This is a genomic window from Sphingobium sp. AS12 (genome assembly GCF_019097845.1).
Classification (GTDB): domain Bacteria; phylum Pseudomonadota; class Alphaproteobacteria; order Sphingomonadales; family Sphingomonadaceae; genus Sphingobium.
In genome coordinates this window covers 54,070-109,257 of the sequence record NZ_JAHRGM010000011.1, presented here as the reverse complement: position 1 = coordinate 109,257, position 55,188 = coordinate 54,070, and the positions used below count along the sequence as shown (strand labels likewise).

56 protein-coding genes and 1 riboswitch (2 of these 57 cut by a window edge) are annotated in these 55,188 nt (G+C 64.7%); of the genes, 30 read left to right on the top strand and 26 right to left on the bottom strand.

The features are described from left to right. The 4 genes from fdhF to KRZ98_RS05620 form a co-directional block, all read left to right on the top strand. A protein-coding gene (gene fdhF, locus KRZ98_RS05635) for a formate dehydrogenase subunit alpha (RefSeq protein WP_217672681.1) crosses the window boundary here: on the top strand, positions 1-2,768 show its 3' portion. 79 nt of this gene lie to the left of the window's left edge; 2,768 of the gene's 2,847 nt are visible here — the last part of the coding sequence; its start codon lies off the left edge, out of view; it ends in the stop codon at positions 2,766-2,768. 10 nt (positions 2,769-2,778) lie between these two features. Further along, positions 2,779-3,084, top strand: coding sequence for a formate dehydrogenase subunit delta (locus tag KRZ98_RS05630; RefSeq protein ID WP_217672680.1), 306 nt, complete (start codon positions 2,779-2,781; stop codon positions 3,082-3,084). 34 nt (positions 3,085-3,118) lie between these two features. Next, positions 3,119-3,901, top strand: a complete 783-nt coding sequence (gene fdhD, locus KRZ98_RS05625) for a formate dehydrogenase accessory sulfurtransferase FdhD (RefSeq protein ID WP_217672713.1) — start codon at positions 3,119-3,121, stop codon at positions 3,899-3,901. 70 nt (positions 3,902-3,971) lie between these two features. Then, positions 3,972-4,192: riboswitch (cobalamin riboswitch) on the top strand. Positions 4,193-4,362: 170 nt separating this feature from the next. After that, positions 4,363-6,198, top strand: a complete 1,836-nt coding sequence (locus tag KRZ98_RS05620) for a TonB-dependent siderophore receptor (RefSeq protein WP_217672712.1) — start codon at positions 4,363-4,365, stop codon at positions 6,196-6,198. A gap of 37 nt (positions 6,199-6,235) precedes the next feature. Here the strand turns inward: KRZ98_RS05620 and KRZ98_RS05615 are convergent, their stop codons facing one another. Continuing rightward, complete coding sequence (locus KRZ98_RS05615) at positions 6,236-7,039, bottom strand: ABC transporter substrate-binding protein (protein ID WP_217672679.1); 804 nt, start codon at positions 7,037-7,039, stop codon at positions 6,236-6,238. 119 nt (positions 7,040-7,158) lie between these two features. On the opposite strand from KRZ98_RS05615, the gene KRZ98_RS05610 reads away from it, so the two are divergent. Further along, positions 7,159-8,154: an iron ABC transporter permease gene (locus tag KRZ98_RS05610; RefSeq protein ID WP_217672678.1), complete on the top strand. Its 996-nt coding sequence runs from the start codon at positions 7,159-7,161 to the stop codon at positions 8,152-8,154. Next, complete coding sequence (locus KRZ98_RS05605; RefSeq protein ID WP_217672677.1) at positions 8,148-8,939, top strand: ABC transporter ATP-binding protein; 792 nt, start codon at positions 8,148-8,150, stop codon at positions 8,937-8,939. Before KRZ98_RS05610 ends, KRZ98_RS05605 begins: the two co-directional genes overlap by 7 nt. On the opposite strand, the gene KRZ98_RS05600 is transcribed toward KRZ98_RS05605, so the two are convergent. Continuing rightward, positions 8,940-10,145, bottom strand: coding sequence for a penicillin-binding protein activator (locus KRZ98_RS05600; protein WP_217672676.1), 1,206 nt, complete (start codon positions 10,143-10,145; stop codon positions 8,940-8,942). Between the two features lie 11 nt (positions 10,146-10,156). Here KRZ98_RS05600 and rsmI point away from each other — a divergent pair, with 11 nt between their 5' ends. The 4 genes from rsmI (at position 10,157) to KRZ98_RS05580 (ending at position 13,217) form a co-directional block, all read left to right on the top strand. After that, entirely contained in the window at positions 10,157-10,999 is an 843-nt protein-coding gene (gene rsmI, locus KRZ98_RS05595; RefSeq protein ID WP_217672675.1) for a 16S rRNA (cytidine(1402)-2'-O)-methyltransferase, read from the top strand. After that, on the top strand, positions 10,996-11,364 hold the full coding sequence (locus KRZ98_RS05590) for a YraN family protein (protein WP_368389787.1): 369 nt from the start codon (positions 10,996-10,998) through the stop codon (positions 11,362-11,364). The genes rsmI and KRZ98_RS05590 overlap by 4 nt, the downstream gene beginning before the upstream one ends. A 134-nt stretch (positions 11,365-11,498) precedes the next feature. Next, positions 11,499-12,473: a glutathione synthase gene (gshB, locus tag KRZ98_RS05585; protein WP_217672674.1), complete on the top strand. Its 975-nt coding sequence runs from the start codon at positions 11,499-11,501 to the stop codon at positions 12,471-12,473. 144 nt (positions 12,474-12,617) lie between these two features. Then, on the top strand, positions 12,618-13,217 hold the full coding sequence (locus tag KRZ98_RS05580) for a DedA family protein (protein WP_217672673.1): 600 nt from the start codon (positions 12,618-12,620) through the stop codon (positions 13,215-13,217). 4 nt (positions 13,218-13,221) lie between these two features. On the opposite strand, the gene KRZ98_RS05575 is transcribed toward KRZ98_RS05580, so the two are convergent. Together KRZ98_RS05575 and KRZ98_RS05570 are read right to left on the bottom strand one after the other, a co-directional pair. Then, the gene (locus KRZ98_RS05575) at positions 13,222-13,497 is read right to left on the bottom strand and encodes a hypothetical protein (protein WP_217672672.1); all 276 of its coding nucleotides are present in this window, start codon (positions 13,495-13,497) and stop codon (positions 13,222-13,224) included. A 52-nt stretch (positions 13,498-13,549) separates the two neighbouring features. Next, the gene (locus KRZ98_RS05570) at positions 13,550-14,443 is read right to left on the bottom strand and encodes a tyrosine recombinase XerC (protein ID WP_217672671.1); all 894 of its coding nucleotides are present in this window, start codon (positions 14,441-14,443) and stop codon (positions 13,550-13,552) included. 79 nt (positions 14,444-14,522) lie between these two features. On the opposite strand from KRZ98_RS05570, the gene KRZ98_RS05565 reads away from it, so the two are divergent. From KRZ98_RS05565 to KRZ98_RS05545, 5 genes are read left to right on the top strand one after another with little or no spacing between them, the layout of a single operon-like run. Then, positions 14,523-15,398 (top strand): MBL fold metallo-hydrolase, encoded by an 876-nt coding sequence (locus KRZ98_RS05565; protein WP_217672670.1) that lies wholly within the window; start codon positions 14,523-14,525, stop codon positions 15,396-15,398. After that, positions 15,383-16,102, top strand: coding sequence for a DUF4230 domain-containing protein (locus KRZ98_RS05560; protein WP_217672669.1), 720 nt, complete (start codon positions 15,383-15,385; stop codon positions 16,100-16,102). Before KRZ98_RS05565 ends, KRZ98_RS05560 begins: the two co-directional genes overlap by 16 nt. Positions 16,103-16,135: 33 nt before the next feature. Then, complete coding sequence (gene nadA / locus KRZ98_RS05555) at positions 16,136-17,122, top strand: quinolinate synthase NadA (protein WP_119746232.1); 987 nt, start codon at positions 16,136-16,138, stop codon at positions 17,120-17,122. Further along, positions 17,122-17,970, top strand: a complete 849-nt coding sequence (nadC, locus tag KRZ98_RS05550) for a carboxylating nicotinate-nucleotide diphosphorylase (RefSeq protein ID WP_217672668.1) — start codon at positions 17,122-17,124, stop codon at positions 17,968-17,970. The genes nadA and nadC overlap by 1 nt, the downstream gene beginning before the upstream one ends. Beyond that, positions 17,963-18,796, top strand: coding sequence for a ribonuclease T2 (locus KRZ98_RS05545; protein ID WP_217672667.1), 834 nt, complete (start codon positions 17,963-17,965; stop codon positions 18,794-18,796). The genes nadC and KRZ98_RS05545 overlap by 8 nt, the downstream gene beginning before the upstream one ends. Here the strand turns inward: KRZ98_RS05545 and KRZ98_RS05540 are convergent. From KRZ98_RS05540 to KRZ98_RS05525, 4 genes are all read right to left on the bottom strand, one after another. Next, on the bottom strand, positions 18,793-19,215 hold the full coding sequence (locus KRZ98_RS05540; RefSeq protein WP_217672666.1) for a DUF4112 domain-containing protein: 423 nt from the start codon (positions 19,213-19,215) through the stop codon (positions 18,793-18,795). The genes KRZ98_RS05545 and KRZ98_RS05540 overlap by 4 nt on opposite strands. Before the next feature lie 26 nt (positions 19,216-19,241). Further along, positions 19,242-20,738 (bottom strand): ABC transporter substrate-binding protein, encoded by a 1,497-nt coding sequence (locus KRZ98_RS05535; RefSeq protein ID WP_217672665.1) that lies wholly within the window; start codon positions 20,736-20,738, stop codon positions 19,242-19,244. 63 nt (positions 20,739-20,801) lie between these two features. Beyond that, positions 20,802-22,400: an ATP-binding protein gene (locus KRZ98_RS05530; RefSeq protein ID WP_217672664.1), complete on the bottom strand. Its 1,599-nt coding sequence runs from the start codon at positions 22,398-22,400 to the stop codon at positions 20,802-20,804. Then, positions 22,369-23,073 carry a response regulator transcription factor gene (locus KRZ98_RS05525; RefSeq protein ID WP_217672663.1) on the bottom strand — a complete coding sequence of 235 codons (705 nt, stop codon included), beginning with the start codon at positions 23,071-23,073 and terminating at the stop codon, positions 22,369-22,371. The genes KRZ98_RS05530 and KRZ98_RS05525 overlap by 32 nt, the downstream gene beginning before the upstream one ends. A gap of 294 nt (positions 23,074-23,367) precedes the next feature. Between KRZ98_RS05525 and KRZ98_RS05520 the strand changes: the two genes are divergently transcribed. The 3 genes from KRZ98_RS05520 (at position 23,368) to KRZ98_RS05510 (ending at position 26,387) form a co-directional block, all read left to right on the top strand. After that, entirely contained in the window at positions 23,368-24,972 is a 1,605-nt protein-coding gene (locus KRZ98_RS05520; protein ID WP_217672662.1) for a phosphoenolpyruvate carboxykinase, read from the top strand. Between the two features lie 115 nt (positions 24,973-25,087). Continuing rightward, positions 25,088-25,405 carry a hypothetical protein gene (locus KRZ98_RS05515; RefSeq protein ID WP_217672710.1) on the top strand — a complete coding sequence of 106 codons (318 nt, stop codon included), beginning with the start codon at positions 25,088-25,090 and terminating at the stop codon, positions 25,403-25,405. A 145-nt stretch (positions 25,406-25,550) separates the two neighbouring features. Next, positions 25,551-26,387 (top strand): ferredoxin--NADP reductase, encoded by an 837-nt coding sequence (locus tag KRZ98_RS05510; protein WP_254798126.1) that lies wholly within the window; start codon positions 25,551-25,553, stop codon positions 26,385-26,387. 154 nt (positions 26,388-26,541) lie between these two features. Here KRZ98_RS05510 and KRZ98_RS05505 read toward each other — a convergent pair whose 3' ends face one another. Continuing rightward, entirely contained in the window at positions 26,542-28,368 is a 1,827-nt protein-coding gene (locus KRZ98_RS05505; protein ID WP_217672661.1) for a DUF885 family protein, read from the bottom strand. 85 nt (positions 28,369-28,453) lie between these two features. Continuing rightward, positions 28,454-28,915, bottom strand: a complete 462-nt coding sequence (locus tag KRZ98_RS05500) for a hypothetical protein (protein WP_217672660.1) — start codon at positions 28,913-28,915, stop codon at positions 28,454-28,456. Positions 28,916-28,991: 76 nt separating this feature from the next. On the opposite strand from KRZ98_RS05500, the gene KRZ98_RS05495 reads away from it, so the two are divergent. The 3 genes from KRZ98_RS05495 (at position 28,992) to KRZ98_RS05485 (ending at position 30,615) form a co-directional block, all read left to right on the top strand. Further along, on the top strand, positions 28,992-29,219 hold the full coding sequence (locus KRZ98_RS05495) for a DUF4160 domain-containing protein (protein WP_182913927.1): 228 nt from the start codon (positions 28,992-28,994) through the stop codon (positions 29,217-29,219). Then, a complete protein-coding gene (locus tag KRZ98_RS05490) occupies positions 29,216-29,668 on the top strand; it encodes a DUF2442 domain-containing protein (protein ID WP_217672659.1) in 453 nt (150 codons plus the stop codon). The genes KRZ98_RS05495 and KRZ98_RS05490 overlap by 4 nt, the downstream gene beginning before the upstream one ends. Positions 29,669-29,790: 122 nt before the next feature. Further along, positions 29,791-30,615 (top strand): hypothetical protein, encoded by an 825-nt coding sequence (locus KRZ98_RS05485; protein WP_217672658.1) that lies wholly within the window; start codon positions 29,791-29,793, stop codon positions 30,613-30,615. A 67-nt stretch (positions 30,616-30,682) separates the two neighbouring features. On the opposite strand, the gene KRZ98_RS05480 is transcribed toward KRZ98_RS05485, so the two are convergent. After that, positions 30,683-31,126, bottom strand: a complete 444-nt coding sequence (locus tag KRZ98_RS05480) for an NfeD family protein (protein WP_217672657.1) — start codon at positions 31,124-31,126, stop codon at positions 30,683-30,685. Positions 31,127-31,319: 193 nt separating this feature from the next. After that, positions 31,320-32,291: an SPFH domain-containing protein gene (locus tag KRZ98_RS05475; RefSeq protein ID WP_217672708.1), complete on the bottom strand. Its 972-nt coding sequence runs from the start codon at positions 32,289-32,291 to the stop codon at positions 31,320-31,322. Between the two features lie 77 nt (positions 32,292-32,368). On the opposite strand from KRZ98_RS05475, the gene KRZ98_RS05470 reads away from it, so the two are divergent. Then, positions 32,369-33,184 (top strand): CoA ester lyase, encoded by an 816-nt coding sequence (locus tag KRZ98_RS05470; RefSeq protein WP_217672656.1) that lies wholly within the window; start codon positions 32,369-32,371, stop codon positions 33,182-33,184. A gap of 10 nt (positions 33,185-33,194) precedes the next feature. On the opposite strand, the gene KRZ98_RS05465 is transcribed toward KRZ98_RS05470, so the two are convergent. From KRZ98_RS05465 to KRZ98_RS05450, 4 genes are all read right to left on the bottom strand, one after another. Further along, positions 33,195-34,628, bottom strand: coding sequence for an AcvB/VirJ family lysyl-phosphatidylglycerol hydrolase (locus KRZ98_RS05465; RefSeq protein WP_217672655.1), 1,434 nt, complete (start codon positions 34,626-34,628; stop codon positions 33,195-33,197). A gap of 99 nt (positions 34,629-34,727) precedes the next feature. Then, the gene (mprF, locus tag KRZ98_RS05460; RefSeq protein WP_254798125.1) at positions 34,728-37,292 is read right to left on the bottom strand and encodes a bifunctional lysylphosphatidylglycerol flippase/synthetase MprF; all 2,565 of its coding nucleotides are present in this window, start codon (positions 37,290-37,292) and stop codon (positions 34,728-34,730) included. Between the two features lie 7 nt (positions 37,293-37,299). Further along, complete coding sequence (locus KRZ98_RS05455; RefSeq protein WP_217672654.1) at positions 37,300-37,707, bottom strand: DUF2147 domain-containing protein; 408 nt, start codon at positions 37,705-37,707, stop codon at positions 37,300-37,302. Positions 37,708-37,710: 3 nt separating this feature from the next. Continuing rightward, positions 37,711-38,445 carry a virulence factor gene (locus tag KRZ98_RS05450; RefSeq protein ID WP_254798124.1) on the bottom strand — a complete coding sequence of 245 codons (735 nt, stop codon included), beginning with the start codon at positions 38,443-38,445 and terminating at the stop codon, positions 37,711-37,713. 131 nt (positions 38,446-38,576) lie between these two features. On the opposite strand from KRZ98_RS05450, the gene KRZ98_RS05445 reads away from it, so the two are divergent. The 3 genes from KRZ98_RS05445 to KRZ98_RS05435 are packed head-to-tail and all read left to right on the top strand — an operon-like array spanning position 38,577 to position 41,020. Continuing rightward, on the top strand, positions 38,577-38,996 hold the full coding sequence (locus tag KRZ98_RS05445; RefSeq protein WP_217672652.1) for a PDZ domain-containing protein: 420 nt from the start codon (positions 38,577-38,579) through the stop codon (positions 38,994-38,996). Next, a complete protein-coding gene (locus KRZ98_RS05440; protein ID WP_217672651.1) occupies positions 38,965-39,645 on the top strand; it encodes a response regulator transcription factor in 681 nt (226 codons plus the stop codon). Before KRZ98_RS05445 ends, KRZ98_RS05440 begins: the two co-directional genes overlap by 32 nt. A gap of 10 nt (positions 39,646-39,655) precedes the next feature. Further along, positions 39,656-41,020 (top strand): HAMP domain-containing sensor histidine kinase, encoded by a 1,365-nt coding sequence (locus KRZ98_RS05435; RefSeq protein ID WP_217672650.1) that lies wholly within the window; start codon positions 39,656-39,658, stop codon positions 41,018-41,020. 89 nt (positions 41,021-41,109) lie between these two features. On the opposite strand, the gene KRZ98_RS05430 is transcribed toward KRZ98_RS05435, so the two are convergent. Beyond that, the gene (locus KRZ98_RS05430) at positions 41,110-41,292 is read right to left on the bottom strand and encodes a hypothetical protein (protein ID WP_217672649.1); all 183 of its coding nucleotides are present in this window, start codon (positions 41,290-41,292) and stop codon (positions 41,110-41,112) included. A gap of 167 nt (positions 41,293-41,459) precedes the next feature. Next, positions 41,460-42,290 (bottom strand): 23S rRNA (adenine(2030)-N(6))-methyltransferase RlmJ, encoded by an 831-nt coding sequence (locus tag KRZ98_RS05425; protein ID WP_217672648.1) that lies wholly within the window; start codon positions 42,288-42,290, stop codon positions 41,460-41,462. Between the two features lie 521 nt (positions 42,291-42,811). Here KRZ98_RS05425 and KRZ98_RS05420 point away from each other — a divergent pair. Further along, positions 42,812-44,626 (top strand): diguanylate cyclase, encoded by a 1,815-nt coding sequence (locus KRZ98_RS05420; RefSeq protein ID WP_217672647.1) that lies wholly within the window; start codon positions 42,812-42,814, stop codon positions 44,624-44,626. A gap of 116 nt (positions 44,627-44,742) precedes the next feature. Here the strand turns inward: KRZ98_RS05420 and KRZ98_RS05415 are convergent, their stop codons facing one another. The 3 genes from KRZ98_RS05415 to KRZ98_RS05405 are packed head-to-tail and all read right to left on the bottom strand — an operon-like array spanning position 44,743 to position 48,648. Continuing rightward, a complete protein-coding gene (locus KRZ98_RS05415) occupies positions 44,743-46,044 on the bottom strand; it encodes a CitMHS family transporter (protein WP_217672646.1) in 1,302 nt (433 codons plus the stop codon). 34 nt (positions 46,045-46,078) lie between these two features. Beyond that, on the bottom strand, positions 46,079-47,563 hold the full coding sequence (locus KRZ98_RS05410) for an OprO/OprP family phosphate-selective porin (RefSeq protein WP_217672645.1): 1,485 nt from the start codon (positions 47,561-47,563) through the stop codon (positions 46,079-46,081). Further along, positions 47,560-48,648, bottom strand: a complete 1,089-nt coding sequence (locus KRZ98_RS05405) for an ABC transporter substrate-binding protein (RefSeq protein ID WP_217672644.1) — start codon at positions 48,646-48,648, stop codon at positions 47,560-47,562. The genes KRZ98_RS05410 and KRZ98_RS05405 overlap by 4 nt, the downstream gene beginning before the upstream one ends. A 109-nt stretch (positions 48,649-48,757) precedes the next feature. Here KRZ98_RS05405 and KRZ98_RS05400 point away from each other — a divergent pair, with 109 nt between their 5' ends. Next, positions 48,758-49,411, top strand: coding sequence for a response regulator transcription factor (locus KRZ98_RS05400; RefSeq protein WP_217672643.1), 654 nt, complete (start codon positions 48,758-48,760; stop codon positions 49,409-49,411). Further along, on the top strand, positions 49,401-50,786 hold the full coding sequence (locus KRZ98_RS05395; protein ID WP_217672642.1) for a sensor histidine kinase: 1,386 nt from the start codon (positions 49,401-49,403) through the stop codon (positions 50,784-50,786). The genes KRZ98_RS05400 and KRZ98_RS05395 overlap by 11 nt, the downstream gene beginning before the upstream one ends. 283 nt (positions 50,787-51,069) lie before the next feature. Here KRZ98_RS05395 and KRZ98_RS05390 read toward each other — a convergent pair whose 3' ends face one another. The 5 genes from KRZ98_RS05390 to KRZ98_RS05370 all read right to left on the bottom strand — a co-directional run bounded on the left by KRZ98_RS05390 (position 51,070) and on the right by KRZ98_RS05370 (position 54,307). After that, positions 51,070-51,843 carry a DNA-binding domain-containing protein gene (locus KRZ98_RS05390; protein ID WP_217672641.1) on the bottom strand — a complete coding sequence of 258 codons (774 nt, stop codon included), beginning with the start codon at positions 51,841-51,843 and terminating at the stop codon, positions 51,070-51,072. Further along, on the bottom strand, positions 51,840-52,670 hold the full coding sequence (locus KRZ98_RS05385; RefSeq protein WP_217672640.1) for a DUF692 domain-containing protein: 831 nt from the start codon (positions 52,668-52,670) through the stop codon (positions 51,840-51,842). The genes KRZ98_RS05390 and KRZ98_RS05385 overlap by 4 nt, the downstream gene beginning before the upstream one ends. Before the next feature lie 61 nt (positions 52,671-52,731). Next, complete coding sequence (locus KRZ98_RS05380; protein ID WP_217672706.1) at positions 52,732-53,001, bottom strand: hypothetical protein; 270 nt, start codon at positions 52,999-53,001, stop codon at positions 52,732-52,734. A 128-nt stretch (positions 53,002-53,129) separates the two neighbouring features. Further along, entirely contained in the window at positions 53,130-53,771 is a 642-nt protein-coding gene (locus KRZ98_RS05375; protein WP_217672639.1) for a DUF1109 domain-containing protein, read from the bottom strand. After that, a complete protein-coding gene (locus KRZ98_RS05370) occupies positions 53,768-54,307 on the bottom strand; it encodes a sigma-70 family RNA polymerase sigma factor (protein ID WP_217672638.1) in 540 nt (179 codons plus the stop codon). The genes KRZ98_RS05375 and KRZ98_RS05370 overlap by 4 nt, the downstream gene beginning before the upstream one ends. Before the next feature lie 209 nt (positions 54,308-54,516). Here KRZ98_RS05370 and KRZ98_RS05365 point away from each other — a divergent pair, with 209 nt between their 5' ends. Both KRZ98_RS05365 and KRZ98_RS05360 read left to right on the top strand, forming a co-directional pair. Further along, entirely contained in the window at positions 54,517-54,792 is a 276-nt protein-coding gene (locus KRZ98_RS05365; RefSeq protein WP_217672637.1) for a DUF2282 domain-containing protein, read from the top strand. A 53-nt stretch (positions 54,793-54,845) separates the two neighbouring features. Next, positions 54,846-55,188 carry the 5' portion of a DoxX family protein gene (locus KRZ98_RS05360; protein WP_217672636.1) on the top strand. It continues 107 nt past the right edge of the window, so the window shows 343 of its 450 coding nt (coding positions 1-343); its start codon is at positions 54,846-54,848; its stop codon lies beyond the right edge, outside the window.

The window sequence follows — 55,188 nt, the reverse complement described above, 5'->3', positions numbered from 1 at the left end:
GGCACGCCGTCACCCTGCCCGAAGGCACCAGCATCATGCGTGCCGCGTCGCTGCTGGGCGGCTCCATCCCCAAACTCTGCGCCACCGACAGCGTCGAGAGTTTCGGCTCCTGCCGCCTTTGCCTGGTCGAGGTGGAGGGGCGCAATGGCTACCCCGCCTCCTGCACCACCCCGGTGGCCGAGGGCATGGTCGTGCGCACCCAGACCGATCGCCTCAAGCAGCTGCGGCGCGGGGTGATGGAACTTTATATTTCCGATCATCCGCTCGATTGCCTGACCTGCGGCGCGAATGGCGATTGCGAATTGCAGGATCAGGCCGGGGCAGTCGGGCTGCGCGACGTGCGCTATGGCTATGACGGCGCGACCAATATGGGGCAGGCCAAGGACCAGTCGAACCCCTATTTCGATTTCGATCCCAGCAAATGCATCGTTTGCTCCCGCTGCGTGCGGGCGTGCGACGAAGTGCAGGGGACGTTCGCGCTGACGATCGAAGGGATGGGGTTCGATTCCAAAGTCTCCGCGTCGCAGGGCGAGGGATTTTTGGGGTCCGAATGCGTCTCCTGCGGTGCCTGCGTGCAGGCCTGCCCCACCGCGTCACTGATCGAAAAGAAGGTCGTCGAGGTCGGCACCCCGGACCGCGCCGTCGTCACCACCTGCGCCTATTGCGGCGTCGGCTGCACCTTCCGCGCGGAAATGCGGGGCGAGGAACTGGTGCGCATGGTGCCGTGGAAGGATGGCAAGGCCAATCGCGGCCATAGCTGCGTCAAGGGCCGCTTCGCCTGGGGCTATGCCCAGCATCAGGACCGCATCCTCAACCCCATGATCCGCGCGTCGGTGAGCGAACCGTGGCGTGAAGTGTCGTGGGACGAAGCGATCGCCTATACCGCGTCGGAGTTTCGGCGCATCCAGGCCAAATATGGCACCCGCTCCATTGGCGGCATCACGTCGAGCCGCTGCACCAATGAAGAAACCTTCCTGGTCCAGAAACTGATCCGGCAGGGGTTCGGCAATAATAATGTCGATACCTGCGCCCGCGTCTGCCACTCGCCGACCGGCTATGGCCTGAGCCAGACCTTCGGTACGTCGGCAGGCACGCAGGATTTCGACAGCGTGATGCAGGCGGACGTGATCCTGGTCATCGGCGCGAACCCTACCGACGGCCACCCCGTATTCGCCAGCCGCATGAAAAGGCGGTTGCGTCAGGGGGCCAAGCTGATCGTCATGGACCCGCGCCGCACCGATCTGGTCAAATCCCCGCATGTCGAGGCGGACCATCATCTGCCCCTGCGTCCCGGCACCAATGTCGCGATGTTGACCGCGATGGCGCATGTGATCGTCACCGAAAAGCTCTATGACGAAGCGTTCATCCGCGAACGGTGCGATTGGGACGAGTTTGCCGACTGGGCCGATTTCGTCTCCCAACCCGCCCGCTCTCCCGAAGCGATCGAACCGCTGACCGGCGTGAAGGCGGATGAGGTGCGCGCCGCCGCCCGGCTTTATGCCACAGGCGGCAATGGCGCGATCTATTATGGCCTTGGCGTGACCGAGCATAGCCAGGGGTCATCGACCGTCATGGCCATCGCCAACCTCGCCATGGCGACCGGCAATGTTGGGCGCGAGGGCGTGGGCGTGAACCCGTTGCGGGGGCAGAATAATGTCCAGGGCGCCTGCGACATGGGCAGCTTCCCGCATGAATTTTCGGGCTATCGCCATGTGTCGGACACAGCGACGCGCAGCCTGTTCGAGCAGGCCTGGGGCGTGTCACTCGACGCCGAGCCGGGGCTGCGTATCCCCAATATGCTGGACGCGGCGACCGACGGCACCTTCAAGGGGCTATTCGTGCAGGGTGAGGATATTCTCCAGTCCGATCCCAACACCCATCATGTCGCAGCAGGCCTTGCGGCGATGGAATGCGTGGTGGAGCAGGATCTGTTCCTCAACGAAACCGCCAATTACGCCCATGTCTTTCTGCCCGGATCGACCTTCCTGGAGAAGGACGGCACCTTCACCAACGCCGAACGCCGCATCCAAAGGGTGCGCAAGGTGATGGCGCCTCTGAACGGTTATGCCGACTGGGAAATCGTCCAGCTGGTTGCCAATGCCATGGGTTTGGGCTGGACCTACGATCACCCCGCGCAGATCATGGATGAGATTGCCGCGCTCACCCCGACTTTTGCCGGTGTCCATTATGACCGGCTGGAGGCGGAGGGATCGCTGCAATGGCCCGCCAATGACGCTGCGCCCGATGGCACACCGACGATGCATATGGGCGGCTTCGTGCGGGGGAAGGGCAAGTTCGTCGTCACCGACTATGTCCCGACCGATGAAAAGACCGGCCCGCGCTTCCCTCTGCTGCTGACAACCGGACGCATCCTGTCCCACTATAATGTCGGCGCGCAGACGCGCCGCACCGCCAACACCGCCTGGCACCCTGAGGACCGGCTGGAAATCCATCCGTCCGACGCAGAGAATCGCGGGATCAAGGAGGGCGACTGGGTTGCGCTGAAGAGCCGCGCCGGGGAAACGACGCTGCGCGCGCAAGTGACCGAGCGCGTTGCGCCGGGCGTGGTCTATACCACCTTCCACCACCCCGAAACCCAGGCCAACGTCATCACCACCGACTATAGCGACTGGGCGACCAACTGCCCGGAATATAAGGTGACGGCGGTGCAGGTCATGCCATCCAACGGGCCGAGCGACTGGCAGCGCGACTATGCCGATCAGGCCCGGATGAGCCGCCGCATTGCACCGCTGGAAGCGGCGGAATAGGATCGGGCCGATGAGCGACGAACCCCAAGTCATGTCCACCACCGACCGGCTGGTCTATATGGCGCACCAGATTGCCCGCAACCTGGAAACCATGGGCGAGGCGAAGGCGGTGGCGGCGCTGGCCGAACATCTGACCCGCTTCTGGGACCCGCGCATGAAGGCGCAGATCATTGCCATCGCGCAGGATCAGCCCGAACGCCTGTCGCCCATCGTGGCGGCGGCCGTGGCGCGCATGGCGCAGGGCTGGTCAGCGCCGCAGGTGGATGCCGCCCAGTTCAACGCGGTGGGCGAGAGCAGTCATTGCGACGCCGGATGAGCGCCACGCTGTGACGGCGCATGATGCGGGCAGCATGGCGTGGTTGGCCTTTGACCGCCTGACGCCGGACGGCGAAACCGTAACGATGGATCGGGCGCTGGCCGACGAAGTGCCGGTCGCGATCGAATTTAATGGTATCGGCTATGCTGTGCTGATGGCGACGCCGACCGATATTGGCGATCTGGTGCAGGGCTTCGCGCTGGCCGAGCGGCTGATTGGCCCGGACGATGCGCCGTTCGATGTCGATACCCATCGCACCGATCAGGGCATCGTCGCCCGCGCCACCCTGCCGCCGTCGCGGACGGACCTGTTGCTGGAGCGGGTGCGGCATCGGGCGTCGGACTCCTCGTGCGGCCTATGCGGCATCGAAAATCTGGAACAGGCAATCCGGCCCCTGCCGCCCGTGACGGCGCGTTCGCGCGCGGATCGGACGGCGATCTTTCGCGCGCTGGATGGGCTGGCGGCGCATCAGCCGCTCAACGCCGCCACCGGCGCGGCCCATGCCGCCGCCTGGGTCGACGCGGACGGGGCGATCCGGCTGGCGCGCGAGGATGTCGGGCGGCACAATGCGTTCGACAAGCTGATCGGCGCGATGAAGCGGGCGGGGGCGGACTGGGAGGGCGGCTTTGCCCTGCTGTCGTCGCGCTGTTCCTATGAACTGGTGGAGAAAGCGGTGCTGAGCCAATGTCCGCTGCTGGTGACCATCTCCGCCCCCACAAGGCTGGCGGCGGCGCGCGCGGCGGCGGCGGGATTGCCGCTGGTTGTACTGGCGCGGCCCGACGCGGTGTTGCATCAGGGCAACGCCCCGCTGGCGTAGCGCAACTGGCCGCTTGGCATCGCCCCGCCTTTCCCCTAGAGCGCGCCGCGTGAGGGGGGCTTGGCTTCCCTTGCAGCTAGATCGCGCCGGTGTCCCGCAAGGGGCTTAAAATGGGAATGCGGTGCGGGCGTGCAAGCGCCCAATTCCGTGGCTGTCCCTGCAACTGTAAGCGGTGAGCATGATGCACGCGGGTCGCAAGACCCGGCCACTGGACGCCTATGTCTGGGAAGGTCCGTGCGTCATTGCCCTGACCCGCGAGCCAGGAGACCTGCCGGCGTCTGGTCGCTCTTGCCCTGATCCAGGGGATGGTCATGGCACGGTGGTTTTCCGTCGAGCGACGCTGTGCGGCCGGGGCCGCATCGTGCCGTGCGGCGGGGGCTGGCGTCATCCCGCATCATGGCGCGACCGTTTGCGCGGACGCCCCGGCCTTGAAGTCGCACATGACGCTCAGGGCTTATATCATGGTAAAAACAGGCATTTCTCTTATCGCGCTGCTGGCGGCTACGCCCGCTCTGGCGCAGGACGATAATATCGTCGTCACCGCGTCGGGCATTGAACAGTCGCGGGACGAGGTGGGGCAGGCGATCACCGTCATCGACGCGCAGACCATCCAGACGCGGCAGGCTGTCGATGTAGTCGATCTGCTGGCGACGACGCCGGGCGTGCGCTTCAATCGCAACGGTTCCACCGGCGGCGTGACCGGCGTGTCGCTGCGCGGCGCGGAAACGACGCAGACATTGGTGCTGATCGACGGGGTCAAGGTCAACGACCCCAGCGGCATTGGCGATGGCTATGATTTCGGCCATTTGCTGACCGGCAATATCAAGCGGATCGAAGTGCTGCGCGGTTCCAACTCGGTGGTGCATGGCAGCCAGGCGATCGGCGGCGTGGTCAACATCATGACCGGCGTGCCTGTCGAGGGCTTTGGAGCGAACGCTTCGGTCGATTATGGCTATAGCGATACGCTGAACGCCAAGGCGGACGTGTCCGGCACCAGCGGCATTGCGTCGGGTGGCGTCGGCGCAGCCTATTTCCGCACCGATGGCATTTCCTCGGCTGCGGGCGGCACGGAAAAGGATGGCTATGAAAATATCGCGACCAATGCCCGGCTGAAACTGGCGTTCAGCGATGCGCTGAGCCTGGACCTGCGCGGCTATTATATCCATGCGGACCTCGACTATGACAGCTTCTTCGGCGCGCCTGCCGACAGCAGCGATGTGAGCAAGCTCGACCAATATGTCGGCTATGCGGGGCTGAACCTTGCCCTGCTGGATGGGAAGCTGACCAACCGTGCGGCAGTCACCTATCTGCGCAACGACCGCGACTATTATTTCGTGCGCGGCACTGACCCCGACTATGGCTATTCGGGGACCAACCTGCGCTTCGAATATGAAGGCGTCTATGCCCCGGTCGATCAGGCCAAGCTGGTGTTCGGTTACGAACATGAACGGCCCGATTATGATTTCTTCGGTTTCGGCAGCACGTCGTCGGCGAAGATCAATATCGACAGCGTCTATGCGCTGGCGATCGTCAAGCCCTTCACGGGCCTGTCGGTCACGGGCGGTGTGCGGCATGACGATCATAGCCAATTTGGCGGCGCGACGACGTTCGGCGCGAATGCAAACTACACGCCGAACGCTGGCGCGACCAACATCCGCCTGAGCTATGGCGAAGGGTTCAAGGCACCCTCGCTCTATCAGCTTTATGACACATTCAGCGGCAACAGCGCGCTGCGCCCCGAACGGTCGAAAAGCTATGATATCGGTTTCGACCAGAGCCTGGACGGCGGCCGGGCGACAGTGTCCGTCACGGCGTTCATGCGCAATACCACCGACCAGATCAATTATGACAATGCGACCTTCAGCTACAGCAATCTGGACCGCACCCGCGCCAAGGGGGTGGAGGCCAGCATTGCCTTGAAGCCCGTCGATGCACTGACCGTGACCGGCAGCTACAGCTATGTCGATGCGCGCGACCGTTCGGGCGGGATCAATGATGGCAACCGTCTGCCGCGCCGGGCGGTCAATGCGGTCAGCGTTTCGGCAGACTATGTCTGGTCCTTCGGTCTGTCGACGGGTGCCACGGTGACGATGGTGGGCGACAGTTTCGACAATGCCGCCAACACCCGTCGTCTGGACGGCTATGCGCTAGCAGGCTTGCACGCGTCGCTGCCGCTGGGCGAGCATCTGGAAGTCTATGGCCGGATCGACAATCTGTTCGATGAAGCCTACGCCACCGCCTATGGCTATGGCGTCTATGGCCGCTCCGCCTTTGGCGGCGTGCGTGTCCGCTTCTGATATGGCACAAGGGGGGACGGGCGCGCAGCCCGTCCCTTCACCTTGGCGCGTTCAGACGCGCCGTGATGGCCCGCGCCGCCTGCACATAGGCTGGCCCGCCGCACACGGTCCAGCTTTGCGGCAGGCTGATGCGCGAGATGCTCTTGATCGCGGGATGCTGGAGCATCTCGGTCCCCTGATCAACCACCGCTTCGCTGCCGCTTTCGACGATCAGCCAGTCGGGCCGCGCCGCGACCATCGCCTCCAGCGGCACCTGCGCCAGCGCGGGCTTACCGAGTTTTGCGGCCAGGTTGGTGAGGCCCACCCGCCGCATCAGGTCATCGACCAGCGTGCCGGTGCCGGTCATGTAGCCGCGCCGCTGATAATAGGCCGCCACGCCGCTACGCTTCGCTTTGGGCAGTGCCGCCAGTTCGCGGTTCATCTGCGCGATCAGCCTTTCGCCCCGATCGACATGCCCGACGGCGCGCGCGACTTGCCTGATTTGGTCGAGGATCGCGCCATAGCTGTCCGCGCTGGCCAGCCCCAGCGTCGTCCATTGCCCCGGCGGCGCGCCCGCCACCATATTCGGCCCGATGGGATAGCCCAGGATCAGGTCGGGCCTGATCGCCAGCACTTCCTCCGAAGCGCGGCGAAGTGCGCGATATTCCCGCGCCTTGTCCGCCGCCGCCGACAATTCAGGATCGCGCGCATTGCTGCTGAGCGCGGCGATCTGCCCCTTGTCGGCCAGCGCGATCAGATATTGATCGGCGCAGACATTGAGCGAGACGATGCGGCGCGGCATTGCGTGTGCCGTGCTGGTGAGCGTCAGGGCGGCAATGGCGAGGGTCAGCGGACGGATCATGGAGCCTGTCTTGTAGTAGGACGTGTTCCCGTGCAGGGGGGAACCCAGTCCCGCGCGCAGAACTGGGTTCCTGCCTTCGCAGGAACACGTCGCTTTGCCAACCGCCAAGGGGAGCGCCCGTGATGGCCCGCCGTCACCCCTTGCTCGTCCCCGCGCTGCTGCTTCTGCTCGTCGGCGCAGCAATGGGTTCCGTGATGCTGGGCGCGGTCACGATCAGTCCGGCGCGGATCTGGGCGGTGCTGACGGGCGGCGGCGATGATGTCGCGCGTGCTATCATCATCGACCTGCGCCTGCCGCGGATGCTGCTTGGCCTGCTGGTCGGCGCGATGCTGGGCCTGTCGGGTGCGGCGTTGCAGGGCTATTTGCGCAATCCGCTGGCCGAACCTTCCGTGCTGGGCGCGTCCAACGCGGCGGCCTTGGGCGCGGTCTGCGCGCTCTATTTTGGGCTGAGCGCCCTGCACCCGCTGGTCCTGCCGTTGCTGGCGATCACCACTGCGCTGATCGCCATCTCCGGCCTGTTCCTGCTGGCGGGACCGTCGGAAAGCCCGCTGACGCTCATCCTGGCGGGCATTGCCGTCGCGACGCTGGCGGGAGCGGGGATCAGCCTGTCGCTCAACCTGTCGCCCAATCCCTTTGCGGCGATGGAGATTATGAGCTGGCTGATGGGCAGTCTGGAAAACCGCAGCTATGTCCATGTCAGCGTCGCCTTGCCCTGCGTCGCCATTGGCGCGGCGCTGTTGCTGGCCGACGGGCGGACGCTTGACGCGCTGACCCTGGGGGAGGAAGGCGCGCAGGCACTGGGCGTGAACCTCAACGCCGCGCGGCTGCGGATCATGCTGGGTGTCGCGATCGGCGTCGGCGGGGCGGTGGCGGTGTCGGGCGCGATCGGCTTTGTGGGCCTGATCGTCCCGCATATCGTGCGCCCGCTGACCGACCGGTCGCCCTCGGCGGTGCTATGGCCCTCGCTGCTCGGCGGCGCGGTGCTGCTGACGCTCGCGGATATTGGCGTGCGGCTGATTCCGTCGGCCAATGAATTGAAGCTCGGCGTCGTCACCGCGATGCTGGGCGTGCCGGTGTTCCTGATCCACCTGATGCGGGAGCGGCGGCTATGGTGACCCTGGGCGTAGAGGGACTGTCGGTCCGGCTTGGCCGTCATGCGGCGGTGCGGGATGTGAGCATGACGCTGGAGCCGGGCCAATTGGTCGGCATCATCGGACCCAATGGCGCAGGCAAATCGACGCTGATCCGGGCGATGCTGGGGCTGGCGAAGCCGCAGGCGGGGCAGGTTTGCATCGACGGGCAGGATGTCGCGCGGATCGACCGGCGGAGCATCGCGCGCGCCATCGCCTATCTGCCACAGGGCCAGACATTGCACTGGCCCTTGAGCGTCGAGCGGCTGGTGGCGCTGGGGCGGTTGCCGCATTTGGGGCCACTCTCCCGCCTGTCGGACGAGGATGAGGCGGCGGTAGAGGCTGCGATGGCGCGGGCCGATGTGCTGCATCTGAAAGGCCGGATCGCGACCGAATTGTCGGGCGGGGAGCGGGCGCGGGTGCTGCTCGCGCGGGCGCTGGCGGTGGGTGCGCGGGGACTGATCGCCGACGAGCCACTCGCGGCGCTGGACCCCGGCCACCAGATCGACGTGATGGACCTGCTGCGCGACGAAGCGCGGGGCGGGGCGCTGGTGGTGACGGTGCTGCATGACCTCAGCATGGCGGCGCGCTGGTGCGACCGGTTGCTGCTGATGGACGGCGGCGCGCTGGTCGCCGATGGTGCGCCGATGGACGTGCTGACCGAGCAGGCGCTCGCCCATGTCTACGGCATCACCGCCTGCATTGATCCGGATAATGGCTGGCCGCTGATCCTGCCGACCGGGCGGGTGCCCCGGTCGGCAGCCGACTGATTATTCCGCGAAGCTGCGGGGAGCAGGCGCGATGACCGTGACTGCGCCCGCGCCCACTTCGGACACTTCCAGCGCGCGTTCGGCGATACCGGTGCGGCCAAAACGGAATGCGCCGTCAATGCCCGAAAAACCGCCCGAATCGCGCAGGCGCGCGGCGGGGAAGGGGCTGCCCGGCTTCCAGTCCTGCGCGATCCGTACGGTCAGCAGGACCGAATCATAGCCGAGCGACGACAGGCGGAAGGGCGACGTGCCGTAACGGGCGCGATATTTGCCCGCGAGCTGGCCGTAGAGCGTGTCCGAGACGCTGGCGAACCAGGCACCGCGCAGCACCGGGCTGGCGGCCAGCGTGCCTTCGGTATTCCACAGTTCGGTGCCGAGCAGGCGGGCGGTCGCGCCGCCATTTTTGCGGACGATCGGCGCGACCTGAAGCGCGACCCTGCCGCTGTCGGCGATCAGGAGCGCGTCATAGCTGGAGGCGGCCTGCAATTTCTTGACCGCTGCGGTGATCGAAGCGGGGCTGCGGTCGAAATTCTGCATCGACACGACCGTACCGCCCGCCTGCTCGACCGCGCGCAGCAGCGCATTGCCCGCCCGTTCGCCATAGGTGCCGCGCGGGATGAGCGCGGCGAAGCGCGACAACCCCTTGTCGCGGGCGAAACCGACGACCCGCTCGATCGACTGATTGGGATTGTAACCCATGATATAGACGCCGCTGCCCGCTGCGCTGGCGTCGTTGGAGAAGCTGATGACAGGCACATTGGTGCGCGCGGCGATCGGCCCGACAATGCGGGCATCCTCGGCCAGCAAGGGGCCAAGGATCAGCCGGTTGCCTTCGGCCAGCGCGCGGTTTGCCGCCGCCGCCGCGCCCAGGGCGGTGTCATAGGTGGTGATGCGGATCTTGTCGGTTTTGGTGTCCATCAGGGCCAGCGTGGTCGCGTTCGCGATCGACTGGCCGACCCCGGCATTGGGACCGCTCATCGGCACCAGCAGCGCGACGCGGTGGCGCAGCGTGTCGGTCGGCAGGCCTTGCGTGACGTCCGGGCCGCTAGGTCCAACCGGGCCAGTAGGGGTGGTGGGTGCCGGTCCCTTGGGCACGATCGACTGGCAGGCAGCGAGCAGCAATGTGCCTGCTGCAAAGGCGATTCGCGCGCCACGCTTCAATGAAGCGAACAAGTCCGCTTGCCGGGAGGCATCCGTCTCTGTCATCTGGCGTCCTTATGGAAACTCAATCTTCGGGTCTTGAACCTGGGCTTTATATCGTCGCGGGGCCGATCGGCAACCTTGGTGACCTTACTCCGCGCGCGGCGGAGGTGCTGCGGCTGGCGGACGTGGTCGCCGTGGAAGATACACGGGTAAGCGCGCGGCTGCTGCGCCATGCAGGCTCTGATCGGCCGATGCTGCCCTATCATGACCATAGCGGCGAAAATGTGCGGGCGCGGCTGGTGGAGCGGATGGCGGGCGAATCGGTCGCCCTGCTGTCGGACGCGGGGACGCCGCTGATTTCCGATCCGGGCTATAAGCTGGTGCGCGATGCGCGGGCGGCAGGGCGGCGGATCACGACGCTGCCCGGTCCCAGCGCGGCGATTGCGGCGCTGACGCTGTCGGGGCTGCCGACCGATCGCTTCCTGTTCATGGGCTTCCTGCCGAGCAAGGCCAAGGCGCGGGGGGATGCGCTGGACGAGGTGGCGGGGCTGCGGGCGACTCTGGTATTTTACGAAAGCGGCCCGCGCCTGTCCGAAAGCCTGTCCGCCATGGCCGCGCATCTGGGTGACCGGGAGGCTGCGGTCAGCCGGGAAATCAGCAAGACGTTCGAGGAAACCGCCTGTGGCACGTTGAGTGAACTGTCCGCCCGTTACTCCGACGCGCCACCCAAGGGTGAGATTGTGGTGACGGTCGGCCCGCCAGGTGAAGCGCCGCCCGCCAGCGCGGAGGATGCCGACGCGGCGTTGCGGGAGGCGCTGACCCGGCTGTCGGTGTCGAAGGCAGCGGGAGAGGTCGCCAAGAAATTGGGGCTGGACCGGCGTACGCTCTATGACCGGGCGACGGAATTGAAGGGGTGAAGCGTCCAATTCCTGCCAGACTCGCCGCCGAACGACGCGGGCGTCAGGCCGAGCGGATCGCGGCCTGGTGGCTGCGGTTGAAAGGCTGGCAGATTGTCGGACGGCGGATGCGCACGCCAGCGGGCGAGGTCGATCTGGTCGCGCGCAAGGGCGCGATGCTGGCCTTTGTCGAGGTGAAGGCCCGCGCCACCGCCGCGGAACTGGACCTGGCGATCGACGAGCGGCGATTGCGCCGGGTCGCGGCGGCGGCGGAAATCCTTTGGCATGATCTGGGCAAAGCGGGCGACGATATGCGAATCGACGTCATCCTCCTTGCGCCGGGCCGCGCGCCACGCCATCTGGCCAATGTCTGGCATGGGGGGTGATATGCTGCTCCCCAAAACCGTTCGGGCTGAGCGAAGTCGAAGCCCTCGCCTGAGCGCCAGCGAAGGCAAAGCACCTCGCTAACGCTCGGCGGAGCCCTTCGACTTCGCTCAGGGCGAACGGAAAAGGAATGAAGATGACCGAACTCAACCCCCTGACCGTCGCCGTGCAGATGGACCCGATGGAGGGCATCAAGATCGCGGGCGATTCGACCTTTCACATCATGCTGGCGGGGCAGGCGCGGGGACACAGGCTCTACCATTATCTCGCCACCGACCTGACCTATCGCGATGGCCGGGTGCTGGCCAAGGCGCGGCCCGTGAAGGTCCAGAAAGTGGACGGCGACCATTTCGCCTTTGGCGAACCTGAAATGCTGGACCTGGGCCGCGATGTCGATGTGGTGCTGATGCGGCAGGACCCGCCCTTTGATTTAAGCTACATCACTGCCACCCATTTGCTGGAGCGGGTGCAGGCCGAAACGCTGGTGGTCAATGATCCCGCCAGCGTCCGCAATGCGCCCGAAAAGCTGTTCGTGCTGGACTATGCCCGCTTCATGCCGCCGACGATGATCACCCGCGATCTGGCGCAAGTGCGCAGTTTTCTCGCCCAGCATGGCGAGATTGTTGTGAAGCCCCTTTATGGCAATGCGGGTAACGCCGTGTTCCATGTCGATGCCAAAGGATCGAATCTTTCCGCACTGGTGGAAATCTTCAACGCATCATGGGTTGAGCCCTTCATGGTGCAGGCCTTCATCCCCGGCGTCGCGCAAGGCGACAAGCGTATCGTCCTGATCGACGGGGAGGTCGCGGGCGCGATCAACCGGATTCCGGGTGCGGGCGAAATCCGATCCAATCTGGCGGTCGGTGGATCTGCGGCCAAGACCGTGCTGACCGACAAGGAACGCGAAATCTGCGCTGCGATGGGACCGGAGCTGAAGGCACGCGGCCTGCTGTTCGTAGGCATCGACGTGATTGGCGGCGAATGGCTGACCGAAATCAACGTGACCTCTCCGACCGGCATCGTGGCGATCGACGCCTTTGATGGCACCGATACGGGCGGGCTGATCTGGGATGCGATCGACGCCCGGCTGGCGGCGCGGGCGGCGGCTTGAACACGTTTTTGTTTTCATCCTTAACTCTAGATCCGTTCGGGCTGAGCCTGTCGAAGCCTTGTTCTTTTCTTCAAGAAGGACGGTCCTTCGACAGGCTCAGGGCGAACGGAGGGGATGTGTTACCTTCCCTTTGGGCATCGTGACATGACGGACTGGGTTCTCCGCCTGATCGACGCGGGCGGCTATTGGGGCATTTTTGCGCTGATGGTGCTGGAAAACGTCTTTCCGCCGATTCCGTCGGAATTGATCATGGGCATTGGCGGCATCCGCGTGGGTCAGGGCCGGATGGCGATGGAGTGGTTGCTGGTTGCAGGGACGCTCGGCACCACGGTCGGCAATTATTTCTGGTATTTGGTCGGGCACGTGCTGGGCTTTGGCCGGTTGAAGCCGCTGGTCGATCGCTATGGCCGCTGGGCTACGCTGGAGTGGCGCGATGTCGAGGCGCTTGACCGATTGTTCGGCAAATATGGCCAGATCGTCGTGTTCGTGTTCCGCTTCATGCCCGCGCTGCGGACGATGGTGTCGCTGCCCGCCGGACTGTTCCGCATGGGGCATATGAAGTTTCTGGCGTGGACCGCGGGCGGGGCGCTGATCTGGAACATCATCCTGGCCTATGCCGGTTTCGTGCTGGGCAAGAATTTCAGCGAGATCGACACATATATCGGCCCGGCCGCAACGGTGTGCGTCGTGGGAGCGGTGCTGGTCTATCTGTGGCGATTGGCGACCTGGCGGCCCAAGGGTTGAGCGTTCAGAACGGTATTTTCACGCCGACCATGACCCGCTGCGACGTGGTGCCGTTCCCCATGCCCTGGCTTTCCACACGCAGATTGCCCTTAACCTTGCCGAACAGGCCCATCTCCGCGCGACCGAGCGGAGGTTCATCGCTGACCGGCGCGCGCTCGATCCGCTGGCTTTGCCGTCGCGCGGTGACGACGATCGAATCGACGCTGGGCTGAACCGATTTGAGGTCGAAGTCGGGCGGGATTGCGCCGATACTTTGCAAGGTCAGGATTAAACGTAGCATCGGCTTTCCAGCGCGGGGAAAGCACGAGGCTGACGCAGGAATGCGGCGAATTTCAGGCGCGCGGGTGGGCGTTGCGATAGACGTCCATCAGATGTGCGCCATCGACCTGGGTATAGACTTGGGTTGAGGACAGGCTGGCATGGCCCAGCAGTTCCTGCAGACTGCGCAGATCCGCGCCGCGGCCCAGCAAATGGGTGGCGAAGCTGTGGCGCAGCGCGTGGGGGGTGGTGCGGTCCGACAGGCCCAGGCGTCCGCGTGCGCCCTGCACCGCGCGGCGGATGAGCGCGGGGGAGAGCGGACCGCCGCGTGCGCCGCGAAACAGCATCTCGTCGCGGGTCATGGGGTAGGGGCAAAGCGCCACATAGGTGTCGATCGCTGCGCGGACCTGCGGCAGCAGCGGGACGACGCGCATCTTGCCCCGCTTGCCGGTGACGCGCAGGGTTTCGCTTAAAGGGAGCACCGCGCCGGTCAGTCCCATAGCCTCGCCGATCCGCAGGCCCGCGCCATAGAGCAGCAGCAGCACCGCCCAGTCGCGCGCGCCGATCCACGTTTCGCGTGCGCCCTCGGCAATGTCCTGCGCCAGCGCTACGGCTTCGTCGGGGGAGATGGGGCGGGGCAGGCCGCGCTTGGTGCGCGGGCCTTTGAGCAGCGGGACGCGGGCTTCCTCGCCCCCGATGAAGCGCAGGAAACCGCGCACGGCGGACAATTCGCGCGCCGCCGACAGATTGCCGATCCCGTCCATCCGCCGCGCGGTGAGGAAGGCGCGCAGGTCCGCTTGCTCCAGCCGGGCGAGCAGCGGGACGGTGACTTGCTCCCCATGATGCGCCTCCAGAAAGGCGACCAGCCGCTCGGCGGTCGCGACATAGGCGCGCACCGTATGGGTCGATCGCCGCCGGTCGAGGCTGAGATGATGACGCCAGCGTTCGATAAGGTCTGGGGAGGGCATGGACCGGAGGATAGCAGCAACCGCGGCGGCGGGACAGGCGCGGCCTTGAAATCCGGCGGAAAATAGGCACATGGGAAGCATGGCACCCCCTTTTGATCTGGCCGACCTGCCGACCGGCGTGGCGATCCCGCTGTCGCCGCTAGTCGCCCGCGTGCTGGCGCCCAATCCGTCGCCCTTCACCTTTACCGGCACCCAGACCTATGTGGTCGGGACGGGCGACATGGCGGTGATCGATCCCGGCCCGGACGAGGCGGACCATCTTGCGGCGCTGATGGCGGCGATTGCGGGGCGGCCGGTCGTGGCGATCGTCTGCACCCATACCCATCGCGACCATAGCCCGGCGGCGCGGCCATTGAGCGCAATGACTGGCGCGCCGGTGATCGGCTGCGCGCCGCTGACGCTGGACGATGACGGGCCGCGCGCCGATGCGGCGTTCGATGCGGCCTATCGCCCGGACCGGGTGCTGGCCGATGGCGATCGGCTGACGGGTGACGGCTGGACATTGGAGGCGGTGGCGACGCCGGGGCATACGTCCAATCACTTGTGCTTTGCGCTGGTCGAGGAACAGGCGCTGTTTACCGGCGATCATGTCATGGGCTGGTCCACCAGCGTGATTTCTCCGCCCGATGGTGACATGGCCGATTATATGCGGTCGATGCAGCGGCTGCTGGAGCGCGAGGATGCGGTCTATTATCCCGCCCATGGCGAGCCGATCGACAATCCGCAGCGGTTGGTGCGTGGCATGATGGGGCATCGCAAGCAGCGCGAGGGCCAGATATTGCGCTTTCTGGAGCGCAACGGCGACAGCGTCATTCCCGACATGGTGGCCGAAATGTATAAGGGTGTTGATCCCCGCCTGCATCCCGCCGCCGGGCGATCGGTGCTGGCGCATCTGATCGACCTTAACCAACGCGGGATCGTGCGCGCGGCGGATGGCCTGTGGCAGATGCGCTGAAACGCTATGCCGGGCCGGTCGCGGCGGGGCTGCTCCTGCTGTTTGTGGCCGGGGCGATGTGGCTGGGCTGGCAGCGCTATGACCGCGATTATGTCGTTGCGGTCGAGGAAGATGGGTCGGCGGTGACCAAGGTGATCGCGGCCAAGCTGTCCGGAGTCAGTAGTCTGAAAGTGTCCGAACTCAACGGCACGATCCAGAGCAGTGCGCAGGATGTGCGCGGCTTTGGCCTGCTCAAGTCGGATCAGGTCGTCAAAATGCCCTTCTCGGTCGATTATTTCGTCGATGTGAGCAAGCTGGATGCGGGCGATCTGGAATGGAACGGGCAGACCCGCACGCTGATCGTCAACGCGCCCGACGTGATGCCGGGCAAGCCCAATGTCGACGAGAGCCGCCGCACTTTGGTGCAGACCAACGGCCTGTTCGTGACCCGGCAGGCGAGCGAGGCGCTGAGCCGCCGCGTGTCCGCCCATGCGCAGAGCCGCGCGCTGGCGACCGCGCGCTCGCCCGAACGTATGGCGCAGGCGCGCGATTATGGTCGGGCGGCGATCGGCAGGTTGATGACGGCGCCGCTCAATGCGGCGGGCTATGGCGATGCGCGCGTGATCGTGACCTTTCCGCCGGAGCGCAAGGGCAGGAAGGACGAGCGCTGGGACGTGACCACACCGATCAACGAGGTGCTGGCCAACCGGCAACGGCAGCGTTAGGGCGCTCATCAGGGATCGAGGAGTTACAGGCATATGAACGCTTTTACCGGCATTCCGCAGGGCACCGACCTGCGCGCAGAGATTGAACGGCTGCGCAAGGAGCGTAATGCCGTGATCCTGGGTCATTATTATCAAAGCCCTGAAATTCAGGACCTGTCCGATTTCGTCGGCGATTCGCTGGAGCTGTCGCGCAAGGCGGCGGAGACGGACGCGGATGTCATCGCCTTTTGCGGCGTGCGCTTCATGGCGGAGACGGCCAAGATACTGTCGCCCGACAAGATCGTCGTGCTGCCCGACATGGACGCGGGTTGTTCGCTGGAAGACTCCTGCCCGCCCGCCCAGTTCAAGGCGTTCCGCGAGGCGCATCCCGACCATATAGCGCTCAGCTACATCAACTGTTCGGCCGAGGTGAAGGCGCTGTCCGACATCATCGTGACATCCTCCTCCGCCGAAAAGATATTGTCGCAAATTCCCAAGGATCAGAAGATCATCTTCGGTCCCGACAAGCATCTGGGCGGCTATCTGAAGCGCAAGCTGGGCCGCGACATGCTGCTGTGGCCGGGCGTGTGCATCGTGCATGAGGCGTTCAGCGAGACCGAATTGCTGAAGCTCAAGGTCCAGCATCCCGACGCGCCGATCGCCGCGCATCCCGAATGTCCGCCCTATATCGTCGATCATGCCGATTATGTCGGATCGACCAGCGGCATCCTCGACTTTGCCAAGACGATGCCCGGCGACACGCTGATCGTCGCGACCGAGCCGCATATCATCCACCAGATGGAAAAGGCGGTGCCGGAAAAGACCTTCATCGGCGCACCGGGCGCGGACGGCAACTGCAACTGCAATATCTGCCCCTATATGGCGCTCAACACGATGGAAAAGCTGTATCTGGCGCTGCGCGACCTCCAGCCGCGCATCGAGATGGACGAGACGCTGCGGCTGGGCGCGAAGAAGAGCCTGGACCGGATGCTGGAAATGGCCAGCGCCACGGTGGGGTTGGGGGATTTGGGCGCGCGGTGATGACCTTCTCCCTCCCCCATTTCGACCTTGCTGCTTTCGTTGCTTCCACCCTCGCCGAAGATCTCGGACCGGAGGGGCGCGATGTCACCAGCGAGGCCGTCATCCCAGCCGATGCGATGTTCGACGGGGTGATGGATACGCGCGATGCGGTGACGCTGGCGGGGTTGCCGGTGGCGTTGGCGTTTTTTCGCGCGCTTGATCCTGATGTGGTGATCGAGCAATTGCGCCAAGATGGCGATCGGGTTGCGGCCGGGACCGACATTTTGCGGATTCGCGGGAAGGCGCGGGCGATGCTGACGGCGGAGCGGTCAGCGCTCAATACGGTGCAGCATCTGAGCGGCATCGCGACGATGACACGGGCTTATGTCGACGCGATCGCCGGGACGGGCGCGACGCTGCTCGACACGCGCAAGACCATTCCGGGGCTGCGTGTCCTTGAGAAATATGCGACCCGAATGGGCGGGGCGACCAATCATCGCATGGGGCTGTGGGACGCGGCGATGATCAAGGATAATCATGTTGCGGTAGCCGGGTCGGTCGGCGAAGCAGTGCGCCGCGCGGTCGATGCCGGGGTGCAGCAGATCATCGTCGAGGTTGACCGGATCGACCAGATCGAACCGGCGCTGGCCGCCGGGGCGACGCATTTGCTGCTCGACAATATGGACGCCGCAATGCTGCGGCAGGCGACGGCACTGGTCGCCGGGCGGGTGCCGACCGAGGCGTCGGGCGGGGTGACGCTGGAGACGATCCGGGCGAAGGCGGAAACGGGCGTCACCTATATCAGCGTAGGGCGGCTGACCCAGTCGGCCCCGGCGGCGGACATCGGGCTGGACTTTGCTTATGCTTGAGCGGCTGGCCATGCTGGCGCTGATCGCAGTGCCGGGGACGGCGCTGGCGCAATCGGCCCAGTGCAGCCCGCCTGCCCAGGTCGCCCGGCCCGATTTGGAAGGGCCGAGCGCAAACGAACCCAAACGCATCCTGCCGATCGGCAGCTATACGCTGGCGCTCAGCTGGTCGCCGCAATATTGTTCGACCGCGAAGGGTGGGCGCAGTGCGATCCAGTGCGGGGGGCGGAATGGCCGTTTCGGCTTCACCTTGCACGGGTTGTGGCCCGACGGCTTTGGCAAGGAATGGCCGCAATATTGCCGCGCGGCCGATCTGGTGCCGCGGCAAGTGATCCGGCAAAATCTGTGCGCGACGCCCTCGGTCCAGCTGATCCAGCATGAATGGGCCAAGCATGGCACCTGCATGACGAGCAAGCCCGAGCTGTATTTCAACCTGTCGCGGGCTTTATACCAGTCGATCCGCTATCCCGACATGGGGGCGCTGGCGCGGACGAAGAATGTGACTGTGGGGCAGTTTGCGCAAGCCTTCGCACGCGCCAACCAAGGGTTAAGGCCGGACATGCTGCGCGTCACGACGACGCGCGGCAATTGGCTGAGCGAAGTGTGGTTGTGCATGGACCGGGCGATGGAATTTGCCCGCTGTCCGGCGCATCAGGGCGGCGCGGCGGTTGCAAGCTATGTGCGGATACAGCCGGGACCGAATATCCCCAATCCGCGCAGACACGCGACGCAGACCATGCCGCGCGAAGCGCCGGTGCCGGCGCGCAAGCCGGGGCTGATCCTAGACCTTGATCCCAATGTCCAGACGCTGGGGAATAGCAATCCCTAGCCGTCGATCGTCACGGTCGAGGGATGATGCTTGTCCAGATGCTTGCGGATGATGCGCAGGTTGCGGCTGTTCGATCGGAAGGCGAAGTCGAACAGGTCGCCGACAAGGGGGATGGCGCCCAGCAGCGTGTCGACCCCGACATTGGCTGACATGCGGGTCAGCTGCCATTTGGACATGCCCAGATTGCGCGCTTCCCAGATCATCCAGATACCCATCGACGCGGTGGCCAGGTCGCCGATCACCGGGACAAGTCCGACGATGCTGTCGATGCCGACCGGGCGGTTGATGCCGGGAACGACGAACAGCCGCTCCAGCACCTCCTCCATCGTTTCGATGCGACGGCGGACCGAAGCGGGGTCGCGGCCAAAGCCCGGCATGGCGCGGGCGCCAGCCTTTGCGGGATCGGGCGATATCGGCATGGGTAAAGCGTCTCCTGTTGCCATCCCTAATTGGTGCGGCGGAACAGATGGTTCAATGGGTGGCGCGCACGGGGCGAAGGCAGGAAGCCGTTGAGCCGCTTGGACACGAGCGACCAGCGGATCGGCGCACCGAGCGGGATATAGCCATTATGCGCGACCATCAGCGCTTCGGCCTCCGCGATGCGGACCGTGCGATCGGCGAGCGAACTGGCAAGGCTGGCGGCCTGAAGCTGGGCATCGGCTTCATTGCTGCAATGGATTTTGCGGGCGCAGCCGACCCGGCCCAGATACCAGAGCGCGCTGTCATAAGCGGCGACTTCGTCGATCAGCCGCAGGTCCGCGCCGCTTGTGAGGGGGACGCGGCGGACGGCTAGGCCGATTGCGCCAAGATCGCGACGCAGCAGCCCGAACAGCAATGTTGCGCCCGGACCCTGCGGCAGGGCGATACGCAGCGGCGGCGGGTCGCCATGATCGTCACGCCAGACAGCAACGGCTGCGCTCGCCCGGCCGCGCCGGTCATCCAGCGGCAGCGCCGCCCACTCAGGTTCGGTCGGCGGACGGCCAAGGTCAAGCTGGTCGGGGACGATGCGGTTGCTGGTCGCCCAGCCGCCGATCGGTAGCAGCGCGGGAATCTGGCTGCGGTCGATCGCCATGTTGATGGCTGCGCGTACCCCGTCATCGTCCAGCAGGCGGCCCCTGCCGGTCACCGCCAGCCCCAGCAAGCCCTGCACCGGATCGGCCCGCACCGCATCGCGATCTATCCCCGCTGGCACCAGCAGCGGTAGGTCGGCCAGGCGTCCGCCCAGCACCAGCGCCGCCTGGCGTTCGCGAAAGCGTATGATCGCCAGCGCGGCCCGTTCGGAACGCACGACGCGCGTCTGCCAGGCGGGGACCGGCGTTTCTTCGGGCTCGTCCCCGCCGCTCAGCCGGTCGACAGGCGTCAGGATCACCGCCTTGCCCCATGTCTTGCGCCGATAAGGGCCAGTGCCGCCATCGCGCGAGACGATGGCCATTTGCGGCTGGGCGAGCATCTGGAGGATATGGGGGCGGGCGGCGGCGAGGCGGATTTCGATCACTTCGCCGGTCATCGGGATGACGGCCTGCACTGCGTCCAGCGGTCCGTCCGGGTCGAAGCGGCGCAGCGATTCGATCCGTGCCATCAGCATCCGCGCAACGTCGGGCGCGGTGACGCGCGCGCCATTGGCCCAGAAGGCACGGCGCAGGCGGAAGATATAGCTGCGCCCGTCATCCTCCACGATCCAGCGCTGGGCGAGTGCGGGCAATATGTCACCGCTGGCGTCGAACGCGACCAGCCCCTGCGCGGTCGCTTCCAGGATCAGCTTGGCGCCGGGATCGGGCAGCTGTTGCAAGGGTTTGGCGAAATCATCGCGGTCGCCCACGACGCTGACGACCACCGGGTCGTTATTCTCGCTGGAACAGCCGCCAAGCAGCGCAAGCAGGCCGGGCAGCGCGGCAAGGGCAAGGCGGTGGAAGCGCCGACGGGGGAGGGGCACGGTCGACATGATGGCCCGCTACCCTAGCCCGCTATCGGGCCGTCGCCAACCGCCATGGCCGGGCGATAGCGATCATTCCGACACCATGCCGGGATCGCGCGCCACCGCCATGGGCAGGTGCAGGATGAAGCAGGCGCCGCTCTGGGCGTCCTGCCGGTCGGCGATGCTGATGCGGCCCTGATGCCCGTCGATGATCGAGCGGGCGATGGCCAGGCCAAGGCCGGAATGTTTGCCGAAACTTTCGCCTTCGGGGCGGACGCTGTGGAAGCGGCGGAACACATGCTCCCGCTCCGATTCCGGGACGCCCGGCCCTTCATCCTCCACACTGACCAGCACCTGATCGTCAGCCACGGTCGCGACCACCTGAACCAGTCCGCCGTCCGGGGAGAAGGAAATGGCGTTGTCGATCAGATTTTCCAGCACCCGTACCAGCCGCTGTTCTTCCCCCAGCACCACCGCGACATCCTTGCGCGGGCGGGCGAAGGCGAGGCGGACGCCGCGCGGCACGCCGCGCGCTTCATGGGCGCCGACGATCTTTTCGATCAGCTGGCCCAGATCGATCGGCTCGAACCGGGTGCGCGAGAGTTCCGCATCGACGCGGGAAGCTTCGGCAATGTCGGTGACCAGCCGGTCGAGGCGGCGGACATCGTCCTGCGCGATCGCCATCAGCTGCGCGCGCAGGTCCGGTCGGTCGACCCGGTCGAGCGCGTCGAGGGCGGAGCGGAGCGAGGCGATGGGGTTTTTAAGCTCATGGCTGACATCGGCGGCAAAGGCGTCGGTCGCGTCGATCCGCTGGCGCAATGCCTGGCTCATGTCCGACAAAGCGCGCGCCAGCATCCCGATTTCGTCCCGCCGTTCGGGCAGGCGCGGCACGGTGACCTGCCGCGCCCGGCCCAGCCGCACCCGCACGGCGGCGCGGGCAAGACGCTGGAGCGGCAGCACGATGGTGCGGGCCAGGAATAGCGAGAGCAATACCGACGCCAGCGCCGCCACGGCCAGCACCATGCCCAGCCGCAGCCGCTCCGCCCGGACGGTGCGGGTGATGTCGCGGGCATTTTCGGTCGCCAGCAGGCTGGTGCCGTCGCGCATCACCATGGCGGCGGAAATCACGAAGGTCCGGTCGGGGGCATAGCGATTGACTGCCTGGGGTCGCCCGGTCTTGCGCGCCAGCTGCACTTCGGGCCAGGCATCGGCGCGATCGACGGTCGGTTCGGTAAAGTCTGGCGGACGGTCAGCCGATACGACCCGGTCCATCGCCTTGTCCAGGAAGCGGGCGACATGACGCTGCCAGCCTTCTTCCGACGGCTGGCGCAGCCGATAGCGCGGCGCGTTCATGGCGAAACTGTCGGACAGGCGATGGCCGTCGGGGGCGTAGCGGCGCACCCGGTCGCCGGTCTGGCGGGCATAGGCGGCGATCAGCTGGCCCTGCCGTTCGGGCGGCGCGCTTTCCAGCCCGATCGCCAGCAATTGCAGTTCCCGCGCCGACTGTTCCAGCCGTGCGTCGACGATGCGCGTGCGATAGCTGTCGAGATAGAAGAATCCCCCCGCCAGCAGCGCCAGCGCAAAGACGTTGACGGCCAGGATGCGCGGCGTGAGGCTGATCCGCCCGGACCAGCGCAGGCCGTCAGCACCCATGCCGTCACTCTTCGGAGAAGCGATATCCGGCGCCATAGAGTGTGTCGATTGCGTTGAAATCGGAATCTACCTCGCGGAATTTGCGCCGCAGCCGCTTGATATGGCTGTCGATGGTGCGGTCGTCGACATAGACGTCATCCTGATAGGCGGCGTCCATCAACTGGTTGCGGTTCTTGACCACGCCGGGGCGGGCGGCCAGCGTTTCGAGGATGAGAAATTCGGTGACGGTCAGCGTCACGTCCTGCCCGTTCCATTTCACCCGGTGGCGCGCCGGGTCCATTTCCAGCCGCCCGCGGATGATCGGGTCGGCGACCGGCTGGTCGGGGGCTTCGGGCGTGCGGCTGACTTCGGCGCGGCGCAGGATCGCGCGGATGCGGGCGATCAGCAGCCGCTGGGAAAAGGGTTTGGAGATATAGTCGTCCGCGCCCATCGCCAGCCCCAGCGCCTCGTCCAGCTCGTCCGCCTTGGACGTCAGGAAAATGACCGGCATCGGGCTTTTCTCACGCAGGCGGCGGAGTAGCTCCAGCCCGTCCATGCGCGGCATCTTGATGTCGAACACGGCCAGATCGGCGGGATTGTCGAGCAGCGCTTTCAGCGCGCCTTCGGGATCGGAATAGACCCGCGTCATGAAGCCTTCGGTCTGGAGCGCGATCGACACGGACGTCAGGATATTCTTGTCGTCATCCACCAGGGCGATGGTTGCTGTCATGCGGCATCCCAGAAAAATGTGTGGCCAGGAATATGTGAGGACGGGGGCGGACAGAGCGTTAGACCATGCCAGCGCGCGCTGCAAGGAAGGCAGGTGCAGCCGATCCTGCGGTATAAGAGTCGCTATTCGGGACAAACGCCGGACCACAGGGATTTGACGCACCATCCGCAAAGCCTTATGCCCCCAAATGTCTGCAGGAATGACGCCGCGCACAAGACAGCGGCGCTGAGGGGCGGACCGGTCGCGAATATGCAGATGTTTGTGACACGGAATTATTACATCAGGAGCAAAGGCGTGCAGGCCAAATCCTCAATCACCCTGGTCAACCAGGGCATTACGACCAATGCCGTCCAGTTCTGGAATCTCGGCACCGCGCCTTTGGTCGAGGCGGCGATCCGCAACGGCGAAGGCATATTGTCGAAGGACGGCCCGCTGGTCGTCAAGACCGGCAAGCATACCGGCCGCAGCGCCAAGGACAAGTTCATCGTTCGCGACGCCGAAACCGAATCGACGGTGTGGTGGGGCGATACCAATCGCGGCATGACGCCGGAGCAGTTCGCTGCGCTGAAGGAAGATTTCTTCAAGGCGCTGGGCGAGAAGGACACGCTCTATGTCGCCGACCTGTTCGGCGGTTCGCAGCCTGAATATCGCGTCAATGTGCGCGTCATCAACGAACGCGCCTGGCACAATCTGTTCATCCGCACCCTGCTGGTCCGTCCGAGCGCGGAAGAATTGGCGAGCTTTGCGCCTGAATATACGATCATCGACCTGCCCAGCTTCAAGGCTGACCCTGCGCGCCATGGCTGCCGCAGCGAGACGGTGGTGGCGGTCAACTTCACCGAAAAGCTGATCCTGATCGGTGGCACCGCCTATGCCGGTGAAATGAAGAAGTCGGTTTTCGGCATCCTCAACTATCTGCTGCCGGTGAAGGGCGTGATGCCGATGCACTGTTCGGCCAATATCGGCCCGAACGGCGACACGGCTGTGTTCTTCGGCCTGTCCGGCACGGGCAAGACGACCCTGTCGGCGGACGCCAGCCGCACACTGATCGGCGATGACGAGCATGGCTGGTCGGACACCGCCGTGTTCAATTTCGAGGGTGGCTGCTACGCCAAGATGATCAACCTGTCGGCCGAGGCCGAGCCGGAGATTTTCGCCACCACCAAGCGTTTTGGCACGGTGCTGGAAAATGTCGTGATCGACGAGGAGACTCGCGAGATCGACCTGGACGACAACAGCCTGGCCGAGAACAGCCGCGGTTCCTACCCGATCGATTTCATTCCCAACACGTCGGAAAAAAATCTGGGTCCGGTCCCGAAGAATATCATCTTCCTGACCGCCGACGCCTATGGCGTGCTGCCGCCGATCGCGCGGCTGACCCCGGAACAGGCGATGTATCACTTCCTGTCGGGCTATACCGCGCGGGTCGCTGGCACCGAAATCGGCGTGACCGAACCGACCGCGACCTTCTCCACCTGCTTTGGCGCGCCCTTCATGCCGCGTCACCCCAGCGTCTATGGCAATCTGCTGAAGGAGCGGATCAACAAGGGCGGGGTTACCTGCTGGTTGGTCAATACCGGCTGGGCCGGTGGCAAGGCGACGATGCCGGGGATCAAGCGGATGCCGATCAAGGTGACCCGCGCGCTGCTCAACGCCGCGCTCGACGGCAGCCTGAACCAGGCCGAATTCCGCACCGATCCCAATTTCGGGTTCGACGTGCCGGTGGCGGTCGCTGGTGTCGAATCGACCATCCTGGATCCGCGCGCGATGTGGGCGGACGCCAACGCCTATGACGAAACCGCCGCCGTGCTGGTCAAGCAGTTCGTCGACAATTTCGCGCAGTTTGAGGATCATGTGGACGAAGGCGTCCGCAGCGCGGCACTGACCGTCGCCGCCTGATCCGGCGCAATCGTGAAAAATCGGGGCCGGGGGAGCGATCCTTCCGGCCCTTTTTCTTTTTGCACATGCGTAACGATGCTATGTTGCGCGTCGTGGTGAAGCAGGAGTGACGATGATGGGCATGTTCGACGATCTTATCGGCAAGGTTGGCGGTCTGGAAGCGATCGCGGCGCAGATCGGCGTGACGCCGGAACAGATGCAGGGATTGATGACCGAAATCAGTGGCAAGATCGGGTCGGGTGAAACCAGCGTGGCGGCGCTCGCCGAAACGGCGGCGGAACATGGCGTGTCGGCGGACAAGTTGCAGGCATTGCTGGGCCAGTTCGGCGGTCCCGAAGCGATATTGGGCAAGCTTGGCGGGATGTTCGATCGCGATGGCGACGGCAATCCGCTCAATGAACTGGGCGGCCTGGCCAAGGGGCTGTTCGGCTGAAGCCAGCCCTGCAAAGGGGGCCAGCTATCGGCCCCCCAAGTTTTTTTCGCCTTGCCTTCAAGCGGCGTTGGCTCCATTCGCGGCTGATATCAGTTGTTGCGAACGATACGCAACTGGCGTTGCCCGCCCCGGCAGGCGCGCATAGATGGCAAGGAAGAAGGTCTTGACCGACGTGACGATCGAAAAGCCGCACTTGGAACCCACCGGTGCGCTGAGCGTGGAAACGGTGCTGTCGGTGCGGCACTGGAACGAGCATCTGTTCAGCTTCCGCATCAGCCGTCCGGCCAGCTTCCGCTTCCGCTCCGGCGAGTTCGTCATGATCGGCCTGAAGGGCGAAAATGGCAAGCCGCTGCTGCGCGCCTATTCGGTCGCCAGTCCTTCGTGGGACGAGGAGCTGGAATTTCTGTCGATCAAGGTCGAGGATGGTCCGCTGACGTCCAAGCTCCAGCTGATCGAGCCGGGCGACCAGATTTATCTGGGCCGCAAGCCGACCGGCACGCTGGTGACCGACGCGCTATTGCCGGGCAAGCGGCTGTTCATGCTGTCGACCGGCACGGGCCTTGCCCCGTTCCTGAGCCTCTCGCGTGACCCGGACGTCTATGAATTTTACGAGCAGGTCGTCGCGATCCATTCGGTGCGGCGGGTGAGCGATCTGGCCTTCCGCGAAGAGCTGGAATCCAAATGGGCGGAGGATCCGCTGGTGTCCGAACAGGCGCCCGCCCAGTTCCATTATGTGCCGACCGTGACCCGCGAACCTTTCGATGGCCACACTGCGCGGATCGACAAGCTCGTCGAGAGCGGCGTGCTGTTCGAGGGGATTCCTGGCGCGCCTAAGTTCGACCCCGAAACCGACCGGATCATGATGTGCGGCAGCATGGAAATGATCAAGCAGTTCGCAGCCTGGTTCGAGGCCAATGGTTTTACCGAAGGGTCGAATGCGGCACCGGGGCAGTTCGTGATCGAGCGGGCGTTTGTGGGGTAAGACCCAAGCGCAGCGGAACAGGACAGGGCCGGGGGAGCGATCCTCTGGCCTTTTTTCATGACCGGGTTAAGGCCGTGTGCTCCCGCGCAGGCGGGAGCCCAGTGGAAACGGCGGAACTGGGCTCCCGCCTGCGCGGGAGCACGTAGTTTCTATTTTAACCGCCCTTCCGTTCCGCCACCCATGCCTCGACATGGCCCGCCAGCACGGTCATCGGCACGCCGCCGCCCTTGACCAAGGCGTCGTTGAACAGGCGAAAGTCGAAGCGGTCGCCCAGTGCGGCTTTCGCCATGGTGCGCAGGCGGTTGATTTCGCCATGGCCGACCTTGTAGCCGCAGGCCTGCCCCGGCCAGGCGCAATAGCGGTCGACCTCGCCCTGCACATCCTCGACCGTGGAGCCATTGGTGGTGGCGAACCAGTGGATCGCCTTTTCGCGGGTCCAGCGCTTGGCGTGGAGGCCGGTGTCGACCACCAGGCGGCAGCAGCGATAGGCGATCGACTGGAGATAGCCCAGCCGCCCGGCGACATCGCCGTCATAGGCGCCAAGCTCGTCGCCCAGCTGCTCGGCATAGAGCGCCCAGCCCTCGCTATAGGCGTTGAAGGCGAGCAGGGAGCGGATCAGCGGCAGTTTATAGGTATATTCGCCCTGCCAGATATGGCCCGGTATGCCTTCATGATAGGTGAGCGTCGGCAGGCCGTAGCGCGGCCAGATGCTGGTGTCGCGCAGGTTGATATAATAGTTGCCGGGCGTCGTCCCGTCGATGGAGCCGGCCCCGGCATAGGCGCCGGGCGCGCCTGCCTCTATCTCCACCGGCACGCGCTTGACGATCAGTTTGGCCGGGACCAGCGTGGCGAAGGCGCGGGGCAGGCGGGCGCGGATGTCCGTCAGGCGGCCATCGATATAGGCCAATATCTGCGCGCGCCCCTTGTCGTCATTGGGGAAGAGGTAGCGCGGATCCTTGCCCATCGCGGTCATGCGTTCGCCCACGGTCCCCTGGGTCATGCCCAACCCTTTGAGCAGGCCGTCCATTTCGGACTGGAGCGCGGCGAGTTGCTCCAGACCTAGCTTATGCACTTCGTCCGGGGTCATGGTGGTGGTCGTCCCGGCTTTGAGCGCCCAGCCATAATAGGCCTCGCCCTGCGGCAATTTCCACACGCCTGCGTCCATGGTGGCGGTGGCGCGCTGGCGTTTGAGTTCGGCGACCTGAGCGGCGAGCGCCGGGGCGACTTTGGTGCGGACGATCTGGAGCGCCTTCGCCCCATAGTCGCCGGGCATCGACGCGGTGCGGCGGGCGATGGAGGCGACCGGCACCCACTGGTCCAGCGGCAGGGCGCGCACGGCCTCCATCTGGGCAATGCTCTTATCGAGCAGGAAGGCGGGGGCGGAGACGCCGATGCCTGCGTCATGGCGCAGCCGCTCCGTTTCGCCCGCCAGATTGGCGGCATAGGCGGTGAGGCGATCGAGATAGGCGTCGGCATCGGCGGGGGTGGCGATGGCGTGGTTGGAATCGAGGAAATCGGGGGTCTCGACGAAGCTGCCGGTGTTTTGGGCGACGGCATAGGGCGCGTTGCGGTAGGACCAGTTGCTGTTCATCATCGCCATGTCGCCAAAGGGGAAGGCGAACCCTTCGGCGGCCAGTTCATGCGCGGCGCGGGTGACCTCCACATTGGTGCGGGTGACGGGGGAGAGCGGGGCAAGATCGATAGCGCGGAGTTTGCCCAGGCGATCGGTCACATGGGCGGCGATCTGCGCCTGACCCGCCGGGCTTTTATTGCCGAGCCGATGCTTGAGCGCGGCGCGGGGGCCGGTGTCGATGCCAAGCCCGCTGGCGCTTTCCGGGGCGTCGGCCAGCATCGCTTCGGCCATGGCGGCAAGGGTCGCTTCGGCGCGGGCGTCTGGCGTTTGGGCGGCGCGGGCGGGCAGGGCGGCCAGCGCGAAGGCGGAGGAACCGGCGACAAGGAAATCGCGGCGAGTGGCGGTCATGCAAGCGCTCCGGGATAGGATATTTGCCGCTTAACTTCGCATATTTCCCGGTAAATGCGACATGATATTTCCTATTGGCGAAAGATCATAACAAATGGCTGGGTGCCTGTTCCGCCGCTTCGCGCTGGTCGATCCGCACGCGATGGGGCATATGGGCGCGCAGCCCTTCGACGTCGCCCGCCAGCGACCGCAGCGCCGCGAACATGATGCGATGGTCCGGCCCGGTGCGATAGCCAACCTCCCGCCCGCCCCGAAGGAGCGGTCGCGGCGCGGCGTCATGGATCAGCGCCATGGCGCGATCCCGCGCGGCGTCCAGCCCCATTTCGATCGCCCAGTCCCACGCCGCGGCGAAACTGTCCGCGCCGGGCCGCGCGCGCAGATGATAGGCCGACCGCGGCGAACAGCCCACGCTGCGCGCCGCGTGCGCGACGATGCCGCACTGGGCCAGCGCGGCGATGAACGCCGCCTGCGCATCAGGCGTCCAGCCGCGCGCACGGCGCTGGAGCGGGACCGGGGTGAAGCGGAGGAGGTCGGGAGAGTCGGGCATGACAGGGAGCATGGCATGGGAGGCGGGTTGTAGGACAGGGGTTGATATGGTGCAATAGTTGCACTACCATGCGCCCATGGTCACGATGTTTCGCGGTTCACGCTGGAAGATTGCGGTCTATGGCCGCGACCATGGCGTGCCGCATTTTCACATCGAAGGCCCGGACTTTCGCTGCTCGGTATCGATCGCGTCCTTCGACCTGATCGTCGGCACGGTGCCAGCAGCGGTTTTGGCCGAGGCGCTGGACTGGGCGCGGCCCCATCAGGCGTTGCTGATGCAGACATGGCAGGAGTTGAACGGATGACCATCACCGACAAGAGCCGCACCATCACCGCCGTGCGCGCGACGGGGGCTGCGTCGCTGCATCTGGACTGGTCGGACGGCATAGCTGTTGACGTTGATCTTGGCCCCGTGCTGGGGGATCGCGCCTTTGCGGCCTTGCGCGAGGCTGAGGCCTTTGCGCAGGTCGAACTGGGGGATTGGGGACATAGCCTGTCCTGGCCCTGCGGCGTGGAAATGGGGGCGGACTTTCTGTGGCTCGAAACCCTGTCGGCCACCGGCCATGGCGATACGCGTGCCTTTATGGAGTGGCGGATGCGCCATGGCCTGTCGCTGTCGAAGGCGGCGGAAGCGCTCGGCGTGTCGCGCCGGATGGTCGCCTATTATTCCAATGGCGAGAAGAAGGTGCCGAGGGCGATCTTGCTGGCTTGCCGGGGGTGGGAAGTGAGCGAGGGGTTGGGGCGGGCGGCTTGAGGGGGGCGACCATGATCGGCGTAGGGCGGGGCATCGTCTATAGCGAATAGTCAAGATCAAGGAGGGCTGAAGGGGATGACCACCATTGACGGATGTCAACTTGCGGTATTGGTGATTAACTGATGCCTATCCTGATCGCCGATAGCAACTTCCTCCAAAAATCTGCGCTGCGCGAGTACCTCGCTACTAGTCGATCAAACCGAATCGCGATTGCGGAGGAAGTGCTTGTTGAAATGCACAAGCGTGAGCCCGCCCTGACTGTTGGAAAGAGCTTCGAGATCGTTCGCATTTATCCTGCTCAAGTGGTGGTTTTGCGGGGCGTCACAAGCATCTATGGCCTCCCGATCACGTCAGCTTTAGATGCCCGTCGATTGATCGACAAACGGCAGACGACGGGGTTCGCTCAGTGGTATGATGACGTTCTACAAAGTCACGAGAATGAGGTGATGAGCCAGTTTCTCGCAAGTGCCGAAAAGCAGGCACAAGCGCAAATCGAGAAGATTGCCGCCACAGTTCAGTATATTCAGCCAGTTTTTCGAAACATGAAAAAGCGGTTCAACAAGGACGAATTAGAGCAGCTACGGAAACGGGTTCCTTACAACGATGACACCCAACGTAAGCTAATTGATATAATGTATGCAGTTTCGCGCGCATTGTTTATCAATACCAACGTGCCGGAGCATCAATATCCAAAACTAAATTTTCATGCCTTTGGCTATTTCATCTTTCGATACGCGATGTGCATGACATTACTCTATACTCGCTGGGTCCACCACGGGAACCTCAGCGATAACACTGATAAGCTCGTCAACCATGTGATGGATATGCACCTCGCAGCTTTAGGCACATTCTTCGGCGGCGTCCTAAGTGACGACGAGATGTTGATAGACGTTCATCGGGAAGCGCGGTGGCTCTTGCGCGCTGCTGGCAAAGCGTTTTTAGGCTGAACGAGACGACAGAATTTGCCATTGGTGGTTCCGGCGTTGAATGACCGAGACTAGCACGATCCCGTCCCTAAACCCCCTCCACCCGCAACACCGTCCCTTCAGCCGCGACCACGCGCACCCGTGCGCCCACATCGACGTCCGCGCCAACTGCGCTCCAGACGCTGTCGCCGACTTTGACGCGGCCTTCGCCGCCGGTGATGGCTTCCACCACGGTGACGGTCTGGCCGATCAGGCGGGCGGTGCGGTCGTTGAGGAGGGGGTCGGTGGAGGCGACGGGGTGGTCGGTGTACCAGCGGCGGCCGGCCCAGACGGCGGCGATGCTCAACCCCGCGAAGATTAGCAGTTGCAGGGGCAGGCCGATGGGCAGGGCGAGCGCGGTCAGGCCGGTAATGGCGGCGGCGATGGCGATCCAGATCAGGAACACGCCGGGGATCATCACTTCGGCGATGCCCAGCAAGGCGGCGAGGACCAGCCAGGCCCAATGATCTTCGAGCAGGGTGGAGAGGGTCATGGGGTGGGGGTCCGGGGGCTGGGTTGGTGTTGAGGATTTAAGCCCCTCCCCTTCAGGGGAGGGGTTGGGGGTGGGGGCGTGCCCCAAGCGTTAGGTCGAGACGATAGCCCCCACCCCAACCCTTCAAACGAGTCACGTGCCTCGTTTGAACCTAAAGAGGAGGGGCTAAGTGAGGATTGCGCCCGCATGGCCCTTACCCCTGGCTCTGGCCGAAGGGGCCGCGTCTTGGCGCGGGTGCAGGGGGCGTTGGCGCTCCGTCGCCGCCCAGCGCTTCTTTCGCCAATGCGCCGATGCCGCCCAGCGTGCCGATCAGTTGGGTGGCTTCGACCGGGAAGAGGATGGTCTTGGCATTGGGGCTGTTGGCGAACTGGCTGACGGCTTCGGTATATTTTTGGGCGATGAAATAATTGAGCGCCTGCGGGTTGCCGGCGGAAATCGCGTCGGAGACCATCTGGGTTGCCTTGGCTTCGGCCTCCGCCTCGCGCTCGCGGGCTTCGGCGTCGCGGAAGGCGGCTTCGCGGCGGCCTTCGGCTTGCAGGATCTGGCCCTGCTTCTCGCCCTCGGCGCGCAGGATTTCGGCGGCGCGTGCGCCTTCGGCATCAAGGATGTTGGCGCGCTTTTCGCGTTCGGCCTTCATTTGGCGGCCCATGGCGTTGACGATGTCGGCTGGCGGGCGGATGTCCTTCAGCTCCACGCGGGTGATCTTGATGCCCCAGGCGTTGGTCGCGTGATCGACCACGGACAGCAGCCGCGCGTTGATCTCGTCGCGCTTGGAGAGGGTTTCGTCGAGGTCCATCGAGCCCATGACGGTGCGCAGGTTGGTGGTGGCGAGCTGCATGATCGCGACATAGAGTTCGGACACTTCATAGGCCGCTTTCGCCGCGTCCAGCACCTGGAAGAATACCACGCCGTCGACCGAAACCATGGCATTGTCCTTGGTGATGATTTCCTGCCCCGGAATATCGACCACCTGCTCCATCATGTTGATCTTGCGCCCGACGGCGTAGAAGAAGGCGGGGTAGAAATTGAGGCCGGGGCGGGCGACTTCGGTGAAGCGGCCGAAGCGTTCGATCGTATATTGATAGCCCTGCCGCACCACCTTCACACTGACGGCGAGGTAGAAGAGGACGAGCGCGGTGAGGGTGAGGGCGAAGGTCGTCAGCATCATGGTCTCCCCGAAAGAGGCTTGGACTATGCGCCTTATTCGTTAACGGGGAAAGTCAAACCAAGGAGAGTCTGCCCATGTTGCTGCGTCATGCCCGCTCGCTGCTGTTCCTGCCCGCGTCCAACCCGCGCGCCATCGCCAAGGCGCGGACTTTGCCATGCGACATGGTGATCCTGGACCTGGAGGATGCGGTGGTGGACGAGGCGAAGGCGGACGCGCGGGCGGGGGCCGTGGCGGCGCTGGCCGAAGGGTTCGGGTCGCGGCTGACCGGCGTGCGGATCAATGTCGAGGGGACGCCCTGGCACGGGGCGGATATGGTCGCGATGAAGGGGGCGGCGGTCGATTATGTCGTGCTGCCCAAGGTGGAGAGCGCCAAACAGGTGCGCGATGTGTTCAGCGTGGCGCAAAAGCCGGTGATCGCGATGATCGAGAGCGCGAAGGGCGTGCTGGCGGCGCCGGGAATCGCGGCGGGCGAGGGGTGCGCGGGGCTGTTCATGGGGGTGAACGACCTGCGCCGCGACCTGGGCATACCGGCGGGTGCGGGGCGCGAGGGGCTGAGCCATGCGATGCAGGCGGTTCTGCTGGCGGCGCGGGCGGCGGGGATCGCGGTGTTCGACGGGGTGTATAACCGGCTGGATGATCTGGACGGGCTGGCGGCGGAATGTGTGGCGGGCCATGCGTTGGGTTTCGATGGCAAGACTTTGATCCATCCGGGCCAAGTGGCGGTGGCGAACGGGGTGTTCGGGCCGGACGCGCAGGCGCTGGCCGACGCACGGCGGCTGATCGAGGCGGCAACCGGCGGGGCGGAGCGGTTTGAGGGGCGGATGATCGAGACGATGCATGTCGAGGAAGCGCGCGCTCTGGTGGCGCGGGCGGACGCAATCGGGGCGTAAGGCTTTCGCGTCACACCCTCTGCCGCGATGACGGGGCGAGGACGATGGTGGCGAGCAACGCGGCATTGCGTCCGAAATGATGGCCGCCCGGCACGACGATCTGCGTTGCGAAGCGGCGCGGGATGGCGGGGCACGCGCTTTCCTCCTCCAGCGTGCCGCGGATGCAGCGGATGGGGACGTCGCGCAGGCGCATGATCGCAGGCACGGTCGGCTGGGCCTGGGCCGAATCGAGGTCCAGCCATGAAGCGAGGTGGAACTGAAAATCGGCGGTCGGCCCTAGCCCCAGCAACGACAGGCTGGCGATATGGTCGCGCGTTTGCGGATCGAGCGTGCCGACTATCGCGGGCAGCACATCCGCGCCGAAACTGTAGCCGATCATCATGACGCGGGGCCGGTGCCAGCGCGCGATATAGGCCGCAATGATGTGGCGCAGATCCTGCCCAGCGCCAGATGGCGTGCGCTGGCTCCAGAAATAGGACAGGCTGTCGATGCCGACGACCGGGATGCCCTTTGCCGCCAGCTGGCTGGCGATGTCGCGGTCCAGCCCGACCCAGCCGCCGTCGCCCGAATAGATGACCGCCATCCTGTCATCATAGTCGCCGCGCCTGGCTGGCGGCACGATGGTCAGGGGCAGGTCGGCGACATTGGCGGCGTCGACTGGGTTGAGCATCGGCCCCAGCGCGGCCATCAGGCGCGGCATCCAGCGGGTGCGGTCGGCAAAGCTATGATCGCCCTGGGGCAGGTCGATCAGGCGGGCGTGCGGCACGTCCGCGACGAAGCGCCGGGCGGCGGCAAAATCGACCACCCTGTCGCGCCTGCCCTGTACCACGATCCATGGCAGGCTGATCCGGCGGTTGGCAGCGAACAGCCAGCCGCGGCTGGGCTTTGTAATGGCGTGGGCGCTGAACCCCGGTGCGGAACACCAGGGCTTGGCGCCCGGCATGTCCGCGCTGAAACCCAGCGATATGACGGCCTGATACGCGCCGTCGGGCCATTGCGCCAGACTGGCATAGGCAAGCGTCGCGCCTGCCGAATAGCCGATGATGATGGGCTTCCTATAGGCACGGACGCCCGCGCGATGCTGGACATCGCGCGCCAGTGCGACCAGCGCGTAGTTGGGATTGATGCAGCGCTCCCGGCCCCGCTCCAGCGCGCGCAGGAAGGTGGGGGTGGATACGCCCGCCACCAATATGCCGTGCGCCGCCAGATCATGGGCGATGGCCGCCGTGCCTGCGTTCCACCCGCCATCCCCAGACAGGAACAGGGCCGTCGCGCGGGGTGGGTCGCCGGGGCGATAGAGGCGGATGCCCCCAAATGGCGCGAGGCTATAGGCCGATACCGTCACCCCCCGGTCCGCCGAAGCGCTGACCGGCGCGCCGACCCCGGTGGCGACCAGCAAGCTGCCGGCAATGAAGGTGGAGATGGTCCGAATGATCCTGCGCATGACCGGCAACCCCGTTTCAACCGGCAGGCATGATGGGCCGACGCGACTGTCCCGCCATTTACCGGCGGATGACAAGTTCGTCATTTATGGGTCTGCACCCTATCCGCCGCCGCTGCCTATCAGCGCCTGAACATCGATCAGGGTGCGGGCGAAGGTCACGCCCTGGGGTCCAGCAACGAAGCGCGCATCCCATTCGGGCGAGAATTTCTCCTTATAGGCGCGCAATCCTTCAAAGCCGTAGAGCGCATTGCCATGCTGATAGAGCATCGCGCCCAGTCGCGACCAGAAGGGGGCCAGCCGCCGCGCGTCCAGCCCCGACAGCGGCGCCATGCCAAGGTTGAACCAGGCATAGCCCTGCGCCTGCCCCCATTGCATCAGATGGATGAACAGAAAATCCATCGTGCCATAGGGCATGTCGTCGCGGTGGCGCATCAGATCGACCGACAGTTCCGACCGGTCCTGCGTTGTCCATATATTGGCGAAGGCGACGATCCGTCCCTGCACGCGCACGACCGCGCAATCGAAATGGGCCAGATAGGCGGGATCGAAGCGGCCGACGCTGAACCCCTTTTCCCGATGCCGCTTGGCCGCGAGCCAGTGCGCCGAAATCTCCGCTAGTTCGTCGATGATGTCAGGCAGGTCGGCGGCAGCGACGATGGCGAAGGTCGCGCCTTCGCGCGTCGCGCGCCGTTCGGCGTAGCGCAACGGCTTGGCGTCCGGCCCCTCCAGCGTGAAGCGGTCAAGCGGGACATGCGCCTCTTCGCCATATTTGGTGATCTGCAACCCCAGTTCGATCGCCAGCGGCAGGGCGGCGGCGCTGATCTGGTAGAGCAGCAGGCGACCCTGCGCGGCATCCACCTGTTCGCGCACGGTCCAGAGCAGGTCGCTCCATTCCGCGACTGCGCCGACAGGATCGCCCATCACGATCCAGCTATGGCCGCGTATCTGATACATCAGGAAGGCCTGACCCGTCGCCGACAGCAGAAAGCGCTTGTCGCCGGTCAGGGCCAGATTGGCGTCGGTCCGCTGGGCCAGCGCCATGGCCGCTTCGCTTGGGCCGATGGCGGCGTTGACATCCTGCCGGGCGGGTGCGGCGGGCCGGAAAAGGCGCAGAAATGCGACGCCCGCCAGCAGGATCGCCACGGCAAAGCTGGCCCGCAGGAAACGCGACGCATCCCCGCGCCGGGCAAATTGCCACCACAGGTCATTCTGATAATCGACATGCTTGTAGGCAAAGAAGCCGATCCAGATCGACAGGCCGACCACCACCGCGACGGTCGCCAGCCAGCCCGGCGAGAAGGCTTCGGCCAGCAGATGCGTCCGGCGATAAAAGGCCGGGCGGGTCCATTGCAGGGCCGCTGCGATCAGCAGCATCACCACCGCTTCCTCATAGTCCAGACCCTTGAGCAGCGAAAAGGCCGCTCCCGCGATCAACAACAGGCGCGTCAGCCAGAAGGCGCCGTCCAGCCGTCGATAGAGGCCAGCCGACAGGATCAGCAGTGCTGCGCCCACAAGACTGCCGGCCAGATGCGATATTTCGGTCAATGGCAGGGGCAGCAGGGTGGAGAGGGTTGCGGCCCGGCCCGGCACGGTCGGCAGCGATCCCGACACCAGCAGCACCGCGCCGCCCAGAAAGACCAGCGCGGCCATCATCATGGGTGCAATGCCCGATGCGACGGCCCGCATACCGATCAATGTGCGCGCGATCGGCCGGTGCCACCGGCTGCCCTCCTGCAACAGAACGATCGCGACGGCCATCAGCAAAGGCGCGACATAATAGATCAGGCGATAGGCGAGCAGCGCGGCGACCAATTCAGGCCGCCCCGTGCCGGGCAGCGCGGCCAGCATCACCGCTTCGAACACGCCGATGCCGCCTGGCACATGGGTGATGAGGACGGCGATGATCGCCAGCGTATAGCCGATGAAGAAGGCGGGCCATTGGTCGATGCCGATGCCGGGGACCAGCACGAACAGCGCGGCGCTGGCGGCGGCGAGGTCGATCGCGCCGATGCCGATTTGCGCCAATATGCCCGTCGCGGGCGGCACCGGCGCGCTCCAGCCGCGCAGCCGGATCGTGCGTCCGCGCGGCCCCGCCCAGCCGACGAGGCCCGCCATCGCCAGCAGCAGCGCGATGCCGAGCGCCCGCAGCAGATCCGCCGATCCCGCCAGCGCGCCGATCGCCATGACCTGCGGACGCCACACCAGCATCGCGCCCGCCAGCACGAACACCCCGCTCCAGAAGGTCGCGCTCGCGATCATCACCACGCGGGCGATATCGCTGAAGGGCAGGCCTGCCGCGCTGTAGATGCGGTAGCGCGCCGACCCGCCGGTCAGCAGCGACAGCCCAAGATTATGGCTGAGCGTATAGCTGGTGAAGGATGCAAGGGCCGCTGTCCGATAGGGGAGCGGTCGGCCGATCGCCCGCAATGCCGATACGTCATAGAGCGTCAGCGTCAGATAGCTGATCGCCGTCAGCGCCCCCGCCGCCAGCAGGCTGGCGGTGGGCAGCATATGCCAGGCCAGCCGGACCTGATGCAGGCGGACATCCTGCAGCAGATGGTCGAGCGCCACGAAACCCATTGCGGCCAACAACAGAACGATGCCGACCGACAGGGTCATGCGATGCCGCTCGAACGGGCGGGCCGCCGTCATACGATCGATCATACCGTCCTCACCCCCTCTGCCGCGTCCAGATCTGGCTCTTGCACAGCCAGCCGCGCAGCAGGCAGCCCGATATCTTCAAACGGTCGGCGTCGATCTGCTCGATCGTGGATGAAAAGCTGCGGCCCCTGTCGGGTACAAAGACATAGCCAGCCCAGCGCCCCGGCCCGCGAGAATGATAATTCTGGAGCAATGCGGTGCCGACCAGATGGGTGACGCCCGCGTCGGCTGCATCCGCGGTGGCGTGAGCGTCGGCCCAGCGAACCCAGCCGCATAGCGCATCGCGGCAAGCGCCGGTCGTTACCACCACGCTGCCATGTGGATTGACCCAGTTGCCCTCGATCGGGGCCATGGCGAAGGCAGCCTGCGGCAGCAGCAATGCTCCGGCGAAGATCAGCCACGGGCGGAGGCGCGGCATGGGTCACGCCCTTCCGATCAGGTGGGCGCGCATCATCGCCGCGCGCAACAGGCCATAAACGGCATCGACATCGCCGTTCAGCCGATGGCCGCCCGGCAATGCGACTGACTGGGCGTTGGATTGATGCAGCAAGGGACACAGGCTCGACGTCTCGTCGCGCCCCTGAATGCAGAGTAATGGCGTCCAGCTCAGCTGACGCGCGGTCGGGAGCGCGTCGGACTCCGCCATGGCGAAGGTGAAGATTTCCGATGGCGACGCCCTATATTCGACCGTCGCCCCCGGCACCACCAGCGCCACCAGCCCGATCGAGGACCGCTCGGCGCGCGGCAGTTGGCTCAGCGCAACATGCAGCATGTCCGCGCCATAGGATTGGCCGACCAGTATCAGCTGCGCCTTGGGGTTGATCCTGTGCGCCTGGCCGATCGCCGCCTCCAGCAGGGCTGAGGCATCGGATGCGGTTCGGGTCGTGCGGAAATAGCGCAGCGAATTGACGCCGACGACCGGTATGCCGTCGGCGACCAGCCTGGCCGCGACGTCAGGCGCCATCCCGACACGAAATCCCATGTCGCCCGACCACAGGATCGCGACTGGAGCGCCCGGCCGGGGTTGATAAGGGACAGGGCGCATCGGCGTGAAGAGAGTGCCACCCAAATAGCCGATCCAGGCAAAGTCCAGCAGGATCGCCACCAGCAGCGCGCCGACGGCCACCATCCATCGTCTGTTACGCCTGCGCATCATCGGTCGGACCTCTGCTCTGTTATCGTCGTCCTTCTGCGCCCCTCTATCCATCGGATCGGTGACCTTTGCATGAACTCTATGTCATGTAGCGGACAGCGCGGTGACAGACGATGGTGGCTAGAAGGTCGGGCATGATCTGGTCCGCCCGCCCTTTCTACGCGGCCGCCATGGTGCTGGCGTCCTTTGCGCCGCTCTTGGCGACCCGGCTGGCGCGTGCGCCTTCATCCCCTACGGCGGTCAGCGATGCCATGGGCCTGACCTTGGGCGAGGATGACCGCCACCGCATCGTGGTGACCAGCCTGCGCAGCGGCGGCATCGCCGATCGCCATGGTATTCAGGTCGGGGACCAGCTGACCGGCATGGCGGGCCGACCGACGGTGACGCTGGAGGCGGCGCGCGCACTGGTGCGCGCGCCGGGCCATTGCGCCATGCCGCTCATGCTCGACCGCCACGGCATTCCCTATCGGGCGATAATCTGGCAGTGCGGCAAGGCCGGCATCGGTGAGAAGGATCATTCCCATGGGTCGCAAGATTTTGCTGGTAGAGGATGACCGGACGACCGCCGACTTCATACGCAAGGGGCTGGCCGAACATGGCCATGTCGGCGACCATGCGGCCAATGGTCGCGACGGCCTGTTCATGGCGACCGACGGTGGCTATGACGCGATCATCCTAGACCGGATGCTGCCGGGCATGGACGGGCTGGCGGTGCTAGGCGCGTTGCGGGCGGCGGGGATCGAAACGCCGGTCATCCTGCTGTCCGCGCTGGGATCGGTCGATGACCGGGTGACGGGGCTGACCGCGGGATCGGACGATTATCTGGTCAAGCCCTTTGCCTTTGCCGAACTGCACGCGCGCCTTGAACTGCTGATGCGCAGGCGGGGGAGCGGCACCCATGTCGAGACTGTCCTCACCTGCGCCACGTTGCGCATGGACCTGCTCAAGCGCGAGGTGAAGCGCGGCGAACGCGTCATCGACCTGCAACCGCGCGAGTTTCGCCTGCTGGAATATCTGATGCGCCATGCCGGACAGGTGGTCACCCGGACGATGTTGCTGGAGGGGGTATGGGATTATCATTTCGACCCCGGCACCAATGTCATCGACGTCCATATCAGCCGCCTGCGTCGCAAGGTTGATGCCGATGGCGACCAACCCCTGATCCATACCGTGCGCGGCGCGGGCTATCGGTTGGGCGAATGAGGCGGGCCGCATGACCGCAAACCGCGCCCTGCGTTGGCTGCGATCGTCCCATGCGCGCTTCATCGGCCTGATCCTGCTGTTGGAACTGGTCTTTGGCGGCGCGCTGTTGCTGTCAGTCACGCAGCTGGTCCACGCCAGTCTGGACGCGGCGGACAATGCCATCGCGCGCGACACGCGCGACACCTTGCTGGAAATCGAACGGCAGGAAGGCCGCCGGGCGCTGGCCAGCGCGGTCACCGCCCATGCGCAGGACGAAAGCGATGCCGTGCTGCTGCTGGCGCAAGCGGATGGCCGCCGGATCGCAGGCAATCTGTCGGGCTGGCCGCCGGTCATTCCCGCCGATACCGCCGGGGTCACGGCGAAGCTCTATCGCATCGGCGACACCGACGCTGCCCCCTATACGATCACCGCGACCCGGTTGCGGGATGGCGCTCGCCTGCTGGTGGGTGAAAGCACCGATGACAGCGACCAGATCCGCCAGACGGTGGAGCGCACGCTGTTGACCGCATTGCTGATGGCGCTGCCCTTGGCCATCGTCGCCGCATGGCTTGTGGTCCATATCATCGACCGGCGGATCGGGCATATCGCCGCCACCGCCGCACGGGTTGGAGCAGGGGAGATCGACCGGCGCGTGCCGCTCGACGGATCGGGCGACAGTTTCGACACGCTGGGCCGTACGATCAACCGGATGCTCGATCAGATCGGCGCGCTGCTGGCCGAATTGCGCACTGTCACGGACAGCATCGCCCACGACCTGCGATCGCCCTTGACCCGGTTGCGGACCCGGATCGACCGGGCGATGCAGTCGGATAATCCGGCGGTGCTGCGCGAGGCGATCGACGGGATCAGCCGCGAGGCCGACCAGTTGCTGGCGATGCTCGCCACCGCGCTGGAGGTCAGCCGGATGGAGGCGGGGATCGGGCGGGATCGCTTCGTCGCGACCGATCTGGCGGCCATGCTGATCGACATGGGCGAACTCTATGAACCGGTGAGCGAGGAACAGGGCCGCGCCCTGGCCATATCCATCGCGCATCCCGCAACGCTGCCGGTCCATCGCGAACTGCTGGGCCAGGCGCTGGTGAACCTCATCGACAATGCGCTCAAATATGGGGCGGGGACGATGACGCTCTATCTGAAGGGTGAAGGGGGCGAGATTATCGTCGGGCTGGCGGACGAAGGGGCGGGCATCGCGCCCGAACGAGAGGCCGAGGCATTGCGCCGCTTCGGGCGTCTGGACCCTGCCAGGGGGATAGCAGGGGCGGGCCTCGGCCTCTCTCTCGTCGCGGCGGTGGCCCGGATGCACGGAGGGGACGTGCGTTTCGACCGTCGCGACGAATATTTTGCCGTGGAAATGCTACTCAGGCGGCAGGCCTAAAATGGGATAGCGCGACCCTATTATCCGAGCGACGGGAGCCGGGTCGGGTCAACAGGGGACACCCGATGCCGACTCCCTGTCGATGGGGCTTAGTTGGAGGCGGGCTTCGTTGCGGTCGTGGTCGTGGAGGTGGTTTTGGTGACCTTCTTGGCGGCCTTGTGCTTTGCGACATGCTGCGTCGGCTTGGCCGTGGCAGTGGCGGCCGAGGCAGCGAGCGGGGTCGCGAGAACGGCCAGCGAAGCCAGGCTGGTTAGGATCAGGCGGGTTTTCATGGTTCAACTCCTATCAAGCGGTCCGTCCTGGACTGCCTGTTCCTTATGACGCCGACCCTCTGTCTCCAGCGTGACGGGAAGATGAACTTTCTGACAGACGCCACAGGATCACCGCTGCCTGCATATCCAGCGTCCCTTGTGGGTGAAGGGTCGGATGAGGGCTGACCTTAATGGTCCAGCCAACCCGATATAATCTCGCCCTTATGCCCTTGGGGCGCCAACGCCGCGCGCAGAGCCTCCAGCAGTGGCGGCAGTGCCTGGGTGAAGGCGTAAGGCGGATTGACGATGAAGAGGCCCGCGCCATTATAGATGCCGGGCTGCTCGCTATCATATAGCCAATGCTCCACCCGCAGCAATTTAGGTATGCCAAGATTGCGCAATTGCGTCACCCACCGTGAGTGCGTGGCTTGGTCTTTCAGCGGAAACCAGATCACCGTCACACCATGCGCCCATTTGCGGTGAGCGGCGGCCAAAGTGGCGGTGATGCGCGCGCGTTCGTCCGGCTGCTCGTAGGGCGGGTCGACCACCACCACGCCGCGAGGCGTTCGGGTCGGCAACATGGCGAGCCAGAGTTCGTATGCGTCGCGTTCATGCACGGCGGCGCGGGTGTTCCGCATCACGCCGCGCAGGGCGTAAGCGTCCTGCGGGTGCTTTTCGTTGAGGATCAGCAAATCCTGCGGACGCAAAAGCTGCGCCAGTATCTGCGGCGAACCGGGGTAAAGATGCGGCTCGCTATCCACATTGACCGCCTGCACGGCGGCGCGATAGTCGTCCAGCAGGGGGTTCGGGTCGGTGAAGGCTCGGCGCACGCCCTGCATGGCTTCGCCGGTGCGTTGGGCTTCGTCGCCGCCAAGGTCGTAAAGCCCGCAGCCGGCATGGGTATCGATCAACGTCAGCGCGCCCTGCTTGAGCTGCAAGGCCCGCACCAAGGCGATCAGAAGGCTGTGTTTGACGACATCGGCGCTGTTGCCAGCATGGAAGGAATGGCGATAATTCATTGTGACCCAAAAACCCTGACGACCGGCCCTTACACGAGCGGCTGGACTTTCTGCAAAGCGAAGTTACGGCAGCGCCGCTTTGGCTGTGCGCGCCAAGCGAGGTGACCGGTCCGGTGCTTGCATAAGGAGCGGACGAAAACCAGATCGCGAATGACGATTACGCCGCAAGGGTCGCAAAGCGCCTTTCCTCGCAGCTTTTCCGATCGCCGAGATGGCGTTCGAGTGAGAAATTTCTCGTTTAATTTCAATTATTGATAACCGGGTGGCGGAGCTGTCAGTCTAATGCGAACTCGTCTCTGCTAAATGCATTTCGCGTGCGACCCTCAGCTATTCCGGCGGCGGTCGACCAGACCAGGACTTTCGGCAATCTGCTACCGAATGGCTGAATTTCCTAAAACCAGCTGTCGGCGGAGCGTGTCATTTGCCGCGGGACTGTGGTGATAGTGCAGGAGGGCCACCGCCAGTCGACATGCCCCGCTATGTTAACGAATTCTAGCGGACTGGCTCCTATTCTGCGCAACATGCGATTAGTGACGATCACGAACTGGGCCTATGGCGCAACCGTCCTGCTGACGCTCGCCTCAGCAACGACGATGTTGCTGGCATCCGGCGCGCAGGAGAAGGAGCGTGCGGCTGTCGCGCAGCGCTACCAGCTTGATCAAGCGACCTCGAAAATCGCTGCCGAAGTGTCCGCATCGAGTGACCAGGCGCGGGATTTCGTGATCACTGGCGAAAAGTCCCACCTTGCCGCCTTCCGTCGCGAGGTGGAAACCCTGCGGTCGGTGGAGAACCGCGTCCGTCACCTGAAAGATAACGGCGCATCGGCGGATGAATTGGCGGCGCTCACCGAAGCGATGCGTTGGGCCGATAGCCTCCAGGACGAGCAGGTCGAAGCGATCGCGGCCCGCCAGCGTGGCGATGATGGCCGTGCGCGTGAAATCCTGTTCGGCGCCGAATATGAACGGGGGCTCGATCGCGTCGCTGGCAATATCGAGCGCTTCCAATATCGCCTCGACCAGCGCACCGACGAAGAGGTCGCGGCTGCGACGACGATCGCCCGGATCTGGAAGACAAGTTCGGAGATTGTGCTGGGGTTTACCGGCTTCCTGTCGCTGTGCGTTCTCTACTTCATCTTCAAGCGGCGGGTATTGCACCCGGTGGTGCGGTTGAGCGACGTCGTCGGCCGGCTCGCCAGGCAGGACTATGCCGTCGAAGCGCCGGATTACGACCAGATCGACGAGATTGGCGACATGGCTCAGGCCATCCGCATATTTCGCGAGAATGGCCTCGAACGGCAACGGTTAGAGGCTGAGCGCGCCGAGGATCAAGCCATGCGTGCCTTGCTGTCGCGGATGACCCAGCGGATGCAGGGCTGCGACACTATGCACGATCTCGAACGGGTCGTATCGGGGTTCATGCCAGAGATCGCGCCCGGCCTGGCCGGCCGTCTCTATCGCCTCGATGAAGCGCGCAACATCATGGTCGAACGATGCGCGTGGCTGGCACCAACTCATTCGCGGCCTGAGTTTTCGCCGATGGCCTGCTGGGCCTTGCAGCGCGGCGATCTGCATCGGCCACGCGGACAATTGATCGATATCCCCTGCGATCATGTCGATCCTCTGGGCAACACCGACGTGGCTTCGATCTGCCTGCCGCTGATTGCCCAGCGCGTCACGCTTGGGCTGCTCTATCTGGAGCCCCGCGCCGACCTTCCCGAACCCAAGGCCGACATCGGCGAAACCTATCTGAGGGTGCTTGCGGAAAATATCGGCCTCGCCATTGGAAACCTGCGCTTGCGCGATGCGCTTCGCGAGATGGCGATGTCCGATCCGCTGACGGGTCTCGCCAACCGCCGCCAGCTCGACATGGTACTTGAAGTGCAACTGGCCGAGGCGGATCGGCTCGGACGACCGATCAGCTGCCTGATGCTCGATGTCGATCATTTCAAGCGGTTTAACGACCAGTTCGGCCACGACGCCGGCGACGCCATACTCCGCGCGCTCGGCAAGATACTGCTGACCATCACGCGCGAGCATGGGCTTGCCTTCCGCTATGGCGGAGAGGAGTTCTTGCTGTTGATGCCGGAACTTGATGCCGAGCAAGCCTGCCAACGCGCCGAAGACATCCGCGCCCGCGTCAAAGCGTTGCAGATGCAGCACGACGGGCGCGAACTCGGACCGATTACGGTCTCGGTCGGCATGGCTTGCGCACCGCTCCATTGTCGGTTCGACACGCTCGTCAAAACGGCAGATGCGGCCTTGCTTCGCGCCAAGGAAGCCGGGCGTGACCGCATCGTCGTTGCCGACACGCGCCGTTCAGGACAGAGAGTGGCCTGATCGCGCAAGAGGCTGGCGATCGTCTGCGTTAGCCATCAGAACAGCGCGCCGCCCGCCGTGCCTGCGATCAGCGCGGCAGCGAGACGGACAATGCCGGTCAGCCAGTCCCCATGCGATCAGGCAATGAAGGGGAAGGCCAGCGCGATCATGCCCACCAGCGTCATGACGACGCATACCGCCGTTGCGGGCAACAGGGTGAAGCGCTGATGATCGGCCAGATCGATGCCGGCCAAGCTGACGAGCAGATAGGTGGAGGGCACCAGCGGGCTGAGCAAATGGACCGGCTGGCCCATCAGCGATGCGCGCGCGATCGCCATCGGCTCGACCCCGTAATGGGCGCCCGCTTCGGCCAGGATCGGCAACATGCCGAAATAGAAGGCGTCGTTTGATATGAAAAAGGTGAAGGGTATGGAGAGCAGAGCGGTTATCGGCGCCATATATGGTCCCAGCGCGGGAGGTATGAAGCCCACCACTTCCTTGCTCATTGCCTCCACCATGCCGGTGCCGCCCAATATGCCAGTGAAGATGCCGGCGGCGAAGATCAGCGAGACGACCGACAGGACATTGCCGGCATGGGCGGCAATCCGCTCCTTTTGCTGCGCGACGCCGGGATAGTTGACGATCATGGCGATGGCGAACGCGATCATCATCAACACGGAGAGCGGTAGCACGCCCCACACCAGCAGGACGAGCAGCGCCACAACCAGCGCACCGTTGAACCAGATGAGGTTCGGCCGACGTGCATCAGGATATTGCGACACGGCCATGTCGGTGACCTCTACGGAGGCATGGGCGCTGACCTGACCCAGACGCCGGCGTTCCTTGCGTCCGAACCAGACAGCCAAGCCGATCAGGAAGGCAAGGCCTGCGATCATGCCGGGGATGAGCGGCAGAAACAGGGTTGCAGGATCCAGTTTCAGGGCGCTCGCCGCACGCGCGGTCGGCCCGCCCCATGGCGTCAGGTTCATGATGCCGCTCGTCACCATCAGCAGGCAGCACAGATAAAGGCGATTCATGCCGAACCGTTTATAGAGCGGCAGCAGTGCGGCGATCGTGATGATGTAGGTGGTCGATCCGTCGCCATCCAGGCTTACCAGCGCACACAACCCCACGCTGCCCATCAGGATCAGCAACGGATCGCCATGGACGATTCGGATCAGCCGGCCGACGAGCGGATCGAACAGGCCCGTGTCAGTCATGATGGAGAAGAAGAGGATCGCGAACAGCAGCATGACGCCGGTCGGCGCCAGATTCTTGATCCCCTCGATCATCATGTCGCCCAAGCCCGCCGACTGCCCGGCGATCACGCCGAAGACGGAAGGGATGACGATGAGCGCGACCAGCGGTGTCATCTTCTTGGTCATGATCAGCGTCATGAATGTGGCGACCATCAGAAAGCCGAGAAGGGCGAGGTTCATCGCTGCGTCCTTGAAAGAACTGGAGGAATGGGGATCAGAAGGTCACGCCGACGCGCGCGGAGATGGTCTGGCCATCATCGCTGCCCGTGTAGGCGCCCGCGCGATTGTCGGCATGCCACTGGATGCCGTTGATCTGGAACCGAGTGAAGCTGTTGAGATACCAATTCACGCCCAGCGTCGCCGCCCAGCCATCGCCGCCCAGGACGAGGTCGGTATAGTCGAGATGCTCGTAGCGAGCGGTCAGCTCGATCGCACCGGTGCCACCGGCCAGCACGGGATCAAGTACATTGGGCTGACCAAAGCTGCCCAGGCGCGGGTTATAGGGCGGCAGTTCGCCGGTCAGGAAGAAGCCGGTCGACACGCTCCACGCCTTGCTTTTGAAATCGGAACGACCGGCGTCGAGCCGCGCGACCCTCTGCCCCGCTTCGCCCATCACCCACAGCCCGCCGGCATAACCGCCCAGTTCGACGCCATAGCCAGTGGTCGAGCGACCACCGAGCAGTTCGCCCGTCCCCACCCGCACCGCGCCGTTGAAACGCCCGCCGATCACGGTGCTTCGCGTCAGCGTGGTCGCAGCGCTGGAAAGTGCCTCGTCGAAGCCCCAGGCGCCGATATGCAGCAGCGCACTATCCGTCGAGATCGGATTCCAGTGCGCCCGCGCCGAAACGGTGCGGCTGTCGTTGGTCGCCTGCTCTCCATCGACCCGGTCACCGGTGACCGCGATCGATGCGTGCCAGTTGGGGCCGAACATCCGGGCCATGATGCCAATGCCATAAAAGCCGCGCTGCGGAATGATCGCAGTCGATACCGTGCCGCGTTCCAGGAAGGGTGTGGAATCGGAGCCCGTGCTGCCCTCGAACGCACGGTCGTTGAATAAATGGCCAACGCGCACGTCATAATCGACCTTGCTGCCGAGCTTGTTGCGCCAGCCCATGAAGGCAGTGACGATATCGACTTCATTTTCGGAAAAGTCGGTTTCGAACTGATAGAAAAAATGCGGACCGACGCCGCCTTCCAAGCCCAGACGCAAGGCGCGCATACCGGTGGTCGTGGTGTTGCGTCCTTCGTAGCGCGAGCCCATCGTGGAACTGACGTCCACCAGAATGCGGCCGCGAGGCTTATAGGTGAACACGCCGTCGGCCGAGCGGAATACCGGCAGGCCCGCGCCCCATTCGGTCTTCACACCGGCCGGATTGGCGGCAATCGCACGGGCCTGTGCGACGTCGATATCGGCGGGCCCCGGCGGCACGATCTGCGGTGCGAAAGGGTTGACGATCATTGGTGGCGCAGCCTGCTGCTGTGCCGATTGTGGCGCGGGCGCCGAAGCGGCCTGCGCCACGGCCATGGCGGCATTGTGCCCTTCCAGCTTGTTCAGCCGCGCCTTCAGCGACGCGATCTCGGCGGCCTGGACGCGTATCAGATCGGCCAGGTCCGCATTGCTCGGCACCTGGGCCAGCGCTGGTGTGGCGGCGATCAGCGCCAGTGCGGTACAGCCGCCGCGCAGGATAGTTGACGTCATTTGCCTTCGGCTCCGGAAGTGAGGATCGTGTTCCAGTCGCGCAGGAAGCGTTGGCGTTTGAGACGATCGAGATTGACGAGAAGTTGTGGCCCGATGCGGATCGGCCGGAGTTGTGCGGCAGGCAGGCGATGGGCGCGGATATCGGTGCGCACCGGCCACAGGCTGTGCTGGGCGAGCAGCGACTGCCCCTCGCGCGACAACAGGAAGTCGAGGAACAGCTTGGCCGCCGCCGGGTGCCGCGCTTCCCGCGCGATGAATGCGATGCGCGAGGTGACGATCGTATAATCCTGCGGGAAAACGACGCCGATCCGGGGGTCCCGGCGCGCCCGCTCCAGTGCATATGAGCCGATGACATTATAGGCGATCACCTGACGCCCCTCGGCCACGGCGCGCAGCATCGGCTCTGTTGCGGTGGCCAGCACCGGGCGAGTCGCGGCCATCGCCTCCACCAGAGATCGGGTGTCGCGAGTGGTCGCGAAATCTTCGGTCAGATAGAGATAGCCGACATTGGAGCGCGCAGGATCGAAGGTCGTTACCTTCCCCGTCAGCGCGCGGCGATCGCGCCGCAGCAGCGCTTCGAGCGCAGCGTGGGTGCGCGGCGCCCGCTTATCGGGGATCGCTTGTCTGTTGTAGACATAGCCGATCGGTTCGGCGGTGACGCCGAACCCCATATTCTTCCACACCGCCGATGCCGGCAGGGCAGGCTTTTCGGGGCTCGCATAGCTCTGCGCGAAGCCGTCATTGATGAGCTTGCCTTGCAAGTCCATCGCGGAGGACCAGACCAGATCGGCAGACGGCTTGCGTCCGCGCGTCTCCGCGACGAAGCGGCGCGAGATTTCGGTCGAACCCAGATCCGCATATTTCACGAACACCCCAGGATAGCGGCGCTGGAAAGCGAGGATGACAGGCGCCATTTCAGCACGGTCGGCATTGGCGTAGATGATGACCTGCCGCTCCGCCCGCGCGTCGGCGATCAGCTGGTCATAGGATCGTGGATAGCCGGTCGGCCGCTGCTGCGCGCTCACCGGGATGGCCAGCATAGACAGGCTTGCGAGTATCGCTATCTTCAGAATAACCCTTCGCATCACTTCCTCTCCTCGCTTTCCGTCTCTGTGTTCGGATAAGATGCAAGGGTGCGATACGAAGCGAACTGTCATCAACCTTTCAGCATCGGATGGCCCTATTCGCATTTTGATGATCGAGGACGACGCCGCGCTGGCGCGCAGCATTTCCGCCTTGCTGCGCGCGGGCGGCCATGCCGTTGATCATGTCGCGACCGGCGAAGACGCCCTGTCGGTCGTCAGCGGCGAGCCTTATGCGCTGGTGATCCTGGACGTGGGACTGCCCGATATCGACGGCTTCACCGTGCTGGCCGAGATGCGCAGACGCGGTGCCCGCGTCCCGGTGCTGATGCTCACAGCGCGCGACGCGCTGGACGACCGGGTGCGCGGACTGGACCTGGGCGCCGACGATTATCTGCGCAAGCCGTTCGAGCCGGAAGAATTGGAGGCCCGCGTGCGGGCGCTGGGGCTGCGGCGTGGAGGCGATCCGACTCCCGAAATCATAGTCGGTGCGCTGACCATAAATCGCTCAACGGGCATTGCGGACGTTTCGGGACGTCCGCTGGACCTGCGCCGCCGCGAATTGTCGGTGCTGGAGGCGCTTGCCACCCGCGCGGGTCAGGTCGTGCCGCGCGAACTGCTGATCGGGGAGGTTTTTGGGTTCGACGAGCCGGTTGGCGGGAATGCGATCGAGGTGCATGTCACGCGGCTGCGCGGCAAGCTGGCGCCCGACGGCCCCGGAATCCGTACCGTGCGCGGCGTTGGCTACATGCTAGATGCCAGCTGAACCGGGCGCTGAACCGCGCCGGGCGATCGCGCTGCGCACCCGGCTGTTGGCGGCGATGCTTGGACCGCTACTGGCGGTGGCCGCGATCATCGGCATTGGCGGCGCGACCCTGATCGCCGATGTCGTGCGCCGCACCAATGACCGGGTGCTGGGCGGCGCGTTGGGCGCCATTGCCGAAACCGTACAGGTCGAACGGGGCGAGGTCACGCTGGACCTGCCGCCCGCCGCGTTCGGCATGCTGGAAAATAGCGAGCGCGATAATGTCTATTATCGCATCGCCGTGGGCAGCCAACTGCTCACAGGCTATTCCGACCTGCCCGCGCCCGATCCGGCGGCGCTGACAACCGACCAGATACGGTTCCGGTTCGCGCGCTATCGGGGCCAAGACATCCGCATTGGCGAGGTGAAGCGGATGCTGCCCCGGATCGATCGCCCGGTCATCGTGCAGATCGCCGAAACGCTCGACAACAGAAAGGCGCTGACCCGACGCCTTCTGGGCGCGCTGTTGCTGGCCGAACTCGCACTGGTCGGGGTCGCGACGCTGTTACTGCGCCCCGCTCTTAGCTGGAGCCTGCGGCCGCTCGCCCGGCTTCGCGGCGCGATCGAATCGCGGGAACTCATCAGCCGCCCGGACTTCTCGCCGCTCGACAATGGCCCTCTGCCCCGCGAATTGCTGCCTCTGGCAACGGCGTTCAACCAGTTGCTGGCGCAGCTGGACCATGCGACCGGTGGCGTCCGCCGCTTCACGGCCGATGCCTCGCACCAGATGCGTACGCCGTTGTCCGTGCTCAAGGTACAGGTTGCGCTGGCCCGGCGCGGATCGAGCGAAGCGCTGGACGAGATTGGCGATGCCGTGACGCGCCTCGAACGGCTGGTTACGCAACTGCTCGCGCTCGCACGCGCCGAGGAGGCCGGCGTTTCCGCGCCGCTGGAGTCCGTCGACCTCAAGGAAGTCAGCGCAGCCGTCATCGGCCGCCTCATCAACCAGGCAATCTCCGCAGGGATTGAACTCAATCTGGATGCTGATGATGGTGCGGACTATGTCATATCCGGCCACCGCACGCTGGCTTTCGAGATCATCGCCAACCTCATCGACAACGGCATCCGCTACAACCGGCGGGGTGGTACGGTCACCATCACGCTGCTGCAACGGCCGAGCGAAACGATGCTGATGGTCAGCGATGACGGCGCAGGCATACCGCCGAACAAGCGCGAGACGATCTTCGAACGCTTCGTTCGCCTCGAAGGGGCGCAAGGGCCTGATGGCACGGGCCTAGGCCTTGCCATCGTTCGGTCCGCAGCATCGCGCATGGGCGCCAGCGTCGAAATCGGCGAGGGCGCTATCGGAACCACCATTCTTGTGCGATTTCCGTAACTTGCTTATTATCTGGAGCACAAGACACTCCTCTCCAGCGGATGCGCTTCGGACCGGAAGGGCAGGGGCCTAGCTCACGACCGACCGCTACGTTGCCAAGGTCGAAGAGCGTCTCTCCTTGTAGGTTTCGATCGACGAGATGGCGTTCCAGCGATAACGGGAAGCGCACGTACATCATGACGCCGAGGCGGATCACCTCAGATGACGAATTGAAATAGCGGAACGACCAATTTTGCAATTCCTCGGGGGAAACCGCACCGACCGAACCTTACTTCACAGCTGACTATAAGCAAGGCGCTGCTTGCTCGCGATCGTCTATGGCGACGACCATATGATCGGAAAGCCATAGACCTAGCCACCGTCCAACAAGCGTCATGCTTGTTTCTTCTCCGAGCAACTGTGCGACGTCGCGGCATAATGTGCCAAATGTCATGCCGCAACGCGCCTTGAGTAGCACCTGCAATTCGGCATCATCGACGCACCTTATGCGGCATTGTTCGCCTTGGCGCCACAAGAGGGCGACATCGGGCGTCTCCAGATATTGCGGCGTGGGTGGTTCCTTTTGATCAATCAGCGCCGACCATATGGCAAGGCCATTGGTGTTAAGATGCAAAAGGTCGATCGACGGCGCGAAGGTCAACACCGCGCGATCCCAATCGACACCGCCCAGACCGTCCAGTCCAACGGCAGGGCTGTCGGCTGCAACGAACAGTTCCTCCAGCGCAAGCTCGATGCCGGCGATTTCCGCGATCTCGGCATCGTCCGGATGAAGCTGCGCGAGCGTCGCCGGAAAATCGCGTCCATAGGCGTCGAGCGTCCAGCTGCTCGGCGGGACGCTATCGATGTGATGCACGGCCGCGCGAAGAAACATGTCCTCGCCGATCCACGCACGGGTTCGGGGAAAGCTCATTTCCAGACAGGCGACAAGCTGGGTGCGGTAATTATTCTGATAGACGGCAAGGCCCGGCCCCGCCGCTGCTCCGATGCGATCGACAGCAGCCATGTCTTCCCGTAACAGCCAGTCCCGCATGTCGCGCTGAAATGCCAGCAGGCTCATGCCGCTTCCTCCAGCTTCCCGGCGGCGATCCGACGCGCGGTGGAAAGTTCGGCCAGCAGGTCGGCCAGCGGCGGGATGGCGTCATCGCGCTCGATCATCGTCGCGACCGGCCCGAGCTTCGGCAGGACATGCGCATAGAGCTGCCACACCGACGAAGGCACGGACTGGTCGTGCGTGTCGATCAGCAAATGGTCGCCCTGGCTGTGCCCGGCGAGGTGAATCTGGCGCACGCGTTCATGCGGCACTGCATCGAGATAGGCGATGGGGTCGAAGCGGTGGTTGCTGGCGCTCACGAACACATTATTGACATCGAGCAGCAGGCCGCAGCCCGTGTGCGCACACAGGGCGTCGATGAACTGCCATTCGGTCATGTCCGCCGGCGCGAATTCGATATAGGTCGACGGGTTTTCGATCAGCATCGCACGGCCCAGCGCATTCTGGGCGCGGTCGATGTTCGCGCAGACGATGTCGAATGCTTCCTGCGTATAGGGCAATGGCAGAAGATCGTGGGAATTGAATCCTTCGATCCGCGACCAGCTGAGATGATCCGACACGAACAGTGGTTCGATGTCGTCCACCAGCGCGCGAAGTCGGGTGAGATAGGCTCGATCGAGGCCGTCGGCGGAGCCGATGGACATGGACACGCCATGCAGGGCGACGGGGTAGCGAGCGCGAATATCGCGCAGGATGCGCCGCGGCCGACCGCCGTCGACCATGAAATTCTCCGATATCACCTCAAGAAAATCGACCGCGACGCGATGGTCCAGAAAGTCGGCATAATGTTCTTTGCGCAGGCCAAGTCCGAAACCGGGAAAAGACGGGATCATGGGCATACTCCCTGCTCATGAGGACTGCCCGGCGCGAATGGTCGCGCCGGGCATGGGAACGTCATTTCGGCTCGGTCAGGCTGCCTCCGGCCGCCTTGCACGCCTTGATCGTCATGGCCTTGAAACCATGGCCCTTGCAGACATTCTGCCCCTTGCACTCGTTGCTGGCGGTCTTGCAGTCGGACGTGCCCTTGCAGCTGTTGACGCCGTAGCAATGAACGACCTTCGTATCCGCGCCGTCCTGCGCCACGGCCGGGGCCGCTGCTGCCGATACGATCGCGATGGCGGCGGCGGAAGCGGCCATGCCGATGCCGCTATTATAGGTGAGCATGATGATCTCTCCGAAAATATGTTGAGCCACTATGGCCCCTGTCATTCGGTTTGGAGCGGCGCACGGTTACAGGGGCGGTTGGAATTTTAGGGACCGGGAAATAGGCTCCGTAACCGCGCGGTTTGCGCCTACCAGCGCAGCAGCCGCGGCCCGACCAGCATGCCGATCAAGGTCGCGAGCAATATTCCCAGCGAATACCAGGTCAGGACGAAGATCGCCGACACTTCGGGACAATGGATGCAGTAGACGGTCGCCGCAAAGGCTCCTGCCGACAGACCGGCGGCCGCACCCGCCGCGCGGAGCCGGGTAGGGGCGAGCCTGCGGAACGACCATAGCAAGCCGGCAAAGATTGGTGCCGACAGCGACAGCACCAGCCACGGGCAGCTCTTCCAGCTATGGCCGAGCCACATCGCCAGCCATTGCGACGATGGCGTGCGCGCCAGTTCGAGCAGGCCGACCGCCGCGAGAAGCAGGACGGGTATCCCAAGAGCCCACAAGCCGCGCAATCGACCGCTGTCGGGACGGGCGAGCTGGGCCGTCATCATCAGCGCGGCGATCGACAGGGAAAGGGTGTATCCCCATTTCACCCAGAAGGATGGGCCCTGCATGGCCGCGCCCAGATCCGGGCGGACGCCGATCGACGCCAGGATCAGCAGCCCCGATGCAATACTGCCAGCGACGATACCTATGGCCAACCGCCATCCGACGCTGTTTCGGGCCACCGGGCGTGTATCAGTGGAAAGCTGCCGGATCAGATCGTCCGTGTTCATCGAATCGCTCCCTGCACCCGCGTCATCAGCGCCTTCAGCCCGCGATGCACCGAGACTTTAACGTCGGATTCGCCTACGCCTTCGGCGCTCGCCGCTTCGGCAACGCTCAACCCCTCCAGTCGGGTCGCGCGGATCATCCGCGCCTGCTTGGGCGGCAACTGCTTCAGCAGATCGTCTATGTCGAGTTTTGCGATGCTGCTTGCTTCAAATTCGTCGCCGACCAGATAGTCTTCCAGATCATCGATCGGCCGCAACCGTCCGACGCGGCGGAAATGGTCGATCATCTTGTAGCGGGCGACCGCATAGAGCCAGGCAGTGAAGGCGCGCGTGCGATCATAGGTCGCGCGGCGGGTGTGAACGGCAATAAGGGTGTCCTGCACCATATCCTCGACATCATCGTCAGCGCCGCGAACACGACGTCGATAGAAACCCCGCAGCAGCGGAACAAGCTGGCGCAGCAATGCCGCATGGGCGGCGGCGTCGCCGTCCAGCCCATCGATCATCAACGCGCGCAGATGCTCCTCTGTGGTCTGCATTCTATCTCCTCGCCCGTATGTTCGGGCCGGACCGGCCATCGGTTACACCATCGGCGAATAATATTTTGCGCCGACCGATTGTAACCGGATTTCGTCCTTGCCCGAACCCGCCGATGTGACACGGGCTTCCCGCCTCCTCCCCGGTCACCGCGCGGTCCGGCCACTGACCGGACCGCGCGCAGAGGCGACGGATCGAAGAGGACATCATCATGCGTACCACTCGTGCGGCGCTCGCCGCCAGCATAGCCATCGCGTCGGCAACCGCGCTCGCCGCGTCCGCCTATGCAGAGACGAAGCCGAAAATGGAAAAATGCTACGGCGTTTCGCTCGCCGGCAAGAATGACTGCGCGGCTGGTCCCGGCACGAGCTGCGCCGGCACGTCGAAGGTCGACTACCAGGGCAATGCCTGGAAACTGGTGAAGGCAGGCACCTGCACGTCGATCAAGACACCCAAGGGCAACGGCACGCTTTCTCCCAAAGCGTGAACCGGACGGCCGGGGCGCCATTCCGTCCCGGCCATCCTTTCTGGAGACGAACGATGAACCTGCTCTTCACAATCCGCGACGCCATCGTCCGGCGAATCGAAACGCTGCTGCCCGATGCGCTGTTGCTGCTGGTCGCGCGGCTCGGCATTGCGGGCATATTCTTCCTGTCGGGACGCACGAAGGTGGAGGGCGTCATCACCATCACCGAGAGCACATATGAACTGTTCCGCACCGAATATGCCCTGCCGCTCGTGCGGTCCGACCTTGCGGCGACGATGGCGACCTGGTCGGAGCATCTGTTTCCTATCCTGCTGGCGCTGGGCCTGTTCACGCGGCTTTCGGCGTTCGCCCTGCTCGGCATGACGCTGGTCATCCAGGTATTCGGCTATCCCGACG

Coding starts and splice junctions, on each gene's coding strand:
- nadA (WP_119746232.1), top strand. CDS start 16,136: ATGAACGCTTTTACCGGCATTCCGCAGGGCACCGACCTGCGCGCAGAG.
- KRZ98_RS05375 (WP_217672639.1), bottom strand. CDS start 53,771: ATGAACACGGACGATCTGATCCGGCAGCTTTCCACTGATACACGCCCG.
- KRZ98_RS05420 (WP_217672647.1), top strand. CDS start 42,812: ATGCGATTAGTGACGATCACGAACTGGGCCTATGGCGCAACCGTCCTG.
- KRZ98_RS05415 (WP_217672646.1), bottom strand. CDS start 46,044: ATGAACCTCGCCCTTCTCGGCTTTCTGATGGTCGCCACATTCATGACG.
- KRZ98_RS05465 (WP_217672655.1), bottom strand. CDS start 34,628: ATGCGCAGGATCATTCGGACCATCTCCACCTTCATTGCCGGCAGCTTG.
- nadC (WP_217672668.1), top strand. CDS start 17,122: ATGACCTTCTCCCTCCCCCATTTCGACCTTGCTGCTTTCGTTGCTTCC.
- KRZ98_RS05565 (WP_217672670.1), top strand. CDS start 14,523: ATGGCACCCCCTTTTGATCTGGCCGACCTGCCGACCGGCGTGGCGATC.
- KRZ98_RS05600 (WP_217672676.1), bottom strand. CDS start 10,145: ATGACAGAGACGGATGCCTCCCGGCAAGCGGACTTGTTCGCTTCATTG.
- KRZ98_RS05490 (WP_217672659.1), top strand. CDS start 29,216: ATGACCATCACCGACAAGAGCCGCACCATCACCGCCGTGCGCGCGACG.
- KRZ98_RS05435 (WP_217672650.1), top strand. CDS start 39,656: ATGACCGCAAACCGCGCCCTGCGTTGGCTGCGATCGTCCCATGCGCGC.
- KRZ98_RS05605 (WP_217672677.1), top strand. CDS start 8,148: ATGGTGACCCTGGGCGTAGAGGGACTGTCGGTCCGGCTTGGCCGTCAT.
- KRZ98_RS05500 (WP_217672660.1), bottom strand. CDS start 28,915: ATGCCCGACTCTCCCGACCTCCTCCGCTTCACCCCGGTCCCGCTCCAG.
- KRZ98_RS05370 (WP_217672638.1), bottom strand. CDS start 54,307: ATGCAGACCACAGAGGAGCATCTGCGCGCGTTGATGATCGATGGGCTG.
- KRZ98_RS05405 (WP_217672644.1), bottom strand. CDS start 48,648: ATGCGAAGGGTTATTCTGAAGATAGCGATACTCGCAAGCCTGTCTATG.
- KRZ98_RS05545 (WP_217672667.1), top strand. CDS start 17,963: ATGCTTGAGCGGCTGGCCATGCTGGCGCTGATCGCAGTGCCGGGGACG.
- fdhD (WP_217672713.1), top strand. CDS start 3,119: ATGGCGTGGTTGGCCTTTGACCGCCTGACGCCGGACGGCGAAACCGTA.
- KRZ98_RS05365 (WP_217672637.1), top strand. CDS start 54,517: ATGCGTACCACTCGTGCGGCGCTCGCCGCCAGCATAGCCATCGCGTCG.
- KRZ98_RS05410 (WP_217672645.1), bottom strand. CDS start 47,563: ATGACGTCAACTATCCTGCGCGGCGGCTGTACCGCACTGGCGCTGATC.
- KRZ98_RS05570 (WP_217672671.1), bottom strand. CDS start 14,443: ATGCCCTCCCCAGACCTTATCGAACGCTGGCGTCATCATCTCAGCCTC.
- KRZ98_RS05495 (WP_182913927.1), top strand. CDS start 28,992: ATGGTCACGATGTTTCGCGGTTCACGCTGGAAGATTGCGGTCTATGGC.
- KRZ98_RS05525 (WP_217672663.1), bottom strand. CDS start 23,073: ATGACAGCAACCATCGCCCTGGTGGATGACGACAAGAATATCCTGACG.
- KRZ98_RS05575 (WP_217672672.1), bottom strand. CDS start 13,497: ATGCTACGTTTAATCCTGACCTTGCAAAGTATCGGCGCAATCCCGCCC.
- KRZ98_RS05630 (WP_217672680.1), top strand. CDS start 2,779: ATGAGCGACGAACCCCAAGTCATGTCCACCACCGACCGGCTGGTCTAT.
- KRZ98_RS05615 (WP_217672679.1), bottom strand. CDS start 7,039: ATGATCCGTCCGCTGACCCTCGCCATTGCCGCCCTGACGCTCACCAGC.
- KRZ98_RS05385 (WP_217672640.1), bottom strand. CDS start 52,670: ATGATCCCGTCTTTTCCCGGTTTCGGACTTGGCCTGCGCAAAGAACAT.
- KRZ98_RS05510 (WP_254798126.1), top strand. CDS start 25,551: ATGGCAAGGAAGAAGGTCTTGACCGACGTGACGATCGAAAAGCCGCAC.
- KRZ98_RS05400 (WP_217672643.1), top strand. CDS start 48,758: ATGATCGAGGACGACGCCGCGCTGGCGCGCAGCATTTCCGCCTTGCTG.
- KRZ98_RS05535 (WP_217672665.1), bottom strand. CDS start 20,738: ATGTCGACCGTGCCCCTCCCCCGTCGGCGCTTCCACCGCCTTGCCCTT.
- KRZ98_RS05455 (WP_217672654.1), bottom strand. CDS start 37,707: ATGCCGCGCCTCCGCCCGTGGCTGATCTTCGCCGGAGCATTGCTGCTG.
- KRZ98_RS05620 (WP_217672712.1), top strand. CDS start 4,363: ATGGTAAAAACAGGCATTTCTCTTATCGCGCTGCTGGCGGCTACGCCC.
- rsmI (WP_217672675.1), top strand. CDS start 10,157: ATGGAAACTCAATCTTCGGGTCTTGAACCTGGGCTTTATATCGTCGCG.
- KRZ98_RS05480 (WP_217672657.1), bottom strand. CDS start 31,126: ATGACCCTCTCCACCCTGCTCGAAGATCATTGGGCCTGGCTGGTCCTC.
- KRZ98_RS05505 (WP_217672661.1), bottom strand. CDS start 28,368: ATGACCGCCACTCGCCGCGATTTCCTTGTCGCCGGTTCCTCCGCCTTC.
- KRZ98_RS05450 (WP_254798124.1), bottom strand. CDS start 38,445: ATGATGCGCAGGCGTAACAGACGATGGATGGTGGCCGTCGGCGCGCTG.
- KRZ98_RS05580 (WP_217672673.1), top strand. CDS start 12,618: ATGACGGACTGGGTTCTCCGCCTGATCGACGCGGGCGGCTATTGGGGC.
- gshB (WP_217672674.1), top strand. CDS start 11,499: ATGACCGAACTCAACCCCCTGACCGTCGCCGTGCAGATGGACCCGATG.
- KRZ98_RS05395 (WP_217672642.1), top strand. CDS start 49,401: ATGCCAGCTGAACCGGGCGCTGAACCGCGCCGGGCGATCGCGCTGCGC.
- KRZ98_RS05445 (WP_217672652.1), top strand. CDS start 38,577: ATGATCTGGTCCGCCCGCCCTTTCTACGCGGCCGCCATGGTGCTGGCG.
- KRZ98_RS05475 (WP_217672708.1), bottom strand. CDS start 32,291: ATGCTGACGACCTTCGCCCTCACCCTCACCGCGCTCGTCCTCTTCTAC.
- KRZ98_RS05515 (WP_217672710.1), top strand. CDS start 25,088: ATGGGCATGTTCGACGATCTTATCGGCAAGGTTGGCGGTCTGGAAGCG.
- KRZ98_RS05540 (WP_217672666.1), bottom strand. CDS start 19,215: ATGCCGATATCGCCCGATCCCGCAAAGGCTGGCGCCCGCGCCATGCCG.
- KRZ98_RS05390 (WP_217672641.1), bottom strand. CDS start 51,843: ATGAGCCTGCTGGCATTTCAGCGCGACATGCGGGACTGGCTGTTACGG.
- KRZ98_RS05485 (WP_217672658.1), top strand. CDS start 29,791: ATGCCTATCCTGATCGCCGATAGCAACTTCCTCCAAAAATCTGCGCTG.
- KRZ98_RS05530 (WP_217672664.1), bottom strand. CDS start 22,400: ATGGCGCCGGATATCGCTTCTCCGAAGAGTGACGGCATGGGTGCTGAC.
- KRZ98_RS05440 (WP_217672651.1), top strand. CDS start 38,965: ATGGGTCGCAAGATTTTGCTGGTAGAGGATGACCGGACGACCGCCGAC.
- KRZ98_RS05380 (WP_217672706.1), bottom strand. CDS start 53,001: ATGCTCACCTATAATAGCGGCATCGGCATGGCCGCTTCCGCCGCCGCC.
- KRZ98_RS05430 (WP_217672649.1), bottom strand. CDS start 41,292: ATGAAAACCCGCCTGATCCTAACCAGCCTGGCTTCGCTGGCCGTTCTC.
- KRZ98_RS05470 (WP_217672656.1), top strand. CDS start 32,369: ATGTTGCTGCGTCATGCCCGCTCGCTGCTGTTCCTGCCCGCGTCCAAC.
- KRZ98_RS05425 (WP_217672648.1), bottom strand. CDS start 42,290: ATGAATTATCGCCATTCCTTCCATGCTGGCAACAGCGCCGATGTCGTC.
- mprF (WP_254798125.1), bottom strand. CDS start 37,292: ATGATCGATCGTATGACGGCGGCCCGCCCGTTCGAGCGGCATCGCATG.